At 72.2% G+C, this 56,444-nt stretch carries 52 protein-coding genes (2 of these 52 running past the window's edge); 13 read left to right on the top strand and 39 right to left on the bottom strand.

Going from position 1 to position 56,444, the window contains the following annotated elements:
• On the bottom strand, positions 1–424 hold the 5' portion of the coding sequence (mycP, locus tag ACIP64_RS21385) for a type VII secretion-associated serine protease mycosin (RefSeq protein WP_401589004.1). Its footprint begins 788 nt before the window's first position; 424 of the gene's 1,212 nt are visible here — the first part of the coding sequence; the start codon lies at positions 422–424; its stop codon lies beyond the left edge, outside the window.
• Positions 421–1,443 carry a hypothetical protein gene (locus ACIP64_RS21390; RefSeq protein WP_401589007.1) on the bottom strand — a complete coding sequence of 341 codons (1,023 nt, stop codon included), beginning with the start codon at positions 1,441–1,443 and terminating at the stop codon, positions 421–423. Before ACIP64_RS21390 ends, mycP begins: the two co-directional genes overlap by 4 nt.
• 148 nt (positions 1,444–1,591) lie before the next feature.
• Here ACIP64_RS21390 and ACIP64_RS21395 point away from each other — a divergent pair, with 148 nt between their 5' ends.
• Complete coding sequence (locus ACIP64_RS21395; RefSeq protein ID WP_401589010.1) at positions 1,592–2,794, top strand: amino acid deaminase/aldolase; 1,203 nt, start codon at positions 1,592–1,594, stop codon at positions 2,792–2,794.
• 65 nt (positions 2,795–2,859) lie between these two features.
• Here the strand turns inward: ACIP64_RS21395 and ACIP64_RS21400 are convergent, their stop codons facing one another.
• The 4 genes from ACIP64_RS21400 to ACIP64_RS21415 are packed head-to-tail and all read right to left on the bottom strand — an operon-like array spanning position 2,860 to position 7,423.
• Positions 2,860–3,810 carry a DUF2510 domain-containing protein gene (locus ACIP64_RS21400; protein ID WP_401589475.1) on the bottom strand — a complete coding sequence of 317 codons (951 nt, stop codon included), beginning with the start codon at positions 3,808–3,810 and terminating at the stop codon, positions 2,860–2,862.
• 54 nt (positions 3,811–3,864) lie between these two features.
• A complete protein-coding gene (locus ACIP64_RS21405) occupies positions 3,865–4,653 on the bottom strand; it encodes a 3-oxoacyl-ACP reductase (RefSeq protein WP_401589013.1) in 789 nt (262 codons plus the stop codon).
• Positions 4,654–4,661: 8 nt separating this feature from the next.
• A complete protein-coding gene (locus ACIP64_RS21410) occupies positions 4,662–6,029 on the bottom strand; it encodes an aldehyde dehydrogenase family protein (RefSeq protein ID WP_401589478.1) in 1,368 nt (455 codons plus the stop codon).
• A 17-nt stretch (positions 6,030–6,046) separates the two neighbouring features.
• The gene (locus ACIP64_RS21415) at positions 6,047–7,423 is read right to left on the bottom strand and encodes a glutamine synthetase family protein (protein ID WP_401589016.1); all 1,377 of its coding nucleotides are present in this window, start codon (positions 7,421–7,423) and stop codon (positions 6,047–6,049) included.
• Between the two features lie 106 nt (positions 7,424–7,529).
• On the opposite strand from ACIP64_RS21415, the gene ACIP64_RS21420 reads away from it, so the two are divergent.
• Positions 7,530–8,216, top strand: a complete 687-nt coding sequence (locus ACIP64_RS21420; RefSeq protein WP_401589019.1) for a gamma-glutamyl-gamma-aminobutyrate hydrolase family protein — start codon at positions 7,530–7,532, stop codon at positions 8,214–8,216.
• On the opposite strand, the gene ACIP64_RS21425 is transcribed toward ACIP64_RS21420, so the two are convergent.
• On the bottom strand, positions 8,200–8,652 hold the full coding sequence (locus tag ACIP64_RS21425; RefSeq protein WP_401589022.1) for a GNAT family N-acetyltransferase: 453 nt from the start codon (positions 8,650–8,652) through the stop codon (positions 8,200–8,202). The genes ACIP64_RS21420 and ACIP64_RS21425 overlap by 17 nt on opposite strands.
• Positions 8,653–8,889: 237 nt before the next feature.
• On the opposite strand from ACIP64_RS21425, the gene ACIP64_RS21430 reads away from it, so the two are divergent.
• Positions 8,890–11,967 (top strand): alpha-L-rhamnosidase N-terminal domain-containing protein, encoded by a 3,078-nt coding sequence (locus ACIP64_RS21430; RefSeq protein WP_401589025.1) that lies wholly within the window; start codon positions 8,890–8,892, stop codon positions 11,965–11,967.
• A gap of 82 nt (positions 11,968–12,049) precedes the next feature.
• Here the strand turns inward: ACIP64_RS21430 and ACIP64_RS21435 are convergent, their stop codons facing one another.
• From ACIP64_RS21435 to ACIP64_RS21445, 3 genes are all read right to left on the bottom strand, one after another.
• Complete coding sequence (locus tag ACIP64_RS21435) at positions 12,050–12,784, bottom strand: helical backbone metal receptor (RefSeq protein ID WP_401589027.1); 735 nt, start codon at positions 12,782–12,784, stop codon at positions 12,050–12,052.
• A gap of 126 nt (positions 12,785–12,910) precedes the next feature.
• On the bottom strand, positions 12,911–14,710 hold the full coding sequence (locus tag ACIP64_RS21440; RefSeq protein WP_401589029.1) for an ABC transporter permease/substrate binding protein: 1,800 nt from the start codon (positions 14,708–14,710) through the stop codon (positions 12,911–12,913).
• Entirely contained in the window at positions 14,703–15,800 is a 1,098-nt protein-coding gene (locus tag ACIP64_RS21445) for a glycine betaine/L-proline ABC transporter ATP-binding protein (protein WP_401589479.1), read from the bottom strand. The genes ACIP64_RS21440 and ACIP64_RS21445 overlap by 8 nt, the downstream gene beginning before the upstream one ends.
• 184 nt (positions 15,801–15,984) lie before the next feature.
• Between ACIP64_RS21445 and ACIP64_RS21450 the strand changes: the two genes are divergently transcribed.
• Both ACIP64_RS21450 and ACIP64_RS21455 read left to right on the top strand, forming a co-directional pair.
• Positions 15,985–16,902 carry a 5'-3' exonuclease H3TH domain-containing protein gene (locus ACIP64_RS21450; RefSeq protein ID WP_401589480.1) on the top strand — a complete coding sequence of 306 codons (918 nt, stop codon included), beginning with the start codon at positions 15,985–15,987 and terminating at the stop codon, positions 16,900–16,902.
• Positions 16,903–17,011: 109 nt separating this feature from the next.
• The gene (locus tag ACIP64_RS21455; protein ID WP_401589031.1) at positions 17,012–17,866 is read left to right on the top strand and encodes a siderophore-interacting protein; all 855 of its coding nucleotides are present in this window, start codon (positions 17,012–17,014) and stop codon (positions 17,864–17,866) included.
• Positions 17,867–17,942: 76 nt separating this feature from the next.
• Here the strand turns inward: ACIP64_RS21455 and ACIP64_RS21460 are convergent, their stop codons facing one another.
• From ACIP64_RS21460 to ACIP64_RS21470, 3 genes are all read right to left on the bottom strand, one after another.
• Positions 17,943–18,737, bottom strand: coding sequence for an ABC transporter permease (locus ACIP64_RS21460; protein WP_401589034.1), 795 nt, complete (start codon positions 18,735–18,737; stop codon positions 17,943–17,945).
• Positions 18,734–19,762 carry an ATP-binding cassette domain-containing protein gene (locus ACIP64_RS21465; RefSeq protein WP_401589037.1) on the bottom strand — a complete coding sequence of 343 codons (1,029 nt, stop codon included), beginning with the start codon at positions 19,760–19,762 and terminating at the stop codon, positions 18,734–18,736. Before ACIP64_RS21465 ends, ACIP64_RS21460 begins: the two co-directional genes overlap by 4 nt.
• A gap of 213 nt (positions 19,763–19,975) precedes the next feature.
• Positions 19,976–20,671, bottom strand: coding sequence for a PadR family transcriptional regulator (locus ACIP64_RS21470; RefSeq protein WP_401589040.1), 696 nt, complete (start codon positions 20,669–20,671; stop codon positions 19,976–19,978).
• 250 nt (positions 20,672–20,921) lie between these two features.
• On the opposite strand from ACIP64_RS21470, the gene ACIP64_RS21475 reads away from it, so the two are divergent.
• From ACIP64_RS21475 to ACIP64_RS21485, 3 genes are all read left to right on the top strand, one after another.
• Positions 20,922–21,146: a DUF397 domain-containing protein gene (locus ACIP64_RS21475; protein ID WP_401589042.1), complete on the top strand. Its 225-nt coding sequence runs from the start codon at positions 20,922–20,924 to the stop codon at positions 21,144–21,146.
• Between the two features lie 481 nt (positions 21,147–21,627).
• Complete coding sequence (locus ACIP64_RS21480) at positions 21,628–21,957, top strand: hypothetical protein (protein ID WP_401589044.1); 330 nt, start codon at positions 21,628–21,630, stop codon at positions 21,955–21,957.
• 45 nt (positions 21,958–22,002) lie between these two features.
• Positions 22,003–22,977: an ADP-ribosylglycohydrolase family protein gene (locus ACIP64_RS21485; protein WP_401589047.1), complete on the top strand. Its 975-nt coding sequence runs from the start codon at positions 22,003–22,005 to the stop codon at positions 22,975–22,977.
• A gap of 139 nt (positions 22,978–23,116) precedes the next feature.
• On the opposite strand, the gene ACIP64_RS21490 is transcribed toward ACIP64_RS21485, so the two are convergent.
• On the bottom strand, positions 23,117–23,794 hold the full coding sequence (locus tag ACIP64_RS21490; RefSeq protein WP_401589050.1) for a TetR/AcrR family transcriptional regulator: 678 nt from the start codon (positions 23,792–23,794) through the stop codon (positions 23,117–23,119).
• A gap of 152 nt (positions 23,795–23,946) precedes the next feature.
• A complete protein-coding gene (locus ACIP64_RS21495; RefSeq protein WP_401589052.1) occupies positions 23,947–26,781 on the bottom strand; it encodes a DEAD/DEAH box helicase in 2,835 nt (944 codons plus the stop codon).
• A gap of 173 nt (positions 26,782–26,954) precedes the next feature.
• On the opposite strand from ACIP64_RS21495, the gene ACIP64_RS21500 reads away from it, so the two are divergent.
• On the top strand, positions 26,955–28,748 hold the full coding sequence (locus ACIP64_RS21500) for an MOSC domain-containing protein (protein WP_401589055.1): 1,794 nt from the start codon (positions 26,955–26,957) through the stop codon (positions 28,746–28,748).
• A gap of 29 nt (positions 28,749–28,777) precedes the next feature.
• Here the strand turns inward: ACIP64_RS21500 and ACIP64_RS21505 are convergent, their stop codons facing one another.
• From ACIP64_RS21505 to ACIP64_RS21555, 11 genes are all read right to left on the bottom strand, one after another.
• On the bottom strand, positions 28,778–29,671 hold the full coding sequence (locus tag ACIP64_RS21505) for a diacylglycerol kinase (RefSeq protein ID WP_401589057.1): 894 nt from the start codon (positions 29,669–29,671) through the stop codon (positions 28,778–28,780).
• A gap of 31 nt (positions 29,672–29,702) precedes the next feature.
• Complete coding sequence (tatC, locus tag ACIP64_RS21510; protein ID WP_401589059.1) at positions 29,703–30,644, bottom strand: twin-arginine translocase subunit TatC; 942 nt, start codon at positions 30,642–30,644, stop codon at positions 29,703–29,705.
• Between the two features lie 65 nt (positions 30,645–30,709).
• Complete coding sequence (gene tatA / locus ACIP64_RS21515) at positions 30,710–30,997, bottom strand: Sec-independent protein translocase subunit TatA (RefSeq protein WP_384280399.1); 288 nt, start codon at positions 30,995–30,997, stop codon at positions 30,710–30,712.
• A gap of 244 nt (positions 30,998–31,241) precedes the next feature.
• On the bottom strand, positions 31,242–31,445 hold the full coding sequence (locus ACIP64_RS21520) for a hypothetical protein (protein ID WP_401589062.1): 204 nt from the start codon (positions 31,443–31,445) through the stop codon (positions 31,242–31,244).
• 19 nt (positions 31,446–31,464) lie between these two features.
• Positions 31,465–31,770: a hypothetical protein gene (locus ACIP64_RS21525; protein WP_401589065.1), complete on the bottom strand. Its 306-nt coding sequence runs from the start codon at positions 31,768–31,770 to the stop codon at positions 31,465–31,467.
• A gap of 13 nt (positions 31,771–31,783) precedes the next feature.
• A complete protein-coding gene (locus ACIP64_RS21530) occupies positions 31,784–32,731 on the bottom strand; it encodes a helix-turn-helix transcriptional regulator (RefSeq protein ID WP_401589067.1) in 948 nt (315 codons plus the stop codon).
• An 18-nt stretch (positions 32,732–32,749) separates the two neighbouring features.
• Positions 32,750–33,748: a helix-turn-helix transcriptional regulator gene (locus tag ACIP64_RS21535; RefSeq protein ID WP_401589069.1), complete on the bottom strand. Its 999-nt coding sequence runs from the start codon at positions 33,746–33,748 to the stop codon at positions 32,750–32,752.
• Positions 33,749–33,935: 187 nt separating this feature from the next.
• Positions 33,936–34,307 carry an FKBP-type peptidyl-prolyl cis-trans isomerase gene (locus tag ACIP64_RS21540; RefSeq protein ID WP_360906338.1) on the bottom strand — a complete coding sequence of 124 codons (372 nt, stop codon included), beginning with the start codon at positions 34,305–34,307 and terminating at the stop codon, positions 33,936–33,938.
• Positions 34,308–34,347: 40 nt separating this feature from the next.
• Positions 34,348–35,337, bottom strand: coding sequence for an FKBP-type peptidyl-prolyl cis-trans isomerase (locus ACIP64_RS21545; protein WP_401589072.1), 990 nt, complete (start codon positions 35,335–35,337; stop codon positions 34,348–34,350).
• A 113-nt stretch (positions 35,338–35,450) separates the two neighbouring features.
• The gene (gene pafA, locus ACIP64_RS21550) at positions 35,451–36,812 is read right to left on the bottom strand and encodes a Pup--protein ligase (RefSeq protein WP_319662002.1); all 1,362 of its coding nucleotides are present in this window, start codon (positions 36,810–36,812) and stop codon (positions 35,451–35,453) included.
• Between the two features lie 9 nt (positions 36,813–36,821).
• Positions 36,822–38,072, bottom strand: a complete 1,251-nt coding sequence (locus ACIP64_RS21555) for an MFS transporter (protein WP_401589075.1) — start codon at positions 38,070–38,072, stop codon at positions 36,822–36,824.
• A gap of 50 nt (positions 38,073–38,122) precedes the next feature.
• Here ACIP64_RS21555 and ACIP64_RS21560 point away from each other — a divergent pair, with 50 nt between their 5' ends.
• Positions 38,123–39,193: a LacI family DNA-binding transcriptional regulator gene (locus ACIP64_RS21560; protein ID WP_401589077.1), complete on the top strand. Its 1,071-nt coding sequence runs from the start codon at positions 38,123–38,125 to the stop codon at positions 39,191–39,193.
• 82 nt (positions 39,194–39,275) lie between these two features.
• Here ACIP64_RS21560 and prcA read toward each other — a convergent pair whose 3' ends face one another.
• From prcA to arc, 6 genes are all read right to left on the bottom strand, one after another.
• Positions 39,276–40,061, bottom strand: coding sequence for a proteasome subunit alpha (prcA, locus tag ACIP64_RS21565; protein ID WP_401589080.1), 786 nt, complete (start codon positions 40,059–40,061; stop codon positions 39,276–39,278).
• A gap of 52 nt (positions 40,062–40,113) precedes the next feature.
• Positions 40,114–40,959 (bottom strand): proteasome subunit beta, encoded by an 846-nt coding sequence (gene prcB / locus ACIP64_RS21570; RefSeq protein ID WP_401589083.1) that lies wholly within the window; start codon positions 40,957–40,959, stop codon positions 40,114–40,116.
• On the bottom strand, positions 40,911–41,501 hold the full coding sequence (locus tag ACIP64_RS21575; protein ID WP_401589086.1) for an endonuclease VII domain-containing protein: 591 nt from the start codon (positions 41,499–41,501) through the stop codon (positions 40,911–40,913). The genes prcB and ACIP64_RS21575 overlap by 49 nt, the downstream gene beginning before the upstream one ends.
• 9 nt (positions 41,502–41,510) lie before the next feature.
• Complete coding sequence (locus ACIP64_RS21580; protein ID WP_384280417.1) at positions 41,511–41,729, bottom strand: ubiquitin-like protein Pup; 219 nt, start codon at positions 41,727–41,729, stop codon at positions 41,511–41,513.
• 135 nt (positions 41,730–41,864) lie between these two features.
• Positions 41,865–43,376 (bottom strand): depupylase/deamidase Dop, encoded by a 1,512-nt coding sequence (dop, locus tag ACIP64_RS21585; protein WP_401589089.1) that lies wholly within the window; start codon positions 43,374–43,376, stop codon positions 41,865–41,867.
• Between the two features lie 205 nt (positions 43,377–43,581).
• Positions 43,582–45,348 (bottom strand): proteasome ATPase, encoded by a 1,767-nt coding sequence (gene arc, locus ACIP64_RS21590; protein WP_401589091.1) that lies wholly within the window; start codon positions 45,346–45,348, stop codon positions 43,582–43,584.
• Positions 45,349–45,582: 234 nt separating this feature from the next.
• Here arc and ACIP64_RS21595 point away from each other — a divergent pair, with 234 nt between their 5' ends.
• Entirely contained in the window at positions 45,583–45,879 is a 297-nt protein-coding gene (locus ACIP64_RS21595; protein ID WP_401589482.1) for a ferredoxin, read from the top strand.
• Between the two features lie 4 nt (positions 45,880–45,883).
• Here ACIP64_RS21595 and ACIP64_RS21600 read toward each other — a convergent pair whose 3' ends face one another.
• From ACIP64_RS21600 to ACIP64_RS21610, 3 genes are all read right to left on the bottom strand, one after another.
• The gene (locus ACIP64_RS21600; protein WP_401589093.1) at positions 45,884–46,474 is read right to left on the bottom strand and encodes a hypothetical protein; all 591 of its coding nucleotides are present in this window, start codon (positions 46,472–46,474) and stop codon (positions 45,884–45,886) included.
• Between the two features lie 196 nt (positions 46,475–46,670).
• Positions 46,671–47,627 carry a tRNA (adenine-N1)-methyltransferase gene (locus ACIP64_RS21605; protein ID WP_401589095.1) on the bottom strand — a complete coding sequence of 319 codons (957 nt, stop codon included), beginning with the start codon at positions 47,625–47,627 and terminating at the stop codon, positions 46,671–46,673.
• A 447-nt stretch (positions 47,628–48,074) separates the two neighbouring features.
• Positions 48,075–49,307 carry a site-2 protease family protein gene (locus ACIP64_RS21610; RefSeq protein ID WP_401589097.1) on the bottom strand — a complete coding sequence of 411 codons (1,233 nt, stop codon included), beginning with the start codon at positions 49,305–49,307 and terminating at the stop codon, positions 48,075–48,077.
• Between the two features lie 97 nt (positions 49,308–49,404).
• Between ACIP64_RS21610 and ACIP64_RS21615 the strand changes: the two genes are divergently transcribed.
• Both ACIP64_RS21615 and ACIP64_RS21620 read left to right on the top strand, forming a co-directional pair.
• Positions 49,405–50,274, top strand: coding sequence for a RecB family exonuclease (locus ACIP64_RS21615; RefSeq protein WP_401589099.1), 870 nt, complete (start codon positions 49,405–49,407; stop codon positions 50,272–50,274).
• Between the two features lie 14 nt (positions 50,275–50,288).
• A complete protein-coding gene (locus ACIP64_RS21620) occupies positions 50,289–50,960 on the top strand; it encodes a response regulator transcription factor (RefSeq protein ID WP_319661988.1) in 672 nt (223 codons plus the stop codon).
• 61 nt (positions 50,961–51,021) lie between these two features.
• Here the strand turns inward: ACIP64_RS21620 and ACIP64_RS21625 are convergent, their stop codons facing one another.
• From ACIP64_RS21625 to metH, 4 genes are all read right to left on the bottom strand, one after another.
• A complete protein-coding gene (locus tag ACIP64_RS21625; protein WP_401589102.1) occupies positions 51,022–52,614 on the bottom strand; it encodes an ABC transporter substrate-binding protein in 1,593 nt (530 codons plus the stop codon).
• An 82-nt stretch (positions 52,615–52,696) separates the two neighbouring features.
• Complete coding sequence (locus ACIP64_RS21630; protein WP_401589104.1) at positions 52,697–54,289, bottom strand: ABC transporter substrate-binding protein; 1,593 nt, start codon at positions 54,287–54,289, stop codon at positions 52,697–52,699.
• A 384-nt stretch (positions 54,290–54,673) separates the two neighbouring features.
• A complete protein-coding gene (locus ACIP64_RS21635) occupies positions 54,674–55,375 on the bottom strand; it encodes an HAD family hydrolase (protein WP_401589107.1) in 702 nt (233 codons plus the stop codon).
• A 121-nt stretch (positions 55,376–55,496) separates the two neighbouring features.
• Positions 55,497–56,444, bottom strand: the 3' end of a protein-coding gene (gene metH / locus ACIP64_RS21640; protein ID WP_401589109.1) for a methionine synthase. Its footprint extends 2,586 nt past the window's final position; only the last 948 of its 3,534 coding nucleotides appear in the window; the start codon falls outside the window, past its right edge; it ends in the stop codon at positions 55,497–55,499.

Here is a 56,444-nt window from a genome sequence, read left to right on the forward strand (position 1 = left end):
TGCGCTGCGGGTCCTTGTCCTCCAGTATCACGCGCACCGGGAGGATCTTGGCCTCGGGCGCGATGCCCATCACGCCGTCCTCGCCGCCGGGACCGTGGCCGTGGCCCGCGATGATGCCCGCCATGCCGGTGCCGTGCCGGGCCCACGCGTCGTCCCCGCGGCCGTCGCCGAAGCCGATCAGGTCCTTGCCCTGGAGCACCTGCCCGGTCAGGTCGGGGTGGGTGTCGTCCACGCCGGTGTCCAGGACGGCGACGGTGACGCCGCGGCCCTTCGTCGTCCGCCACGCGTCCTGTGCGTGCAGGGCGTCCAGCGCCCAGTCCGCGTCCCGTACCGCGTCGGCGTGCGCCGGGACGACCGGGACCAGGGCGAGTCCGGCGGCCGCGACCACTGCCGCGGCGACGCGCCGCATCGTGCCGGCCCTCATCGCGCGCCTCCCGACGGGGACGCCGTCAGCGATCGCGCGGCCTGCCGGACCCGGCTGCCGACGGTGTCGGCGAGGGCCTTGGCGTCGTGGCCGAGGCCGGCCTGGGCGGGGGCCGCGGTGGCGCCGTCGGCGACCGCGGAGGCGACGGGCTGGGGGACGGCGGTCTCGCGGCCGTCGGCGAAGCCGCTGACCGCGTACACGACCACGGGCAGGTCGGCGGCGATGTCCACGGTCCAGGTGGCGCGCTGCTTGTCGCCGAAGCCCGCCGACACCGTTCCGGGGAAGGCGACCGGACGGGGCATCAGGTCGGCGCGGGAGCCGAGCCGCTGGGTGGTCCACCGGTCGTGGAGCCCGCGCATGACCGGGGCGCCGGCCGAGGTGACGAGGAGTCCGACGGTCGTCACCGCCCCCGCCGAGGCGTCGGTGTACGTGGCACGGAGCAGCTTCACGCAGCCGGCCGGCCGCAGCACCTGGGCCAGCAGCGGGTCGAAGGCCTCGGCACAGCCGCTCGGCGGGGCCACGCCGATCCGCGTCCAGGTGCGGTCGGCGCCGCCGGGGCCCGCGCCGCGGCCGTCCAGTACGGGCGGGAAGAGCGTGTCGACCGGCGTGCTGTGCCACAGGGCGCGGGCCTGCGCGAACTGCCGTGCGCTGATCTGCGCCGCGGTGGGGGCCGGGGTGGCGGGCTCGTGGTTGATCCACAGTCCGGCCGCCGCTCCGCCGAGCAGTCCGAGGCCGAGCACCAGGCAGAGCGCGGCCGCGGCCGCGCGCGGCCGGGCCTGCGCGGCGTGGGCGGCGACGCCCGGCGGACGCGGCGGCGGGGCGGGCTGCGGGACGGGCGAGGACCACGCGATCGCGGGCGGGTGGCCGGGCTGCGGCGGCAGGCCGGCGATCCCGGGCCAGCCGGCGCCCGCGGGGCCGGCCGCGGCGGGCGGGGGCCAGGCGGCGGAGGTGGGGGGTATGGGGCGCGGTGACCAGCTCGGCCGGGGGGTGGTGCCCCCGCTGTCGAAACCGGTGCTCACCCGGTGCCCCCTCACGGCCGGTTCGGACACGGCCTGTTCGCGCATTGGACCTGCGGCGTCACTCTACTGGTCGTGGGCGCCCCGCGCGGTGCGAGTACGGATCACTTGCCCCTACCGCTCGGTAGGGGCATTCTGGCAAGCTGCGCGCATGTCTGATCGCGCAGCAGACCGGGCCCGCTACGACCGGGCCACCGCCGACCTCGACGCGCCCTTGGCGGTCGTGGACCTGGAGGCGTTCGACGCCAACGCCGCCGACCTGGTACGACGTGCCGGCGGCAAACCGATACGGGTGGCCTCGAAGTCCGTGCGCTGCCGGGCGCTGCTGGAGCGGGTGCTCGGCCGCGAGGGCTTCGCCGGGATCATGTCGTACACGCTGGCGGAGTCGGTGTGGCTGGCCCGCTCGGGCTTCGACGACGTGCTGCTCGCCTACCCCTCGGCGGACCGTGCCGGCTACGCGGAAGTGGCCTCGGACCCGAAGCTGGCGGCGGCGGTCACGGTCATGGTCGACGACGTGGCCCAGCTCGACCTGATCGACTCCTCCCGCGCGGGCGGTTCGGAGATCGTGCGGGTCTGCCTGGAGATGGACACCTCGCTGCGGATGCTGGGCGGCCGCGTCCGCGTCGGCGCGCTGCGCTCCCCGCTGCACCAGCCCGCCCAACTGGCCGCGCTGGCGGGCGAGGTGGCCCGGCGGCCCGGCTTCCGCCTGGTCGGGATCATGGCGTACGAGGGGCATGTGGCCGGGGTCGGCGACGCGATCGCGGGACGTCCGGTGCGCTCGCGGGCGATCCGGCTGATGCAGGCGCGGGCGCGCAGGGAACTGGCGGCGCGACGGGCCGCGGTCGTGCGGGCGGTGCGGGAGGTCGCGCCGGGGCTCGAGTTCGTCAACGGCGGCGGCACGGGCAGTGTGCAGAGCACGGCCGCCGAGGACGCGGTGACGGAGATCGCGGCCGGGTCCGGGCTGTACGTGCCGCGGCTGTTCGACAACTACACCTCGTTCCGGGGCCGCCCGGCGGCGCTCTTCGCCCAGCCGGTGGTCCGGCGCCCGGGGGTCGGCGTGGTGACCGTGCTCGGCGGCGGCTACCCGGCCTCGGGAGCGGCGGGCGCGGACCGGCTGCCGGTGCCGTACCTGCCGGAGGGGCTGCGCTACGACCCGCAGGAGGGTCCGGGCGAGGTGCAGACCCCGCTGATCGGGTCGGCCGCGGACGATCTGCTGATCGGCGACAAGGTGTGGTTCCGGCACGCGAAGGCGGGCGAGCTGTGCGAGCGGTTCGACACGCTGCGGCTCGTGGAGGGCGACCGGGTCGTGGCGACGGTCCCGACGTACCGGGGCGAGGGCAAGACGTTCCTCTAGAGGTCGCGCGCACGCCTCCGTGCGCGCCGGGGCACCGGCGGGAACGGAGGCGTGCGGCGGGCGGGTCAGATGCCCGTGCCGCCCCCGGAGCCGACGGCCTTGATGCCCTTGACGATGTCGTCCATCACCGAGAGTTCCGGCGCCTTGTCGTTGATGTCGAAGCCGGAGCGGACCAGCACGAGCCTGGCGGGGTCCTGCGGCGAGGGGAACACCAGCGACTGGACGTAGCCGTCGTCGCCCTTCTTCGTGACGACCTTCCAGCGCACCAGCCAGCCCTGCTGGCCGGCGACCGTGGTCTTCTGCGACAGCAGTTGCGTGTGCGAGGTGAGACCGCCGTAGATCTTGCCGCCGTAGGACTCCTCGGCATTGCCCGCGATGTCCTCCTTGGCCGCGGCCTCGGCGGTGGTGGACTTCAGCTTCACCGCCGCGGCGGGCATGGAGAAGACGCCGCCGCGCACGCAGGTGTTCGCGGTGTCGCCGGGGCAGGCGTACTCGCCCACGGTGAGCTGGGCGAGCCCGTCGCGGCTCGTGCCGCCCGTCCAGCTGTCGGGGACGGGGAGGCTGATGCCGTCCACCAGGTCGACGGCGAAGCCGGGGTCGGCCTTGGGCAGGTTGTCCTGGCCGCCGCCGGGGCCGCCGCCCGGGCCGTTGCCGTCGGGGCCGTTCCCGCCCTCCCGGCCGGGGCCGGGGGCCGTGACCGAGGGGGCGGGCCGGGCGGAGTCCGCGCCGGAGTCGCTGCCCCTGCCGAGGGCGACGACGCCGCCGACGACCGCGCCGGCCACCACGACCGCGGCGACGACGGCGATCGCGATCAGGCCGCCGCGCCGCTTGCGCGGCGCGGCGGGGAAGGCGGCGGGGTACGCCGGCCAGCCCGGCGCCCCGGCGTCGAACACCGGGGCGGGGACCTGGGTGCCGCGGGTGTACTCGGTCCACGCGGACCCGTCCCACCAGCGCTCGAGTGCCGGGCCGTTTCCTGTCTGCCCGGGTTCTGGGTACCAGCCGGGCGGGGTCGTCATGGTCACGGGCGTCACCCTAAGGCCAGGGCCCTAAGATTCCCGTCAGACCACCGGTCACAGAGGGGTCACGTACGCCCCCGCGATCCCGCCGTCGACCAGGAACTCCGCACCGGTGATGAAGGACGCGTCGTCACTGGCGAGGAAGGCCACGGCGGCCGCGATCTCCTCCGCCTCCGCGAAGCGCCCGACGGGGATGTGCACCAGCCGGCGGGCGGCGCGCTCGGGGTCCTTGGCGAACAGTTCCCGCAGCAGCGGGGTGTTGACCGGTCCCGGGCACAGCGCGTTGACCCGGATGCCCTCGCGGGCGAACTGCACGCCCAGTTCGCGCGACATCGCCAGCACGCCGCCCTTGGAGGCGGTGTACGAGATCTGGGAGGTCGCCGCGCCCATGACCGCCACGAAGCTCGCGGTGTTGATGATCGAGCCCTTGCCCTGCCGCTGCATGTAGGGCAGCGCCGCCTTGCAGCACAGGTAGACCGACGTGAGGTTGACCTCCTGCACCCGGCGCCAGGCGTCGATGCCGGTGGTGAGGATCGAGTCGTCGTCGGGGGGCGAGATGCCGGCGTTGTTGAAGGCGACGTCGACCGAGCCGTAGGTGTCGTACGCGGTCCGGAACAGGGCCTCGACCTGATCGGCGTCGGTGACGTCCGTCCTCACGAACAGCCCGCCGACCTCCTCGGCCGCCGCCTTGCCCGCGCTCTCGTCGATGTCGGCGCACACGACGTGGGCGCCCTCGGAGGCCAGCCGGCGCGCCGAGGCGAGCCCGATGCCGCTGCCGGCGCCGGTGACCACCGCCGTCCGGCCCACCAGGCGGCGGCACACCGCTGTCTCTGCTTGCGTCATTGCCGGGATCACTCCTCCGTGCTGATGAAGACGTTCTTGGTCTCGGTGAAGGCGGCCAGCGCGTCGGGGCCGAGCTCGCGCCCGAGCCCCGACTGCTTGAAGCCGCCGAACGGTGTCCAGTAGCGCACCGAGCTGTGGGAGTTGACCGACAGGTTGCCGGCCGCGGTGCCCCGGGCGAGCCGCAGGGCGCGGCCGACGTCACGGGTCCAGATCGAGCCCGACAGGCCGTACGGGGTGGCGTTGGCCAGCCGCAGCGCGTCGGCCTCGTCCTCGAAGGGCAGGACGACGGCGACCGGCCCGAAGACCTCCTCCACCGCGACGCGCTCCCCCGGGTCGGCGGGCGCGAGCACGGTCGGCGGGTACCAGAAGCCCTTGCCCTCCGGCGCGGTGCCGCGGATCGCCGCGGGCGCCGCGGTGGCCACGTACTCCCGCACCCGGTCGCGCTGCACGGCGGAGATCAGCGGTCCCATCGCGGTCGCGGGGTCGGCCGGGTCGCCGACGCCGACGGCCAGGACGGCGGGCTCCAGCAGGGCCATGAACCGGTCGTACGCGGTGCGCTGCACGAGGATGCGGGTGCGGGCGCAGCAGTCCTGTCCGGCGTTGTCGAGGAAGGACAGGGGGGCGGTCGCCGCCGCCTTCTCCAGGTCCGCGTCGGCGAAGACGATGTTGGGCGACTTGCCGCCGAGTTCGAGGGTGACCCGCTTGAGGGTGTCCGCGCCCTTGGCCATGATCTGCTTGCCGACCCGGGTCGAGCCGGTGAAGACGATCTTCGCCACGCCCGGGTGCTCCACCAGGGCGTTGCCCGCGACGGGCCCCCGGCCCGGCAGCACCTGGAAGAGGTGCTCGGGCAGCCCGGCCTGAAGCGCGAGCTCCGCGAGCCGCAGCGCGGTCAGCGGGGTGGTCTCCGCGGGCTTGAGGATCACCGCGTTGCCCGCCGCGAGCGCGGGGGCGGTGCCCCAGGCGGCGATGGGCATGGGGAAGTTCCAGGGCGCGATGACGCCGACGACGCCCAGCGGTTCCAGGAAGGTGACGTCGATGCCGCCGGGCACCGGGATCTGACGTCCCATCAGGCGCTCCACCCCGCCGGCCGCGTACTCCAGCAGGTCGCGGACGTTGCCGGCCTCCCAGCGCGCGTTGCCGATCGTGTGACCGGCCTGCCGCACCTCCAGGGCGGCCAGTTCCTCCACGTGGCCGTCGACCGCCGCCGCGAAGCGGCGCAGCAGCCGGGCCCGGTCCGCCGGGGCCAGGGCCGCCCAGGCGGTCTGGGCGCGGGCGGCCCGCGCGACGGCGGCGTCCACGTCCGCGGGACCCGCCGCGGGGACGGTGGCGATCACCTCCTCGGTGGCCGGGTTGAGCACTTCCAGGGTGTCCAGCACATCGGGCACTGCGGGCCTCACATGCGTTCGAAGGAGCGGTAGCGCTCCCAGTCGGTCACGGCGGTGTCGTACGCGTCCTGCTCGACGCGGGCCATGTTCGCGTAGTGCTCGACGACCTCGTCGCCGAACGCCGCCCGCGCGATCGGGCTGTCCTGCCACAGGGCGGCGGCCTCGCGCAGCGTGGTGGGGACGTGTGCCACGCCGTCCGCCGCGTAGGCGTTGCCCGTCACGGGCTCGGGGAGGGCGAGCTTGTTCTCCACCCCGTACAGGCCGGCGGCGACCATGCCGGCCACGGCCAGGTACGGGTTCACGTCGCCGCCCGGCACACGGTTCTCCAGGCGCAGCGCGGCCGGGGAGTGGCCGACGACGCGCAGCGCGCAGGTGCGGTTGTCCGGGCCCCACGCGACGGCGGTCGGGGCGAAGGAACCGGGCCGGAAGCGCTTGTAGGAGTTGATGTTGGGCGCGTACAGCAGCGCGAAGTCGCGCAGCGCGGCGAGCTGCCCGGCGAGGAAGTGGCGCATCGTCTCCGACATCCCACCCGGCTCCTCCCCCGCGAAGACGGGGTTGCCGTCGCCGTCGCGCAGAGAGAGGTGGATGTGGCAGGAGTTCCCCTCGCGCTCGTTGTACTTGGCCATGAAGGTCAGCGCGTAACCCTCCTGCGCCGCGATCGACTTGGCGCCGGTCTTGTAGACGCTGTGCTGGTCGCAGGTGACCAGGGCCTCGTCGTAGCGGAAGGCGATCTCGTGCTGCCCGAGGTTGCACTCCCCCTTGGCGGACTCCACGCGCATGCCGGCCGCGCCCATCTCGTTGCGGATGCGGCGCAGCAGCGGCTCGATGCGGCCGGTGCCCAGCAGCGAGTAGTCGACGTTGTACTGGTTGGCGGGCGTCAGGCCGCGGTAGCCGCTGTTCCAGGCCTGCTCGTAGGTGTCCTTGAAGACGATGAACTCCAGCTCGGTCCCCGTGTACGCGGTCCAGCCGCGCCCGGCGAGCCGCTCCAGCTGCCGGCGCAGGATCTGCCGGGGCGAGGGGCCGACGGGTGCCGCGTCGTGGTCCAGCAGCCGCAGGTCGGCGATGACCAGGGCGGTTCCCGCGTCCCAGGGGGTGCGGCGCAGCGTGCCGAGGTCGGGGTGGAGGGCGAAGTCGCCGTAGCCGCGCTCCCAGGACGACAGGGCGTAGCCGTCGACGGTGTTCATGTCGGCGTCCACGGCCAGCAGGTAGTTGCAGCCCTCGGTGCCGTGCTCCAGGACGTCGTCGAGGAAGTGGCGTGCGGCGCAGCGCTTGCCCTGGAGGCGGCCCTGCATGTCGGTGAAGGCCACGACCACGGTGTCGACCTCGCCGGAGTCGACAAGACGCCTCAGGTCGTGGGTGCTGAGCGGGGCTGTTCGGTGCTCCACGGGTGGTCACCTCTTCTACCGGCCGACAGGTGATCCAAAAGTACGGGCCGGGAGGGCGGGTTGGGTACGGTGCGGGAAGAAATCCGCGCGTCGCCGGGAGGCTCATGTGGCCCGTCCGCTCATCGGGATCAGCACCTACTGGGTCGGTTCCGCCCGCTGGGGTGCCTGGGAGCTGCCCGCGGCCCTGCTGCCGGCCGGGTATCCGCTGCTGGTGCAGCGCGCGGGCGGGCTCGCCGCGATGCTCCCGCCGGACCTGCCGGAGCTGGCCGCGCAGACCGTGGCGCGGCTGGACGGGCTCGTCGTGGCGGGCGGCCCGGACGTCGACCCGGGGACCTACGGGGCGGAGCGCGACCCGCGCACCGACCCGCCGGCCCGGGAGCGCGACGCCTGGGAACTCGCCCTGATCGGGGCCGCTCTGGCGGGCGGTGTGCCGCTGCTGGGCATCTGCCGCGGCATGCAGCTGCTCAACGTCGCCCTCGGCGGCACGCTCGTGCAGCACCTGGACGGCCACCGCGGACCGGCCGCCGGGGTCTTCGGCGGCCACGTCGTCAAGCCGGTGCCCGGCACGCGGTACGCGGCGGCGGTCCCGGAGGCCGTCTCCGTGCCCACCTACCACCACCAGGCGGTCGACGCCCTCGGCCGGGACCTGCTGGTCGCCGCCCATGCCGAGGACGGCACGCCCGAGGCGGTCGAGCTGCCCGGGGAGGCCTTCGTGCTGGGGGTGCAGTGGCACCCGGAGATGGACGGCACGGACGACCGGGTGATGCGGGCGCTGGTCAGAGCTGCAGCTTGAAGCCGACGTGGGAGCCGGTGAAGCCGAGCCGCTCGTAGAAGCGGTGCGCGTCGGTGCGGGAGACGTCGGAGGTGAGCTGCACCAGCGCGCAGTCCAGCCGGCGGGACTCCTCGACGGCCCACTCGATCATCGCCGTCCCCAGGCCGCCGCCGCGGGCCGAGCGGTGCACGCGCACCGCCTCGATGACGGAGCGCGTCGCGCCGCGCCGTGAGAGCCCGGGGATCACCGACAGCTGCAGCACGCCCACGAGCCGGCCGTCCCGCTCCGCGACGACGACGTGCTGCCCCGGGTCCGCCGCGACGCGCTCGAACGCCGCGAGGTACGGCGCCATGTCGTCGGGGGTCTCGCGGCCGCTGCCGAGCGCGTCGTCGGCGAACATCGCGACGATCTCGGGCAGGTCGGCGGGCGTGGCGGGGCGCATGTGCAGGTCACTCATGCGGTTCACCCTAGGGTCGGCGGCGGCCCGGCCGGGAAGCGGGGTTGGCGCGTGCACGACCGTTGACAGTGGGCCGCGGTGCTCCCTAGGCTCCGCAAGGGTGTTTGAAACGTATCAATCACCCCTTTGACGTCCACCACCCACCTACCCCGTGACCACGGCCGCCCCGGCGCGCCGCCCTTTTGCGCGCCCATGGATTGAAACGTTAAAACGCGTCGCGATACCAATGAGGTGTTCATGAAACGACGTCCACCCCTCGTACGCCGGCTCGCGCTGCTCGCGCTCGCCCTCGGCATGGTGCTCGCGGGCACGCCCCAGGCCTTCGCCGACCGGGCCCCCCGCAACCATGCCCCGCAGGCGCCGGACGGCCTGACGGTCGACGACCGGACCGACCCCCTCGCGGTCGACGGAGCACCGCAGTTCGGCTGGCTGCCGCAGGACAAGGACCCCGGCGAGATCCAGACCGCCTACCGCATCCTCGTCCGCGACTCCGCCGGGCGCACGGTCTGGGACAGCGGCAAGGTCGCCGGCTCCGAGCAGTCCTGGGTGCCCTACGGCGGTCCCGCGCCGGCCCCCGGCGCCACGTACCGCTGGCAGGTCAGGACCTGGGACCGCGCGGGCGAGGCCTCGCCCTACTCGCGCGAGGCCTCCTTCGGCGCCGGGCTGGGCGACCAGGACTGGTCGGGCGCCCAGTGGATCCGCCGCCCCGCCACGGGCAACGACGCCGCCAACGAGTGGACGGCCGCGCGCAAGGTGCTGCGGGTCTCGGCGGGCAGCCCCGTGGTCCGTACCCGGATCTGGGTCGCGGCCGCCGGAGACTGGCAGGTCGACGTCAACGGCGCCCAGGTGCAGCGCAGTTCCTCCTACGAGTACGCGGGCGAGGGCTTCTACGACGTCGCCGCCGTACAGGGCGTCAAGGCCGGCCGGGACCTGGCCGTCGGCGTGCTGACGCACTACTGGTCGTGCAAGTGCCAGGGCCGGGCCAACGGGCCGGGCAGCCCCGAGGGCCCCTCGGGCACGCTGGTCAAGGTGGTCGTCGAGCACGCCGACGGCAGCCGTGACGTGGCGGTGTCCGACGGCAGCTGGAAGGTGCACCGCTACGACCCCCAGCGCGTCGACACCCTGACGTACCGCAACAGCGACTCCGGCGACCGCGTCGAGTACTACGACGCCACCGCCGAGCCGACCGGCTGGGACACCGCCGGCTACGACGACAGCGCGTGGGCCGCCGCCACCGTCGTCGGCACGCACCCGCGCCCGAACCCCGTCAGCTGCGCCGCGTACTCCGGCGGTTCGTCGCCGTGCGCGTTCACCCACCTGTCGGCGCTCCAGGCCCACCTGTCGCAGAGCACCGTCCACCCGGTCTCGGTGCTGCGCCTGCCCGACGGCACCGTCTTCGCCGACTTCGGGAAGGTGTACGCCGCGGTGCCCTCCGTCCGGCTCGACTCCGGCACCGCGGGCCGGCAGCTGACGTTCACCACCAGCTACCGGCGCAGCAACTCCACACTGAGCGCGGCCGCGGCCAGGGGCGACACCGCCGTGACGCTCGCCAGCACGGCCAACGTCCACACCGGCGATGCGATCACCGTCGACGGGCCCGCCGACGGTTACGGCCCCGGGAACCCGGAGTCCCGTACCGTCACCGCGGTGGACGGCACCACCGTCACCCTGGACCGCCCGCTGCGCGAGGACCACGCTGCGGGCCGCTGGGTGGACAACTCCCGTGCGGGCACGTCCGGTCTGGACACCCAGGGCAGCAACATGCGCTTCTTCTTCACCGAGAAGGACGGCCGGCAGACCGCGCAGCCCTTCACCTACTGGGGCTGGCGCTACCTCCAGATCAGCGACCCCGGCGAGAAGCTGACGGCGCACGACATCAGCGCCGTCGTCCAGAACACCGACGCGCCGCACGACGCGACCTTCCGCAGCAGCGACGACACGTTGGACCAGGTCTTCGACCTGATGCAGCGTTCGGCGCTCCAGTCGGCGCAGAACGTCTTCCTCGACACCCCGACCCGCGAGAAGGGCCAGTTCCTCGGCGACACCGTCGACGAGTCCTTCGCGACCATGACCGCGAACGGGGAGCGCGGCCTGACCCGCCAGGCCATCGTCTCCTTCATGAACTCGCAGGCGCGCTACTGGCCGAACGGCGCCATGAACGCCGTCTACCCCAACGGCGACGCCAAGCGGGACATCCCCGACTACACCGAGATGTTCCCCGAGTGGGTGCTGCGCTACTACCGGACCACCGGCGACCGGCAGTTGCTCGCGCAGGCCCTCCCGGTGATGCGCAACATCGCCGACTACATCTGGTCGGCGGTCGACGACCGGGGCCTGGTCGCCGACCTGCCCGGCGGCAGCGGCGCCTACCTGCACGGCATCATCGACTGGCCGGCGCCCATGCGGTACGGCTACGTCACCGACGGCAACGTCGACCGCACCGTCGTCAACGCGCTCGGCGTCGGCGCGCTGCGCTCCGTCGCGGAGGCCGCGGCGGAGCTCGGCGACCACGCCACCGGTGCCGCGTACGGGGACCGGGCGGAGAGCGTCGCCACCGCGATGCGCGCGCAGCTGCGGGACCCCGTCAGCGGTCTGTGGTCGGACGGCCTGACGGCGGACGGTGCGCGCATCGCCCACCACGGCGAGCACGCGCAGTCCTTCCCGGTCGCCTACGGCGTGGCCGCGCCATCGGAGTACGCGGCCCTCGGCGACGGCATGGACGCGCTGGGGATGCAGCAGGGCCCGATGACGCTGCGCACCCTGCTGGAGGCGCTGCGGGTCACCGACCGGCCGGACACGCTGGTGCGGATCCTCACCGACCCCTCCGCCGACGGCCCGGCCCAGGTCCTCGCCGAGGGCGGCACCTTCATGTGGGAGCAGTGGACGCCGGGCTGCGCCACGAGTTCCTGCACCGGGAGCCAGGTCTCGCAGAGCAACAGCGAGAGCATGTCGCACGGCTGGGGCGGCGCGGGAGCGGTCGGCGTGCTCGAGGGCGTGCTCGGCCTCACCGTCACCGGTTCCGGCGGCTCGTCGGTGCGGATCGCCCCGGCGAACGCGGGGGTGAGCCACGCCTCCGGCACGCAGTGGACCGAGCGCGGCACGGTGGGGGTCAGCTGGACCCGCAAGCGGCACGGCGTGGACACCTCGGTCGAGGTGCCGGTCAACGTCACGGCGACGGTCGCCCTGCCGGTGGTGGACGGCGGCCGCTACACCGTGTCCGGCGGCCGCGCGACGTACCTGGGCGTCCAGGACGGGCGGGCGGTGTACCGCGTCGGATCGGGGCGGACGGCGTTCACGTCCGTGGGCCGCGGCTGACCTGAGGGGCACGCCCCTCGCACACGAAGGGCCCCGGCGCGTGCGCCGGGGCCCTTCCCGCTGCGGTGACGCGGCTCCGCCGTCAGTTGAGCGCCGCCGCCAGGACCGCCGGGGCCTCCGCGAGGGAGGGTCCGTACCAGGTGAGGTGGCGGCCGCTGACCAGCGCCGAGGGCAGGCCCGGGAACGCCTCGGGCCCGTCGTCCGCGGTGAAGCGGTACGGCTCGTCGGGCAGGACCACGAGATCGGCCCCCGCGGTGTTGAGCTCCCGCACCGGGACCCGCGGATAGCGCTCCTGGTGGTGGCCGTAGACGTTCTCGACGCCGAGCCGGGCCAGCAGGTCGCCCGCGAAGGTGTCCCGGCCGAGCACCATCCAGGGGCGGCGCCAGACGGGGACCACGGCCCGGCGCGGCCGGGGCACGGGCCGCACCGTCCCCCAGGCCTTCTCCGCGGCGTCCAGCCACGCGGGACGGGGCAGGCCCAGTGCGCCGACCACCACGCGGTGCAGTTCCTCGAAGGCCTGCGGCAGGCTGCGCACCTCCGTGACCAGCACGTCGAGCCCGGCGGACCGCAGCGCCCCCAGGTCGGGCGCGCGGTTCTCCTCCTCGTTGGCGATCACCAGGTCCGGGGCCAGCCGGACGATCTGCTCGATGTCGGGGTTCTTGGTCCCCTGGACCCGGGTGACCCGCAGGTCGGGCGGGTGGCTGCACCAGTCGGTCGCGCCCACCAGGAGTGCGGGGGCCGTGGTCGCCACCGCCTCCGTGAGCGAGGGCACGAGGGACACCACACGCCGTGCCGGGCCGGACTCGCGACGGGTCATATGCCCACCGTATCGAGCCCCGGCGCGCGAGGACGGCCGGACGGCGCGGCCGCCGGAACTGAGGGAGGGGGATCCGGGTACCGCGCCGTCCGGGGTGCGTGGCGGGGGCCTGGCCGGCCCGCCGGGTCAGCCGACCGGGGCCAGCCGGTTCTCGACGGACGGGTTGGCGGCGAGCCAGTCGCGGACGCCGTCCTGCTCGTGGCCCTGGCCCGCGCCGTGCACGGCGCCCTCCAGCCCGGTGAGCTCCTTCTCGCTGAGCCGGAAGTCCTTCAGCCAGCGGGCGACGGCGGGCTCGTCGGCGGCGAAGCCGTCGCGGGCGAGGGTGTGGATGCCGTCCCCCTTGCCCCAGGCGCCGAGCGGGTCCTTCAGCTTCTTCAGCGAGTGCTCGCTGTAGGCCCAGTGCGGGGACCACAGGGTCACCACGACGGGCTCCTTCGCCTTGATCGAGCGGTCGAGCTGGGCCAGCATGCTCGCGGTCGAGCCGGTGGTGACCTTGTACTCGCCCTCCAGCCCGTACGTCTTCAGCACCGTGTCGTTGAGCATCGTCATCATGCCCGCGCCGGGCTCGATGCCGATGATCCGGCCGCCGAACCGCTTGCCCTGGCCCTTGAGGTCCGCGAGCGAGTCGACTCCCTCGACGTAGGAGGGGACGGTCAGCTCCAGGGAGGTCGGGCCGTACCAGGAGCCGTAGTCGTCCAGGTGGTCCCGGTACTTCTCCCAGTACGACCGGTGCGTGACGGGCAGCCAGGAGTCGGTCTCGACGTCGACCCGCCCGGCGGACATGCCGGTGTAGAGCGCGCCGACGTCGTACTGCGTGACCTTCGGCCGGTAGCCGCGGCGCTCCAGCAGCTCCTTCCACAGGAACGTGGAGGCGATGCCCTCGTCCCAGGGGATGTAGCCGAGGTCGACCTGCCGGCCCTTGCCGACGTTCTTCGCCCCGGAGACCGCGGGCCCGTCGTCCCCGCCGCCGAGGACGTTCATGCCGCCGGCGACGAGGGCGAGGACGACCACACCGACGACGGCCACGGAGGTGTGCGGACGGTAGGTCCACAGCCGGGACCGGCGCGGGGCGGCGGCCGCGGCGAGCGCGCGCCGGCCGAGCGGCGAGACGCGGCTGCCGAGCGCGCCGGTCACGCGGTCGAGGTACATCGCCAGGACGACCACCGACAGGCCCGCCTCGAAGCCGAGGCCGATGTCGACCTGGCTGATGGCGGTGAAGACGGAGGCGCCGAGGCCCCCGCCGCCGACCATGCCGGAGATGACGACCATGGACAGCGCCAGCATGATCACCTGGTTGACGCCCGCCATGATCGTGGGCAGCGCGAGCGGCAGCTGCACCCGCAGCAGGGTGCTGCGCGCGGTGGTGCCGAACGCCTCGGCGGCCTCGACGAGTTCGCCGTCGACCTGGCGGATGCCCAGCTCCGTCATCCGCACGCCCGGCGGCAGGGAGAAGACGATGGTGGCGATGATGCCGGGCACCTGGCCGACGCCGAAGAAGAAGATGCCGGGGATCAGGTAGACGAAGGCGGGCATCGTCTGCATGAAGTCCAGCACCGGGCGCAGCGCGGCGGAGACGGTGCGGTTGCGCGCCGACCAGATGCCCAGCGGCACGGCCAGCACGATCGTGACGACGGTGGCGACGAGCACCAGGGACAGGGTGTCCATGGCCTCGTCCCACTGCTGGACGGAGATGACGACCGCCAGGCCCGCGAAGGACAGCACACCCGCGGTCGCCCCACGCAGCCACAGGGCCAGGACGGCGAGGATCCCGGCGAGCAGCAGCGGCGCCGGGGCCTGGAGCACGGCGTCCAGGCCGTCGTACATGCCGGAGACGATCGCACTGATGACGTCGAAGAGCGGGCCGAAGTGGTCGCGCAGGAAGGTGACGGCGCTGTCCGTCCAGTCGCCGAGGGGCAGCCTAGGCACGCGCCGCCTCCTTCCGGGCCTGCGCCGGCACTTCGGGCGCCGCCCCGTCGGTGCAGGGGGCGGGCGGGCCGTCGTACGCGCCGAGTCGGGCGAGCAGCCGCTCCCGGGTGATCACACCGGCCACGTCGCCGTTCCGGTCGCGGACGGCGACCGGGTGCGGCACGCGGGCGCTGACGGGCAGGACGTCGGCGAGCGGGGTCCGCGGGTCGACGCTCTCGCAGCGGCAGTCGCCGGCGCCGGGGCCGGACGGCGGCTCCATGACCGTGCCGGCGGTCAGCACGCGGGAGCGGTCGACGTCGTACACGAAGGAGGCGACGTAGTCGTCGGCGGGGCGCAGCAGGATGTCCTCCGGTGTACCGGTCTGCACGATGCGGCCGTCGCGCATGACGGCCACGCGGTCCCCGAGGCGCATCGCCTCGTTGAGGTCGTGGGTGATGAAGACGATGGTCTTCTTCAGGGCGCGCTGGAGTTCCAGCAGCTGGTCCTGCATGTCGCGGCGGATGAGCGGGTCCAGGGCGCTGAAGGACTCGTCCATCAGGAGCACGTCGGCGTCCGTGGCCAGCGCGCGGGCCAGGCCGACGCGCTGCTGCATGCCGCCGGACAGCTCGTCGGGCCAGGAGCCGCCCCAGCCGGCCAGTCCGGTCAGCTCCAGGGCCCGCGCGGCGCGCTCCTCGCGCTCCTTGCGGCCGACGCCCTGCACCTCCAGGCCGTACGCGGCGTTCTCCAGCACGGTGCGGTGCGGGAAGAGCGCGAAGTGCTGGAAGACCATGCTGATGCCGTGCGAGCGCACCCGGCGCAGCTCGCGCGGGGAGAGCGCTGTGAGGTCGCGGCCGTCGAAGAGCACCCGCCCCGAGGTCGGGGGGAGCAGCCCGTTGAGGGTGCGCAGCAAGGTGGACTTGCCGGAGCCCGACAGTCCCATGACGACGAAGATCTCACCCTCGCGGACGTCGAAGCCCGCGTCGATCACGGCCGCGGTCGTGCCGTCGGCGCGCAGCTCCTCGCGTCCGGCGCCGTCCCGCAGCCGGCGCACGCCGTCCTCGGGATCGGGGCCGAACACTTTGTACAGATGCTCTGCCTGCAACCGGTACACATACACCTCTGGGGTCGTACGGAGGACGACCTGCTGCCCCCGCACCCAGGTCGTGGAGCGTTCCTGGCCCGCTCCGGACCGGCGGCTGCCCCGACACAAGCGGAGCAAACTGTTCCGTGACCGAGGTCACGGTGTCCGCGGTGTCCGAGGTCTGCGGCATCATCGGCGTGTGACTCGACGCCTGATGCTCCTCGACACCGCCAGCCTCTACTTCCGCGCGTACTTCGGGGTGCCCGACTCGGTGCGCGCCCCGGACGGCACGCCGGTCAACGCCGTGCGCGGACTGCTGGACTTCATCGCCCGCCTGGTCGCCGACCACTCCCCCGGCGACCTGGTGGCGTGCATGGACGCCGACTGGCGTCCGCAGTGGCGGGTGGATCTGATCCCCTCGTACAAGGCGCACCGGGTGGCCGAGGAGGTCCCGGGGGGCTCGGACGTGGAGGAGGTGCCGGACACGCTGTCGCCGCAGGTGCCGGTGATCGAGGCGGTGCTGGACGCGCTCGGCATCGCCCGTGTCGGGGTCGCGGGGTACGAGGCCGACGACGTGATCGGGACGTTGGCGGGCGGGGCGGCCGGTCCGGTGGACATCGTCACCGGCGACCGCGACCTGTTCCAGCTCGTGGACGACGCGCGCGGGGTGCGCGTGCTCTACCCGGTCAAGGGCGTGGGCGCGCTCGACGTGGTCGACGAGGCGTGGCTGCGCGCCAAGTACGGGGTGGACGGCCCCGGTTACGCCGATCTCGCCACGCTGCGCGGGGACCCGAGCGACGGCCTGCCGGGCGTGCCGGGCATCGGCGAGAAGACCGCGGCCAAGCTGCTGGACGCGTACGGGGACCTGGCGGGGATCATGGCGGCCGCCCACGACCCCGCGTCGAGGATCACCCCAGCGCAGCGCAAGCGCCTCCAGGAGGCGGCGGACTATGTCGCCGTCGCGCCCAAGGTCGTCCATGTCGCCGGCGACGTGCCGCTGCCCGTCTTCGAGCCGCGGCTCCCACGCGAGCCGCGCCACCCGCAGGAGTTGTCGGCCCTGGCCGAGCGGTGGGGGCTCGGCGGCGCGCTGCAGCGGCTGCTCACGGTGCTCGGGGCGGCGCAGGCCGGCTGAGGCGGCGCGGCTCCCGCGGCCCGCCCGGCAGCGCGCGCGTTCCGGGAGTCGTCGCCTTCCGGGGGAGCAATGGGTTAGGCTTGCCTAACCGTCGTGAGGGAGTGTGTTCATGGCAGACCGTCCGGTGCGCAGGAAGCCGCAGCTCAACCGCGCGCGGGTGCAGCACGTGGAACGACTGACCCCGCACATGGTGCGCGTGGTGCTCGGCGGCGGGTCGCTCCAGGGCTTTCCCGTGGGCGACTGCAGCGACCACTACATCAAGCTGTTCTTCCCCGCCGAGGGCGTCCGCTACCCCGAGCCCTTCGACATCCAGGCGATCCGCGCGGAGTTCCCGCGCGAGCAGTGGCCGCGCACCCGGACGTACACGGTGCGCCACTGGGACGCCGAGTCGTGCGAGCTGACCGTCGACTTCGTCCTGCACGGCGACGAGGGCCTGGCCGGCCCCTGGGCCGCCCGCGTCCGGCCCGGCGAGGAGATCCTCTTCCTCGGTCCCGGCGGGGCGTACATGCCGGACCCGGCCGCCGACTGGCATCTGCTGGTGGGCGACGAGAGCGCGCTGCCGGCCATCGCCGCGTCGCTGGAACGGCTGCCGGAGGGCTCCCGCGCCCATGTCTTCGTGGAGGTCGCCGGGCCGGAGGAGGAGCAGAAGCTCCCCACGCCCGGTGACGCCGAGATCACCTGGGTGCACCGCGGCACCGGCCGCGTCGGCGAGGCCCTGCTGCGCGCGGTGCTCGCCCTGGAGTTCCCGCCCGGGGACCTCCAGGCCTTCGTCCACGGCGAGGCCGGCTTCGTCAAGCAGCTGCGGCGGCTGCTGCGCGTCGAGCACGGGGTGCCGCGCGAGCGCCTGTCGATCTCCGGCTACTGGCGCACCGGGCACGACGAGGACGGATGGCAGGCCTCCAAGGCTGACTGGAACCGCCGGGTGGAGGAGGAGCAGGAGACCCCGCGGGCCCTGGCCTCCTGACACCGCGGTCCCCTGCGGACGCACGAGGCGTGACCCCGCGACGGGGTCACGCCTCGCTGTCTGTGCCGGGCCAGACTCAGACGGACTTCTGGTACGAGCGGAAGGTGCGGGTCGACAGCCACACCGCGGCGACCGCCACCGCGACCAGCGCGCCGCCCCGGCTGAGCACGCCGCCCCAGTCGGGGGTGTCGGCCATCGCGGAACGGCCCGCGACCAGCGCCCAGTTCACCGGGTTGAAGTCCGCGACGTGCCGCATCCAGGCCGGCATCAGCGCGGGCGCCATGAAGGCGGACGACAGGAACGTCAGCGGCAGCAGCAGGAAGGTGTTGATGCCGATGATGCTCTCCCGCTGCCGGACCAGCATGCCCATGGCGTTGGAGAACGCGCCCACCAGGGTGCCGAGCAGCACCGACGCCGCGACGAGCACCAGCAGTCCGCCGACCCCGCCGGGGTAGTCGGCGCCGCCCAGCCGGCCCAGCGCCACGATGACGACCGACTGCAGGGCGGTGCTCAGCCCCTGCGAGACCACGTTGCCGTTGATCAGGGCCGCCCGGCTGACCGGGGTGGTCAGGAAGCGGTTGAGGGTGCCGCGCTCGATCTCCTCCAAGGTGCCCATCCCGGCCCACATGTTGGAGGACAGCGCGCTCATCACGACGACGCCCGGCACGAGGTAGTCCAGGTAGGAGCCCCCGCCGAAGCCGGGCAGCTCCACGACGCGGCGGAAGAGCCCGCCGAAGAGGAAGAGCCAGATCACCGGCTGCACCAGGGTGATCAGGAGGTAGGCGGGCTGCCGCAGCACCGCCATCAGCTGACGTTGCGTCATGTACCAGGTCTGCGTGAGGGCGTTGCCCGGCGCGGTCGCCGTGCTCATCGCGCACCTCCGGCGCTCGCGGGGACGGCGTCGGAGGCGGCCGCCGGCGATCCGGTATCGGCGTCGGCGAAGCGGCGTCCGGCGTACCGCAGGTACACGTCGTCCAGGGAGGGACGGGCGACCGTCACGGAGGCGACGGCGGCGCCCTCGCGCTCCAGGACCGCGAGCACCCGCGGCACGGCGGCTCCGCCGTCGTCCGCACGGGCACTGAGCCGGCGCCCGTCGAGCACCGCCTCCCGCACACCCGCGAACTCGGTGAGCGCGGTCTCCAGCAGATGCGCGTCGACCGGGCCGGCCGGCCGGGTCAGCTCCACGTGCACGGCGTCGCCGCGCAGTTCGCCCTTGAGCCCGTCGGGTGTGCCCTCGGCGACCACCCGGCCGCGGTCGACGATCGCGACACGCTCGGCGAGCCGGTCGGCCTCCTCCAGGTAGTGCGTGGTGAGCAGGATGGTCAGTCCCTCGTCGCCGGCGAGCCGGGCGATCTCGTCCCACATCGCGGTGCGCGCCTCCGGGTCCAGCCCCGTGGTCGGCTCGTCGAGGAAGAGCACCTCGGGCCGGTGGACCAGGCCGAGCGCGACATCCAGACGCCGCTGCATGCCGCCGGAGTACGTCCTGACCTGGCGCCCGGCGGCGTCGACGAGGTCGAACCGGGCGAGGAGTTCGTCGACCCGACCGGTGAGGCCCGTGCCGCGCAGGCCGTACAGCCGGCCCTGCAGCCGCAGGTTCTCCGCGCCCGTGGCGACCGGGTCGGCGCCGGACCTCTGGGCGACGACGCCGATGGCGCGCCGTACCCGGTCGGGGTGGCGCAGCGCGTCGTGGCCCGCCACGACGGCGGTCCCCGAGTCGGGCCGGGCCAGGGTGGTCAGGATCTTGACGGTGGTGGACTTGCCGGCGCCGTTGGGGCCCAGCAGTCCGAAGACGGTGCCGGGCTCCACGGTGATGCCCATGCCGTCCAGTGCCCGGACGTCCCCGGGATAGGTCTTGACGAGGTCGTGCGCCACGATCGCGGGCGCGCGGGTGCTCATGACAGATTCCTCCGCCTGTCGTGTCGATCGGTGTCGGTCGGTGCCGGTGCCGATGGGCACCGGCGTGCCGGTGCGGACCGTTCGACGGGAGGAGTGCCGGGCTACCCTGGGTGTGCTGCACCTCGGTCGCCTGGCATCCGTTCCCGCGGGTGTCCGGTCCGGGATTCACCTCCGGTGGGCCGCTGTTCCCGCAGCGGCCCACCGGGGGTTCTTTCACGAGGGGGGTGTGAGTTTGCCCAGTTCCTCCCTGAAGTGGCGGGCGGCCGCGCCGTCCCGGGTGAGGTCGTCGATCCCGCTCCAGGTGTCCGGCATCTCGCCGGTCGCCTGCCACTGCCGCCACTCGGCGGCGCCGGAGACGGCACCCCGTTCGAGGTCGTCCAGGAAGGCGCGGATCCACGCCGCCTCGGCCTCGATCATGTGGACCTGGTACTCGGTCTCCAGCAGGAGCACCCGGGGCAGGTCGCGGCGGAGCCGCGCGAGCACACCGTGCACCGCGGCCGCCTGGACCTCCAGTTTGGCCACCCGCTCGGTGAGCAGCCCGACCACCTCGTCGGCGGGGAGCACGAGCAGCAGCGAGAGGGCGGCCTCGAAGGACGGGTACTCGCGGACGGGGACGGCGACCAGGTCGGAGAGCCAGTCGTGCAGTTCCTCGCGGCCGGCGTCGGTGAGGCCGTACAGCGTGCGCTCGGGGCGGTTGCCCTGCCGCTGAACACCGGTGACCTCGACGAATCCGTGCTTCTCCAGGTTCTGCACGACCGTGTAGAGCGAGCCGTAGTTGATCTTGATGCTCTGCTCCTTGCCCCGCTGCCGGAGCACCTGCGCGATCTCGTACGGATGCATGGGCCGCTCGCCGAGCGTCGCCATCACCGCCAGCGCCAGGGGGTTGCCGAGTTTGCGGCGCGCCGCCATGTCCGTACACCTCGCTTCCGTATATCCGTAGCCGAACATATCGCGAGTATCGCGACGTGACAAGCGCGATACATCGCGAATCTCGACGGCCGGGCCGCGGCGGTGCCGCGGACCCGCAGGGCCGCGCACGGCACCGCATCACCGAGGTCAGGCCCATCTGAATCCCCTTCAGCTCCCGCGGTTGCGGACCGGTGGGGACGGGGCAAGGGTGGGAAGGGAAGATCCGATCGAGTATCGAACGGAGTTTCCCATGCAAGCGCGAAAGTCCGACCTGTACGCACGTGACCTGACGGAGGCACGTTGGGTCAAGAGCACCAAGAGCCCCTACCGGGAGCTCTGTGTCGAGGTCGCGGACCTCGGCGGCGGCGCCGTCGCGATCCGCGACTCGGACAACACCGACCTGCCGGCACTGCGGTTCACCGCGGACGAGTGGGCGGCGTTCCGGGACGGCGTGCGCGACGGCGAGTTCGGCTGACGAGCCCCGTACCACCCTTGTTCGGCGGCCCGCTCGCCGAAGCCGATGCACAGGGCCCGCGAACGGGCCGCCGAACACCGTGGCAAGGGCGCACCGCCCGGGATTCCGGGCGGGCAGGCCAACACGCTTGCGGCTCACGGCAGAAGGCCTCTGGAGTCGGCTCCAGGGGCTTTTCCATGTCCGCCCGGCACGCCCCGGCCGCACCCGGGACCGGCGCCCCGCGCCGCAGCGGTCACATCGTCAACACGCCCTTCCTGCACCGCAAAAGCCCCACAAGTGGACACATGACACCCGTCTCGCTACGGTCGAAGAACGGACAGCGCCGACGGTGATCCGGCCACACGGAGCACGGCTCCGGCCCACCTCCTGACGAGGGCGCACCTCGGCTCCTCCACCGCGTCCGCCCGGCCGGCCGCCGCATCGGCCGCCTCGGCCAGGACGGCGCGTCACCTGCGCGTTCCGGCTTCCGGAAGGGGACATCATGCGCGCACAGCAGTTTCTCGCCCTGCTCGTCGCCCCGGCCGCGGCAGGCGCCGTGGCGTTCCTGCCGGCCGCCGCGTCGCAAGCGGCCGCGGCAGGCCCGGCGACGGCCGTCGCGGCCCCGTCCTCCGGCACGGTCGCCCCGCAGTCGTCCAACGACCGCTACCGGCGGGGCTTCAGGGACGGCTACGACGACGGGCGTTACGACTCCCGGAACTCCCGGCCGCGCTGCCGCGACTACCGGGAGTCCTACGATCCCCGCCGCAACGACCGCGACTACCGCCAGGGTTACCGCGACGGCTACCGCTCGGGCTGGAGCCGCTACTGCTGACCACCGGCGGTCCGTCCCCGGTCTGAGTGCCCATAGGCTGACGGCGTGACGGAACGCACACAAAGAGCGGCCGGCGCCGTGGTGGGTTCGGCGGTCGGCGACGCGCTGGGCGCGCCCTTCGAGTTCGGTCCGGAGGGCGCGTTCAGCACGCGTTTCCCGCGGGCGGGCGGCGGCGGCGAGATGTGCGGGGGCGCGGGTTGGGACCCCGGCGAGGCCACGGACGACACGCAGATGGCCGTGCTCGTCGCGGACTCCCTGCTGGAACGCGGAACCCTCGACCTGCCCGACATCTTCGCGCGGTTCCGGCGCTGGTCGGCCGCGGCCCCCAAGGACATCGGGATCCAGACCGAGACCGTCCTGACCTCGGGCGATCCCTGGAACCTGGCCGCCGCCCTGCACTACCAGACGCACGAGCGGGCGGCCGGCAACGGTGCCCTGATGCGCGCCGCCCCCGCCGCCGTCCACTTCGCCGGGCAGGGCCGGGCGGTCTCGCTCGACGCCGCCCGCCGGATCGCCGCCCTCACCCACGGCGACCGGGCCGCCTGGGAGGGCAGCGCGATCCTCCACGACCTCGTACGCGTCGCCCTCGACGGCGGCGACCCGGTCGCACCCGAGGTCGTGGCCGACGCCCTGGCCCAGGTGCCCGAACCGTACCGGGACCGCTGGGCCGTCGTGCTCGCGCCGCACTGGCACCCGGACCTGGCCACGGAGTTCAACGGCGCCGTCTGGCCCTGCCTCGGCTCCGCGCTCTGGGCGGTGCGGACGACCGGCTCCTACGAGGACGCGGTGCGCGCCGCGATCGACCTCGGCGGCGACACCGACACGGTCGCCGCAGTCACGGGCACCCTGGCCGGCGCGGTCCACGGGCTCGACGCCGTCCCCGCACGCTGGACCGAACCCCTGCACGTGCCGATCCCCGGCCGGCCCGGCCGGATCCTGGGTGCGACGGACCTCGTGGACCTGGCCGCGCGCCTCACGGAGCCGGCAGCGCCTCGCCCTCCCGGCGCAGACGCGCCATGACGTCCCCGAAGCACCCGGCGACCCGCAAGGCGGTGCGGACGACCGGCTCCTACGGGGAGCAACGCCGTCCCCGCACGCCGGACCGAACCCCTGCACGTGCCGATCCCCGGCCGGCCCGGCCGGATCCTGGCCGCACGGCTCACGGGGACAGCAGCGCCTCGCCCTCACGGCGCAGGCCCGCCATGACATCCTCGGGGCACCCGGCGACCCGCAGGGCAGCATCCGCGGCGGCCGAGGCGAACGCCGCGGCATCGGGGATCGGAGCCTCGCGGCGGATCAGGATCACGCCCTCGATGAGGCCGAAGACGAGGTCGGCACGGACGGCGAACGCCGCGGGCGGCAGTTCCGCACCGGCCGAGGTGGCGGCCAGCAGCGCGGCGTAGGCGGCCTTCAGCTCCTCCCGTACCGACCGGAACCCGGCGAAGCGCTCGGCCCGCACCTCGGGAAGCAGATAGAGCACGCCCAGGTTGTGCGGGCCGCCGCACAGCAGCGCCACGTCCGCACGGCACAGTGCCCACAGCCGGGCCTCGCCGGGTACGTCGTCCCGGCCGGTCAGGTCACCGGCCAGCGCCAGGGAGGGGCGCACGGTGCCCTCCAGCAGCGCGGCCAGGAGGTCCTCCTTGCCGGCGAAGTAGTGGTAGATCGAGGCCTGCCGCATGCCGGCCAGCTCCGCGACGGCGCGCGTCGTGGTGGCGGCGTAGCCCCGCGTCGTGAACAGCTCCGCCGCGGCCTCCAGCAGCTCCTCGCGTGTGGACAGCCCGGTCTCCGGCCGCATCTGCGCCCGCGGCCGTCCGACCCGCCGTCCCGTGCCGCTCATCCCCCGATCCTCGCACAGGCCTCCCCGGCGCGGCCCGGTCCCGCGACGGGGCCGGGCCGCGGACGCCGCGGTCGGGCCGTCGCGGAATGCCCGACCGTCCCACGGCCTGGGCGAAGGCCGGCCCGCCCTGGCCCGAAGGCACCCGGAAGGGTTCAGCCCACCGAGGAGTAGGCCACGACGCCGCGCAGCAGGCCGTCGACCGCCTTGCGGGCGTTGCGCCGCACCTCGCCGCCCTCCGGGGCCGCGCCGGCGATCTGGCCGAGCACGTCGATGAGTTGCTTGGTCCACCGCACGAAGTCGCCGGCCGGCATGTCCGCGTCGCGCAGCACCGCGTCGAGGCCGTGGCCGGAGGCCCAGCGGTAGGCGGACCAGGCGAAGCCGAGGTCGGGCTCGCGCTGGCCGACGCCCTCGGCCTGGTTGATGCGGTGCTCCTCCTCCAGCGCGTCCAGCCGGCCCCAGATGCGGACCATCTCGCCGAGCGCCTCCTTGGCCCTGCCGGACGGCAGCCGCGGCGGCAGCGCGTCGTCGGCGGACCGGGCCTCGTAGACCAGGGCCGAGGCGCAGGCGGCGAGTTCGGCCGCGTCGAGGCCCTCCCACACGCCGTCGCGCAGGCATTCGCTGGCGAGCAGGTCGAGTTCGCCGTAGAGCCGGCCGAGCCGGCGTCCGTCGGGGGTGACCTGGTCGCCCTCCAGGTAGCCCAGGTCGGTGAGCAGGGCGCAGATGCGGTCGAAGGTGCGGGCGATGGTGTTCGTCCGCCCCTCGATGCGTCGCTCCAGCTGCTTGGTGTCGCGGGCGAGCCGCTGGTAGCGCTCGGACCAGCGGGCGTGGTCCTCGCGCTCGTCGCAGCCGTGGCAGGGGTGCGCGCGGATGGCGGTGCGCAGCCGGGCGATCTCGGTGTCGTCCGCGGCGGCGGAGCGCTCGCGGCGCGGCCGCTGCGGGGCGATGCCCGCCGTACCGGCCTTGGAGCGCATGGCGGAGGCGAGGTCGCGGCGGGACTGCGGGCTGCGCGGGTTGAAGGACTTCGGGATGCGCATCCGGTCCAGCGGTTCGACGGGCACCGGGAAGTCCATCTGCGCCAGCCGCTTGACCTGGCGCTCGGCGGTCAGCACCAGCGGGCGCGGCCCGTCCTGGTGGAACTGGTCCTGCCGGCTGTGGTGGCCGGGGCTGCGGCCGGCCGGCACACCGGGGTCCAGCACCAGGGCGAGGCCCGCGAACTTGCCGGACGGGACGTGGATGATGTCGCCGGGCCGCAGCTTCTCCAGGGCCTGCACGGCGGCCGCGCGGCGCTGGTTGGCCCCGTGGCGGGACAGTTCGGCCTCGCGGTCCTTCAACTGCCTGCGCAGCGACATGTATGCGTCGAAGTCGCCGAGGTGGCAGGTCATGGAGGCCTTGTAGCCCTCCAGTCCCTCCTCGTTGCGCTGCACCTGCCGGGAGATGCCGACCACCGAGCGGTCCGCCTGGAACTGCGCGAAGGAGGTCTCCAGCAGCTCGCGCGAGCGGTGCCGCCCGAACTGGCCGACCAGGTTGACGGCCATGTTGTACGAGGGCTTGAACGACGACCGCAGCGGATAGGTGCGGGTGCCGGCGAGCCCCGCCAGGTGCGCCGGGTCGAAGGCGCGCTGCCACAGCACCACGGCGTGGCCCTCGACGTCGATGCCGCGCCGCCCGGCGCGCCCGGTGAGCTGGGTGTACTCGCCGGGGGTGACGTCGGCGTGGGTCTCGCCGTTCCACTTGACGAGCTTTTCCAGGACGACGGAGCGGGCGGGCATGTTGATGCCGAGCGCGAGCGTCTCGGTGGCGAAGACCGCCTTGACCAGGCCCTTGACGAAGAGTTCCTCGACGACCTCCTTGAAGGTCGGCAGCATGCCCGCGTGATGCGCGGCGATGCCCCGCTCCAGGCCCTCCAGCCACTCGAAGTAGCCCAGGACGTGCAGGTCCTCGTCGGGGATGGACTTCGTGCGCTCCTCGACGACGGCCCGGACCTTCGCCCGGTTCTCCTCGCTGTTGAGCCGCAGCCCGGCGTACAGGCACTGCTGGACGGCCGCTTCGCAGCCGGCCCGGCTGAAGATGAACGTGATCGCGGGGAGCAGCCCCTCGGCGTCCAGCCGCTCGATGACCTCGGCCCGGCTGGGCGTCCAGATCCGGCGCTGCTGGCGCCGGTCCCGCTCGCGGTCGGCCTCGCGGATCTTGCCCGCGCGGCGGTCGCGGCCGTTGAAGGGACGCTGGTTCTCCATGCGGGCCAGGCGCACCAGGTCGGGGTTGACGGAGCGCTGGGGGGCCGGGCCGGAGGCGCCCTGCCGTTCCTCGAAGAGGTCGTACATCCGGCGGCCGGCCAGGACGTGCTGCCACAGCGGCACCGGGCGGTGCTCGGAGACGATGACCTCGGTGTCGCCGCGGACGGTGTCCAGCCAGTCGCCGAACTCCTCGGCGTTGGAGACGGTCGCGGAGAGCGAGATCAGCGTCACGGACTGCGGGAGGTGGATGATGACCTCCTCCCACACCGCGCCGCGGAAGCGGTCGGAGAGGTAGTGCACCTCGTCCATGACCACGTAACCGAGGCCGTCGAGCGCCTGGGACCCCGCGTAGAGCATGTTGCGGAGCACCTCGGTGGTCATGACCACGATCGGCGCATCACCGTTGACGCTGTTGTCGCCGGTGAGCAGGCCGACGCGCTCGGCGCCGTAGCGCTTGACCATGTCGGTGAACTTCTGGTTCGACAGGGCCTTGATGGGCGTGGTGTAGAAGCACTTGCGGCCCTCGCGCAGGGCCAGGTGGACCGCGAACTCGCCCACGATGGTCTTGCCCGATCCGGTGGGCGCGGCCACCAGCACGCCCTTGCCCTCCTCCAGCGCCCGGCAGGCGTCGATCTGGAAGGGGTCCAGGGCGAAGTCGTACAGCTCGCGGAAGCCCGCGAGTGCGGTGGCCTGCTCGGCGGCCCGGGCCTTGGACGCCGCGTAGCGCTCGGCGGGAGACATCTCGTCGTTCATCTTGAAAACGAGACTACCCGGCACCACTGACACCCGACTGATCTTTTACCGTCCGCGCACCACGGCCGCCCCGGCGGGCCGCTCCGTGTCCGGTTTGCGAAGAACCGGACCGGCACTAGCGTGGCAGGCACGGACCGCCGCCCCGGCCCGGACGCCGACGAGGAAGGGACCTCATGGCCACCCTGGTCTCCGTGAACGTCGGACTGCCCAAGGACGTCGAGTGGCGCGGGCGGATCACGCACACCGGTGTCTGGAAGCGGCCCGTCGCGGGCCCGCGCACCGTGCGGCGGCTCAATGTGGACGGCGACGGCCAGGGCGATCTCGCCGGGCACGGCGGGGAGCAGCGGGCGGTGCTGGTCTACCAGCTCGACTCCTACCGCCACTGGCAGGAGCAGCTGAAGCGGGACGACTTCGCCTACGGCCAGTTCGGCGAGAACTTCACCGTGGACGGACTGCCCGACGACGAGGTGTGCATCGGCGACCGCTACCGCATCGGCACCGCGGAGTTCGAGGTGACCCAGCCCCGAGTGACCTGCTACCGGGTGGGCCTGCGGATGGAGGAGCCGCGGATGGCGGCGCTGCTGGTCGCCCACGCCCGGCCGGGCTTCTACTTCCGCGTCCTGACCGAGGGCGAGGTGACGGCGGGCGACGAGATCGTCAAGCTCGCCACGGGACCCGAGGCGATGACCGTCGCGGAGATCGACGCGGTGCTCTACCTGCCGGGCCACGAGCGGTCCCAGGTGGAGCGCGCGCTGCGCATCCCGGCGCTCAGCCCCGGCTGGCAGGGCTCGATGCGGGCCCTGCTCGCGGACGCGGCCGGCGAGGCGGAGGACGGCAGGCCGGCGGGGACGGCCAGGAGCAACGCCGGGCTGACCGCGGGAAGCGTCGGCCCGCCGCCGGCGTGGCCGGGCTTCCGGACGCTGCGGGTGGCCGGGATCGTCCCGGAGAGCGAGGGCATCTCCTCGGTGACGCTCGCCGCGGCCGACGGCCGGCCGGTACCGCCGGGGCTGCCCGGGCAGTTCCTCACCGTGCGGATGCGGCCCCGCCCGGACGCGCCGCCGGTGATCCGCAGCTACTCGCTGTCGGGCCGGCCGGGCGCGGCGGCCTACCGGATCAGCGTGAAGCAGGAACCGCACGGCGCGGCGAGCACCTATGTGCACGAGCACCTGAAGGTGGACGACGTGCTCGAAGTCGCCGCGCCCCGCGGCGCCTTCACCCTGGACGAGGGGACCGCGCCGGTCCTGCTGGTGTCCGCGGGGGTCGGGGCCACACCGGTGCTGGCGATGCTGCACGCGCTGGCCGACGCGGGCACCCGGCGGCCGGTGTGGTGGGTGCACGGCGCCCGGGACGGCCGCCACCACCCCTTCGCCGCCGAGGCACGCGACCTGCTGGCCGGACTGCCCGGCAGCCGTGCGTACGTCGCGTACAGCAGACCGCGCGCGCAGGACCGCCCCGGGACCGACTACACCGCGGCGGGCCGGCTGACGGCGGACGTGCTGCGCGCACTGGCCCCGCCGGCCGAAGCGGAGGCCTATGTCTGCGGCCCCGACGCCTTCATGGCCGACATGACCGAGGCCCTGCGCGCCTGCGGGCTCGCGGCCGGCAGCATCCGCACGGAGGCCTTCGGGGCGCAGTCCGCGATCACCCCCGGCATCGCCCAGGGCCCGGCGAAGGCCCCGCACCAGCCCGCGCACCCGCCCGGCCCGGCCACCGGCCCCACGGTGTCCTTCGCCCGCAGCGGCCTGAACGTGCCCTGGGACCCCGGCTACGGCACGCTGCTGGAACTCGCCGAGGCCTGCGACGTGCCCACGCGCTGGTCGTGCCGCACCGGTGTCTGCCACACCTGCGAGACCGCGCTGCTCTCGGGCCGCGTCCGCTACGAGCCCGACCCGGTCGAGCCGCCCGGCGAGGGCGATGTCCTCATCTGCTGCGCGCAGCCGCCCGAGGACCTCGTGCTGGACCTCTGACCCCGCTCACACGCCCGCCGAGGCGGGGTTCACGCCCCGGTGAGCAGCCGCGCCGCCCGGGGCACCGTGACCGCGGTCAGCGGCAGCGGCCCGAGGCGCTCGCCGTCGGCGTAGCCCGTGAGGTCCGCGGCCGCCAGGGACACCTTGGCCGCGCGGTGCACGGTGACCACGGGGTGCGTGGTGTGGGTGCCGCGGAAGACCCGCGGGAAGACGCGCAGCAGCGTGGCCCGGGAGCAGGCACCCACCACGCAGATGTCGAACAGCCCGTCGTCCATCTCGGCCTGCGGGCAGATCCGCATGCCGCCGCCGTACGAGGACCCGTTGCCCACGGCTATCAGCGTCGCCTCGATCTCCCGCTCCGGGCCGTCGTCGAGGGCGATCCGGTACCGGAAGGGCCGCAGTGCCGCCAGTTCGGCGAGCATCGCCACGTCGTAGCGCAGCCGGCCCGCCGGGTAGCGCATGCGGTTGCCCCGGTCGTTGACGCGGGAGTCGAAGCCGGACGCCAGGACGGTGCCGAACCACCGCTCCCCGACCCGTCCGAGGTCGATCTCCCGGGTCCGCCCTTCCGCCAGCGCCCGGGCGATCAGCCGGCCAGCCGCCGCGGGGTCGCCCAGCGGGAGCCCGGCGGCGCGGGCGAAGTCGTTGCCGGTGCCCGCGGGCACCACGCCGATGGGGGTGCCGGTACCGGCCACCGCGCGCAGCGCCAGCGACACCATGCCGTCGCCTCCTGCGGCGACCAGCGCGCCGGTGCCGCCCTCGACCGCCTTGCGGGCCTTGAGCAAGGCGTCCGCGGCGTCGGCGCCGGTCACCGTGCGGACGGAGTGGCCCGCGTTCCGCAAGGCGCGGACGGCCGGCGACGCGGCGTGCGCGCCCCGGCCGCGGCCCGCGGTGGGATTGACGATGAGGGTGATCTCGCTGGTCACGCGCGGACCCTACCGCGCGTCACCGCCGGTGTCAGGTGGCGTCGTCGAAGCCGCGTCCGCTCGGCCGGATGTCGTCCTCGACGGGCGACGCCTGCTCGGGCACCGGGGCCCCGACGGGCTCGGGGGTGAGGTCGAGCACCGACGCCTCGTCGTCGTCCAGGTCGGCGTCCGGGTTGGCCCGGTGCTTGCGCCGGTCGTTGAGCAGCGAGACGGCGACGGCCAGGAAGTACAGCACCCAGATCGGGCCCGCCAGCGCCATCATCGTCAGCGGGTCGGTGCTGGGGGTGGCGACCGCCGCGAAGACGGTGATGCCGACGATCATCGCCCGCCACCAGCTGAGCATCCGCCGCCCCGTGACCACACCGCCGAAGTTCAGCAGCACCAGGAGCAGCGGCATCTCGAAGGCGAGGCCGAAGACGACGACCATGCGTGTGACGAGGTCGAGCAGGTCGTCCAGCGGGAGCAGGTTCTCGACGTTGCCCGGCGTGAACCCGATCAGCACCTGTGCCGTGGTCGGCAGCACCCGGTAGGCGAAGTAGCCGCCGCCGAGGAACAGCGGGAAGCCCGCGCCGACGAAGGAGAGCGCGTACTTCTTCTCGTGCCGGTGCAGGCCCGGCGCGAGGAACGCCCAGAGCTGGTACAGCCAGACCGGAGCGGCGAGCACCACGCCCGCCATCAGCGAGACCTTCAGCGCCAGGGTGAACGGCGTCAGCAGACCGTTGATGGTGATCCGGGCGCAGGTGCCCTGCGTCTGCTTGGACAGCTCGGTGAACGAACTGTTGCAGCCCACCGACTCCAGCACCGGCTTGGTGAAGAACTCGATGATCTCGTTGTAGAAGAAGGCGGCGACGACCGTGACGACGATGATCGCGAGCAGCGCCTTGGAGAGCCTGTTGCGCAGTTCACGCAGGTGCTCCACAAGGGGCATACGCCCCTCGGGGTCCCTCTCCTGCTTGCGGGCGGACTTGAGCAACCCACGTCCTCAATTCGGGCGGTCGCCGCCGTCGCGGTCGGCTTCCGCGTACCTGTGCCGTGCGGTCAGCTCTGGGTGTGCTGCGTCTGCTGCTGCGGCGTCTCGTTGACCGGGCGGGCGCTGGAGACGTCGCCGGGCGCGGCCTGGATCGTCCGGGGCGCGGCCTGCGGGGCGTCCGCCGGCTGCTCGGCCGGGGCGGCGTCGTCGTTCTTCATCGCCTTGGCCTCGCTCTTGAGGATGCGCATCGACTTGCCGAGGCCGCGCGCCATGTCCGGCAGCCGCTTGGCGCCGAAGAGCAGCAGGATGACGACGAGAATGAGAATGATCTCGGTGGGGCCGAGCCGTCCGAACATGTGCGTCTACCTTCTCACCGAGGCGGCATGGGTACCTGTCTGCGATCTGCGGGCGCTGTGCACCCACCGACCACTCTGCCAGCGATCGTAACGTGCGGGAGTAAACGTGTGGCAATCACCCGGCATCCGTACAGTTGCTGCCCCCGCCGCACTCTTCCGGGGCCGCGAAGTGCAGCGTACCTCCCGGGACCGCTGAGAACGAGAGGCCGTCGGACGGCGGTGGTGCCGGCCGGCCCGCCGGGGGTCACGGCCGGGAGAGTTCACCGGCCTCCCGGGCCAGCGGCGCCGCCGCCCGCTGCAAGTCGTCCGCGGCGCGCGTCAGTTCGGCGCCGCTGCGCCCCACCTGACGGGCGAGGCCGAGCACCTCGGCGTACACGCGGATGCCGAGGACGCCGAGCACGAGGATGCCGGCGGTCGCGAGGCCGACGTACAGGTAGAGCCACCACATGGCAGCCGAGCGTAGCGGGTCAGCCCAAGTGGAGCCGCATCGTGCGCACACCGCCGTCGGTGAGCAGTTCCACGATGCGGTCCCCGGCGGGCTTGCGGACGGAGATGCCGCAGTCGGGGCAGGTGAAGGAGTAGAAGGTCGTCCGGTGGCTGCCGCCGATGGCCAGCCGCAGGTCGCCCGCGGCGAGTTCGAAGCTCGCCCGGCACTCGGTGCAGGAGGCCCGGAAGACCGCACCGGGCGCCGGATCGTCCCCCGGGGCGGGATCGTCCGCGCCGGACGTGCCGGACGTGCCGGGCGTGTCCGCCCGGTCCGCCGTGTCCGTCATGCCCGGTCCCCCGTCACTCGCCGTAGGCCGCGAGGGCCTGGGCGGCCGCGTCCCGGGCGCTGGCGACCAGGTCGGGCGGGGAGACGATGCGGCCGTCGCGGCCGAGCCGCAGCGCCAGCCGGCGCAGCGAGCCCGGGTCCGGGGTGCGCAGGGTGATCCGCAGGCCCCCGTCGGGCAGTTCCTCGGCGCGGTCGTGGGGGTAGTACTCGGCGACCCAGCGCCCGCCGGGCCCGACCTCGGCGACGACCTCCGGGTCGTCGCCGGCCGGCTGCACCAGCCCCTGGGACAGGTCGCGCGGCTCGATGCGCGGCGGGTCGCTCGCCTCGTCCAGCAGCCGGATCTCGGCGACCCGGTCGAGGCGGAAGGTGCGCCGGTCCTCCGACAGACGGCACCAGCCCTCGAAGTAGGTGTGGCCCACGGCGAACAGCCGGATCGGGTCGACCTCGCGCTCGGTGAGCTCGTCCCGGGCCGGCGAGTAGTAGCGGATCCACAGCCGGCGGCGTTCGGCGATGGCCCGGTCGACGTCGGCGAAGACGCTGCCCTCGGACTCGAAGGTCACCGAGAGCCGCGCCGAGGCGCCGGCGGCCTCGCCCGCCGCGCCCTCGATCTTGGCGGTGGCGCGCAGCAGCGCCTGCCGGTCGCTCTCGCGCAGCCCGGGCAGGTTGGCGACGGCGCGGGCGGCCACCAGCAGCGCGGCGGCCTCGTCGGCGGCCAGCCGCAGCGGCTGCGCGACGTCGTCCACGTTGTGCCACCAGATGCGCTCGCCATCGGTGTCGATGTCGAGCAGGTCGCCGCCGCGGAAGCTGGTGCCGCACAGCGGGAGCACGTTGAGGTCGCCGATCAGTTCGGCCTCGGTGACCCCGAACGCGCGGGCCACATCGGTCACCCGGGCGCCGGGGCGCTCGCGCAGATACGTGACCAGGGACAGCATCCGTCGCGTCTGGTCGATCGCGTTCGCCATCTCGTCCTTCTCCCCCGCTCAGCCCTTGGCGACGGCGCGCAGCCGGTCCACCACGTCGGCCCGCAGCTCGGCGGGCTCCAGCACGACCACGTCCGGGCCGAACTCCACCAGCCAGGCGTCCAGTCCGTGCCCGTACGGGATCTCCACCTCGTCCCAGTCCGCGTCCACCGGCAGTGTCTCCACGGCCCGCGCCCGCAGCGGATAGCCGGAGTCGCGGCGCAGCCGGATCCGGGCGGTCGCGGTGGCGCCCTCGCCGGCCCAGCTGGCGACGGCGGCCCGCACGTCCACGTGGTCGGGCACATCGGCGGTGAAGGTACCGCCGCGGGTGCGCACGCGGCCGGTGATCCGGGAGAGCCGGAACACCCGGACGGCACCGCGGTCGCGGTCCCAGCCGGCCAGGTACCAGTGGCCGCGCCAGCACTCCAGCGCCCACGGCTCGACCTGGCGGGGCTCGGGGCGGACCGCGTTGGCCTTGCGGTAGTCGAAGACGACCGGCCGGCGGTCGCGCGTGGCGAGCATCAGCGGCTCGAAGGCCGGCTCGGGGGCCGGGATGCGGGGCTCCAGGGCGCTGTGCCCGGAGACGGCGGGATCGCGCGAGCCGTCTTCCGCGTCTGCCGCGTCCTCGGAGTTCGCGTCGCCGAACGGCACGCCCGCGGCACGCAGCTTCTGCAGGGCGCCGCTGGCGGCCTCCGCGAGCCGGGCCTGCTGCCACACCTTGGCGGCCAGGCTCAGCGCGGCGGCCTCCTCGGCGTCCAGGGCGATCTCCGGGAGGCGGTTGCGGTCCCTGCGGGCCAGGTAGCCGATCTCGCCGTCGATGCTCTCCACGGTCTCGATGACCATGCCGAGTTCACGCAGGTCGTCCTTGTCCCGCTCGAACATGCGGTTGAACGCCTCGTCGGAACCGATCTCGTGATAGGCCTCGATGGAAGCGCGCAGCTCCCGCTTGCTGACCGGGCGCCGGGTGTTCATCAGGCACAGCGCCAGGTTCATCAGCCGCTCGGCCTTGGCAATGGCCACTCGACGCAACCTTCTTCCTCTTCGGCTCTCGATCGAGACGGTACCGCGACGGCGCCGCCCGGCAAAAGCGAATGCGACCTGCTCGCCGGGGGTCCCCGGCGGGAGCCCGGACGCGGCGGAGCCCCCGTCGCTCCGGCGGTGCCGGTACGGCGGGGGCTCCACTGGGCGAAGGACGCCCTACGGTCCGTCAGACCGAGAGCAGGTCCACGACGAAGATCAGGGTCTCGCCCGGCTTGATGGCCGGGGTCGGGCTCTGGTTGCCGTAGGCGAGGTGCGCCGGGATCGTCAGCTGACGACGGCCGCCGACCTTCATGCCCTGCACGCCCTGGTCCCAGCCCTTGATGACCCGGCCGCCACCGAGCGGGAAGGTGAAGGGCGAGTTGCGGTTCCAGCTCGCGTCGAACTCCTCACCGGTGCTGAAGGCGACGCCCACGTAGTGGACGGTGACGTTCTGTCCGGCCTTGGCCTCGGCGCCGTCGCCCTCCCAGATGTCCTTGATCTCCAGGTCGGCCGGGGGCTCGCCGCCCGGGAAGTCGATCTCGGGCTTGTCGATGCTCACGTACGTGCTCCTCTTGAAATGGCGGACAACCTGCACAGTCTTACATCACGGCGAGGATGTCGACCGTGAAGACCAGCGTGGAGTTGGCGGGAATACCGCTCTGCGCCTTGTTGCCGTAACCCTGGGCCGGCGGCACGACGAGCAGCACGCGGCTGCCGACCTTCTTGCCGGCCAGACCGTCCTGCCAGCCCTTGATGACCTGCTGGAGCGAGAAGTTGGCGAGCTGGGCGCGGGAGTACGTGGAGTCGAACTCCTTGCCGCCGTCCCACAGGACGCCCTTGTACTGCACGAGCAGGTTGTCGGCGGCCTTCACCTCGGGGCCGGTGCCCTCGATGACGTACTCGGAGACCAGCTTGGCCGGTGCGGCGCCCTTGGGAACGTCGATCGAGGGGGCCTGGCCGTCGGTGTTCGTGCCCACCTTGGGAAGCGCGGCGTCGCCCTGCGCGACGGCCTTGCCCTGCGCGGAGCTCTTGGCGCCGAAGGTGTTCACCACGTCCACGACGAACACCAGCGTGTCGGTGCCCTTGATGCCGGCCTGGGCATTGCCCTGCGCGCCGTAGCCGAGGGCCGGCGGGATGGCCAGCTCGACGCGGTCGCCGACCTTCTTGCCCACCAGGGCCTTGTCCCAGCCGGGGATGACCTGCCCGACGCCGATCGGGAAGACGGCCGGCGCGCCGCGGTCGTAGGAGTTGTCGAAGACCTTGGCGGTGCTCCAGATCTGGCCGAGATAGTTCGCCTGGAGGAAGTCGCCCTTGGCGACCACGGCGCCCTTGCCCTCGATGACGGTCTTGACCGCGAGATCGCTGCTCGGCTCGCCCGGCCCCTTGGCGACGGTCGGCTTCTCGCCGAACTTCGTGCCGGCCGTGATGTCGGGCAGCGGGCCGCTGACGATGTTGACGGTGGCCGCGGGCGCGGAGCCGGCATCCGATGGGGAGGTGCCCGGCTTGACCTTGTCGGACTTGTCGTCACCGCAGCCCGCGAGGGTGAGCAGGCCGGCCGGCACGGCGAGGAGGAGAGAACGTCGGCGCACAGGGATCCCCATCAGGTCGATCTTGTCTATCTGGCGTGCGCGCCACTCTACGGCGTGCGTGGGGCCCCGTACGAACACCGACGGGGCCCCGCGCCTGCCTTCACGCTCTTGTGCTACATCCCGGCGATCAGCTTCTCCACCCGGTCGTCGACGGACCGGAAGGGGTCCTTGCACAGCACCGTGCGCTGCGCCTGGTCGTTGAGCTTCAGGTGCACCCAGTCGACGGTGAAGTCGCGCCGCTGCTCCTGGGCGCGGCGGATGAAGTCGCCGCGCAGCCGCGCCCGCGTGGTCTGCGGGGGCACGGACTTGGCCTCGAAGATCTTGAGGTCGTTGCAGATCCGCTTGGCCTGACCGCGCTTCTCCAGCAGGTAGTACAGCCCGCGGCGGCGGTGGATGTCGTGGTAGGCGAGGTCTATCTGCGCGATGCGCGGATGCGACATGGTGATGTTGTCGCGCGCCCGGTACCGCTCGATCAGCCGGTACTTCATCACCCAGTCGATCTCGGTGCCGATCCGGTCCAGATCACCGCTGCCGATGGACTCCAGCGCCCGGCCCCACAGTTCGAGGACCTGCTCGATGACCCCGCTGCGGATGCCGCGGCGCTCGCAGAAGTCCACCGCCTTGGAGTAGTACTCCTCCTGGATCTCCAGGGCCGAGGCCTCCCGGCCGGAGGCGAGGCGCACCTTGCGCTGTCCCGTTATGTCGTGGGAGACCTCGCGGATCGCCCGGATCGGGTTCTCCAGCGTGAGGTCCCGCATGACGGTGCCCGCCTCGATCATGCGCAGCACCAGGTCGGTCGCGCCGACCTTGAGCAGCATGGTCGTCTCGGACATGTTGGAGTCGCCGACGATGACGTGCAGGCGCCGGTAGCGCTCGGCGTCGGCGTGCGGCTCGTCCCGGGTGTTGATGATGGGCCGGGAGCGCGTGGTGGCGGAGCTGACGCCCTCCCAGATGTGCTCGGCACGCTGGCTGACGCAGAAGACCGCGCCCCGCGGGGTCTGCAGCACCTTGCCGGCGCCGCAGATCAGCTGCCGGGTGACCAGGAACGGGATGAGGATGTCCGCGAGGCGGGAGAACTCCCCGTGGCGGGCGACGAGATAGTTCTCGTGGCAGCCGTAGGAGTTGCCGGCGGAGTCGGTGTTGTTCTTGAACAGGTAGACATCACCCGCGATGCCCTCCTCGTGCAGGCGCCGTTCGGCGTCCACGAGGAGCCCTTCGAGGATGCGCTCACCGGCCTTGTCGTGGGTGACGAGTTCCGTCACGTTGTCGCACTCGGGAGTGGCGTACTCCGGGTGGGACCCCACGTCGAGGTAGAGGCGGGCGCCGTTGCGGAGGAAGACGTTGCTGCTACGACCCCATGACACGACACGGCGGAAGAGGTACCGCGCCACCTCGTCCGGGGACAGACGCCGCTGTCCCCGGAACGTGCACGTGACGCCGTACTCGTTCTCCAGCCCGAAAATGCGGCGGTCCATGCTGAGACCTTACGCCTGATGCGTGGACCTCAAACCGTCTTGGGCCGTGGCGATTCGATCTTTTTCTGTGCCGCTCGCCTGGTTTGACGGGGCCGGCGGGCGGCTGCCGCCGGCCAGCAGCACCGCCAGCGCGGCCAGTCCGCCCGCCCCCGCCACCGTGAACGCCGCCACCGCTCCGCCGTACTGGGCGGCCGGCCCGGAGGCGGCGGTGCCGACGGCCGCGCCCACACCGAACCCGGTGACGATCCATGAGAACGCCTCGGTGACCGTGCCCGCCGGGGCATGCCGGTCGACCACCACGAACGCACAGGCCAGCGACGGCGCCAGGAAGAGCCCCGACAGCGCCGCGAGCGCCGTCATGAAAGCCACGCCGGGCACGAGGACGAGCGGCAGATAGCAGACCGCGAGGCCCGCCATCAGCAGCCGCAGCCGGCGCTCGGGCACCCCCGGCCACTGCCGCGCGCCGTACACCACGCCGCCGATCAGCGCGCCGAACCCGGTACCGGACAGCACGTAACTCGAGACCATCCCGCCGCCGTGGCCGTCGGCGTACGCGACGGCCGCCACCGCGATCGAGCCCAGCGACAGGCCGACGAAGAAGAAGGAGGCGACCAGAACGGCGATGCCGCGCGAGCGCAACGGCCCCAGCCAGTCCGGGATCCGCGGCTCCGAGCGCCACGCCCGCGACGGCGGCGAGACCACCACGCTGACCGCCCCCGCCACGCCGACGGCCGCGATCCACAGCAGCGCGGCCGACTCCGAGAAGCCCGCCACCAGCAGGGTCACCAGCAGCGGCCCGACGGCGAACATGACCTCCTGCGCGGCGGCGTCCAGGGCGTAAGCCGCGTGGATACGCTCGGGACGCCTCAGCACCCCCGGCCACAGGGCCCGCAGACCGCCCTCCAGCGGCGGCGTGAAGAACCCGGCGACGAGCATCGCCGCATAGGCCAGCGGCAGCGGGCGGAGCCCGGCCAGCGCGAAGACCGCCATCCCGGCGGCGGAGGCCAGCGCGGCGGGCAGCATCACCCGGGGCTGCCCCAGCCGGTCGACGGCCCGGCCCAGCAGCGGCTGGCCGACGGCGTTGGCGATGCCGTAGACCGCCGACAGCGCCCCGGCGAGGGCGAAGTCACCGCCCTGCGCCCGGGTGAGCAGCACGATCCCGAGGGCGGCCGTGGCGTTGGGCAGGCGACCGATGAGGGTGCCGGCCAGCAGCCGCATCGCGTGCGGAGCGCGCAGCAGGTCCGCGTAGCCCGTCGCCATGGCCGCCCCTTGGTCAAGTTGTACGTATAACGTCGCGGGTCATACGTACCATGGCCGCAGTCCGCCGGTCCAGCCGTGGCACCGGGCGAGCACGGCGAGAGGGGTCCCCGACGGTGACCGGCACAGCGCGTCCGACCTCCCGGGACGTCGCACGGGCCGCGGGGGTCTCGCAGGCCACCGTCTCGCTCGTGCTCGGCGGCAAATGGCGCGGGCGCGTGTCCGAGGCCACCGCCGACACCGTCCGCGCACAGGCCCGCGAACTCGGCTACCGGCCCAACATCGCCGCACGCAACCTGCGCCTGGGCCGCACCCGGACCGCCCTGCTGGTCGTCCCCTCCATCACCAACGAGTACTTCGCCCGGATCTACACCGGCGCCGCCCGCGTGGCCGAGGAGCACGGCTTCGGCGTCGTGCTCTACCCCTCCCCCGAGGGCGTCGGCCCGGCCCGCGACCCCTTCGGCTCCGCCCGGGCCGCACTGGACGGCATCATCGCCTCCTCCATGGCCGCCGACGCCCTCGCCGCGATCGGCGAGGGCGGACTGCCGCTGGTCATGCTGGACGCCGACCCCGACACGCCCGGCCCCGCCGCCACCGTCAACCTCGCCATCGCCGACGGGATGCGGCAGATCGCCCACCACGTACGCGCCCTCGGCCACCGCCCCGAACGCGTCGCCCACCTCGCCGCCGACATCGACACCTGGACCTTCCGGGTACGCGCCCAAGCCCTCGCCGAAGTCCTCGGGACCACTCCCACCACCGAGCACTCCGCCCTCGACATCGAAGCCGCCCGCCACGCCACCGAACGCCTCCTCGCCCGCACCGGCACCCGCCCCACCGTGCTGGTCTGCGACGACGACGTCCTCGCCGTCGGCGCCTGCAAGGCCCTGCGGCGCCTCGGACTGCGGGTCCCCGACGACATCTCGGTGACCGGCTACGACGACTTCGCGCTGGCCAGCGCGATCGACCCGGAACTCACCACCGTCCGCCTGCCCGCCGAGGCCGTCGGCGCCGGCGGCATGACCGCCCTCCTCGACGCCCTGGCGGACCGCCCCGCCACCGGCGCCGAACTCCCCGTCCACCTCGTCGTCCGCGGCTCCACCGCCCCGCCGCGGGACACCTGACGGCACACACGCCCGCGCCCCGGCCACCACTGGGGCGGCCGGGGCGCGGACGGAACACCGGGAAAGCGCGGAACGCGCCGACTCACACGTCCTCGTCGAGCTCCGGAAGCTCGTCGTCATCATCGGTCGCGGTGGCCGGCGCCGCCTTGCCCGCCGAGCCACCGGCACCCCCGTCCTCCAGCAGCAGCGACAACTGCCGGCCGAGGATCCGCTTGAACTTGCGCTGCTGCGGCCGCGTACGGTCCAGCACCGCCACCTCCAGCTGCTCCGCCGTGAGCTGCCGGTCGCTGCCGTTGGTGTCCCGGCTCAGGGACTCCACCGCCAGCTTCAGCGCCTCCGCGAGAGTCATCCCGTCACGGTGGCGCTGGTCCAGATAACTGCCGATCTGGTCGGAGTTGCCGCCGACCGCCACCGCGCCGTGCTCGTCGACGATCGAGCCGTCGTGCGGCAACCGGTAGATCTGGTCCTCGGAAGGATCGGAACCCACCTCCGCGACGATCAGCTCCACCTCGTACGGCTTCTCGCCGACACTGGAGAAGATCGTGCCCAGGGTCTGCGCGTACACGTTCGCCAGACCGCGGGCCGTCACATCGTCACGGTCATAGGTGTAACCACGCAGGTCGGCGTAGCGCACCCCGCCGATCCGCAGGTTCTCGAACTCGTTGTACTTGCCCACCGCCGCGAACGCGATGCGGTCGTAGATCTCGCTCACCTTGTGCAGCGCGCGGGACGGGTTCTCGGCGATGAAGACGATGCCGTCGGTGTACTGCAGAACGACGACGCTGCGCCCGCGCGCGATGCCCTTGCGGGCGAACTCCGCGCGGTCGGCCATGGCCTGCTGGGGTGAGACATAGAACGGCGTCGACACCGGCTATCCGTCCCTTTCTGTCGTGTACGGGTCCATCGCAGGACGTCCGGGCTCAGAGCAGCTCGGCACGCGGGCCGTCGGGCTGCTCCATCCGCCGCTCATGGATGGCGCGGACGATCTCCTGGCTCTCGGACTCTGTGAGCCTGCGGAAGCCGTCCTCGGTGATGACCGTGACGATCGGGTAGATGCGGCGGGCCAGATCGGGACCACCGGTCGCCGAGTCGTCGTCCGCCGCGTCGTACAGCGCCTGGACGACCAGCGTGGTCGCCTGCTCGCCGGTGAGGCCGGACTTGTAGAGCTTCTTCAACGCGCCGCGCGCGAAGACCGAACCGGAACCGGTGGCGGCGAACCCGTGCTCCTCGGAACGGCCGCCCGTCACGTCGTACGAGAAGATGCGGCCCTTCTCGCGGACGGTGTCGTACCCGGCGAAGAGCGGGACCACGGCCAGGCCCTGCAGCGCCATGCCGAGGTTGCTCCGGATCATGGTCGACAGGCGGTTCGCCTTGCCCTCCAGGGACAGGACGTCGCCCTCGATCTTCTCGTAGTGCTCCAGCTCCAGCTGGAAGAGCTTGACCATCTCCACGGCCAGACCCGCCGTGCCCGCGATGCCCACCGCCGAGTACTCGTCGGTGGGGAACACCTTCTCGATGTCGCGCTGCGCGATGATGTTGCCCATGGTGGCCCGCCGGTCACCGGCGAGCACCACACCGCCGGCGAACGTCGCCGCCACGATCGTGGTGCCGTGCGGCAGCTCGACGGCGCCGTGCACCGCCGGCAGCGAGCGGTTGCCCGGGAGCATCTCCGGCGCGTGCGCGCCCAGGAAGTCGACGAACGAGGACGACCCGGGCGTCAGGAAGGCAGCTGGTAGACGCCCGGTGCTACGAGTGTTGGCTTCCACACGTTTCCTTCCACGTAGGCGGCCGCCCGCCGTATGACGTCGGGCCGATCCCTCAACTGCCCCAGCGCGGCATTGCAGCTGAAGCACAGTACGCCACGGACCCTACCCGTCCTGTGGTCGTGATCCACATGTTCGGCCGGGGCATCCAGACAAATACAGCAGATCCCGAACTGCTCAGTGACCATGGCGTCCCGCTCGGCCTCGGTCATCCCGTACTTCCGCTTCAGGTGGCCGGCCCGGCCCTCCACCGCCCGGCACGCCTTGCACCGGGTCGACAGGCCGTCGGACGCGCTGCTGTTGCGGTCCCACTCGCTGTGCGGCTTGGTCTCCCCGCAACGACGGCAGTGCTTGTGCCCCTCGGGCACAAGCACTCGCGGCCGCACGTTCCTGCCCTTCGCCAACTGCCTCTGCTGGTGGTATTCGGCCCAGCACGTCCGGCAGTAGGCCTGGAGACCGTCGCGCGATGCCCTGTTCTTGGCGAACGCCTCACGCGGCAGCGGTTGCTTGCACCGAGAACACTGCTTCACGCCCCCGTCGTTCATGGATGTGGACTACTGTCCACCCTTCTGAACGAACGAGCGCACGAAATCCTCCGCGTTCTCCTCGAGGACGTCATCGATCTCGTCCAGCACGGAGTCCACGTCGTCCGACAGCTTCTCGTGGCGGTCCTTGAGGTCGGAGGTGCCCTGCGCGTCCTGCGCGGTCTCCTCGACCTCCTCGGTCGAACGCGTGGCCTTCTGCTGCCCACCGCCGGTGTCCTTGGTAGCCATGTGTCCCTCACCCCGCTCGGTTCCATGTCCTACAAGATCAGACCCTACAAGGAGGGCCTGACATCGGCCCCCGGTATTGCGCAACGTCCGGGGGCCACCCCCATGATTCCCAGTTCGGGAGGATTTCAGCCCTGATCAGCCGCCCGACAGGATCCGCACCAGCTCCTCCGCCGTGCGGCAGCGGTCCAGCAGTTCCTTGACGTGGTTGCGCGTCCCGCGCAGCGGCTCCAGGGTGGGCACCCGCTGCAGGGAGTCACGGCCGGGCAGATCGAAGATCACCGAGTCCCAGGAGGCCGCGGCGACGTCGTCCGCGTACTGTTCGAGGCAGCGCCCGCGGAAGTACGCCCGGGTGTCCTCCGGGGGCTTGCCGATGGCCCGGTCGACCTCTTCGTCGGTCAGCAGCCGCTGGACGCGCCCGCGGGCGGCCAGGCGGTTGTACAGGCCCTTCTCGGGGCGCACGTCCGCGTACTGCAGGTCGACCAGGTGCAGGCGCGCCGCGTCCCACTCGAGGCCGTCGCGGCGCCGGTAGCCCTCCAGCAGCTCCCGCTTGGCGACCCAGTCCAGCTCGCGGGACAGGCTCATCGGGTCGCTCTCGAGCCGGTTGAGCACGTCCTCCCAGCGTCCGAGGACGTCCTTGGTCTGCTCGTCGGCGTCGGTGCCGAAGCGGTCCTCGACGTACTTGCGGGCGAGCTCGCAGTACTCCATCTGGAGCTGCACAGCGGTGAGGGTGCGGCCGCTGCGCAGCGTGACCAGCCGGCGCAGTGTGGGGTCGTGGCTGACCTGGTGGAGGGTGCGGACCGGCTGGTCGACGGCGAGGTCGACGTTGATGAAGCCGTCCTCGATCATCGACAGCACCAGGGCGGTGGTGCCGAGCTTGAGGTAGGTCGAGAGCTCCGCGAGGTTGGCGTCGCCGATGATCACGTGGAGCCGGCGGTACTTCTCGGCGTCGGCGTGCGGCTCGTCGCGGGTGTTGATGATCGGCCGCTTGAGGGTGGTCTCCAGGCCGACCTCGACCTCGAAGTAGTCGGCGCGCTGGCTGATCTGGAAGCCGTGGTCGTGCCCGTCCTGGCCGATGCCGACGCGTCCGGCGCCGGTGACGACCTGGCGGGAGACGAAGAAGGGCGTCAGGTGGCGCACGATGTCCGAGAAGGCGGTCTCCCGCTTCATCAGGTAGTTCTCGTGCGTGCCGTAGGACGCGCCCTTGTTGTCGGTGTTGTTCTTGTACAGGTGGATCGGCTGGGCGCCGGGCAGCTGGGCGGCCCGCTCGGCGGCCTCCGCCATGATGCGCTCGCCGGCCTTGTCCCACAGCACGGCGTCGCGGGGGTTGGTGACCTCCGGCGAGCTGTACTCGGGGTGGGCGTGGTCGACGTAGAGCCGGGCACCGTTGGTGAGGATCACATTGGCCAGGCCGATGTCCTCGTCGGTGAGCTGGCTGGAGTCCGCGGCCTCGCGGGCGAGGTCGAAGCCGCGGGCGTCCCGCAGTGGGTTCTCCTCCTCGAAGTCCCAGCGGGCGCGGCGCGCCCGGTGCATCGCCGCCGCGTAGGCGTTGACGACCTGGGACGAGGTGAGCATGGCATTGGCGTTCGGGTGGCCCGGAACGGAGATCCCGTACTCCGTCTCGATGCCCATTACTCGCCGTACGGTCATGCGGCCCTCCTTGCCCGGCTCCGGGCCGTGGCGGCCCGGTCGCTCAAGTACCGCCCCGCGCGTGGCCCTCGGGCGGTACCGATGAGCCTAGAACGCGATGACGGCAGTGGGGAGATCATTACGCGCTTTCTTGGGTTATGCCGGGGTGAAACACTCCGGCTGCGGGTGCCCCTGCGTGGGCACCCGCAGCCGGAGAGTGGTCGCGCTACAGGTACTGGCCCGTATTGGCGACGGTGTCGATGGAGCGACCGGTGTCGGTGCCCTGCTTGCCGGTGACGAGCGTGCGGATGAAGACGATCCGCTCGCCCTTCTTTCCGGAGATGCGGGCCCAGTCGTCCGGGTTGGTGGTGTTGGGCAGGTCCTCGTTCTCCTTGAACTCGTCCACGCAGGCGGCGAGCAGGTGGGAGACGCGCAGGCCCCGCTGGTTGTGGTCGAGGAAGGCCTTGATCGCCATCTTCTTGGCCCGGTCCACGATGTTCTGGATCATGGCGCCGGAGTTGAAGTCCTTGAAGTACAGGACCTCCTTGTCACCGTTGGCGTAGGTGACCTCCAGGAAGCGGTTCTCCTCGGACTCCGAGTACATCCGCTCGACGACCGACTGGATCATGGCGTCGACGGTGGCCTCGGCGGACTCGCCGTGCTCGGACAGGTCCTCCGAGTGCAGCGGCAGGGTCGCGACGAGGTACTTGGAGAAGATGTCCTTGGCCGCCTCGGCGTCCGGCCGCTCGATCTTGATCTTCACGTCCAGGCGGCCGGGCCGCAGGATCGCGGGGTCGATCATGTCCTCGCGGTTGGAGGCGCCGATGACGATGACGTTCTCCAGTCCCTCGACGCCGTCGATCTCGGCGAGCAGCTGCGGGACGATGGTGTTCTCCACGTCCGAGCTGACGCCGGACCCACGGGTCCGGAACAGCGACTCCATCTCGTCGAAGAAGACGATGACGGGTGTGCCCTCGCTCGCCTTCTCCCTCGCACGCTGGAAGACCAGGCGGATCTGCCGCTCGGTCTCGCCGACGTACTTGTTCAGCAGCTCGGGACCCTTGATGTTCAGGAAGTAGCTCTTGCCCTGGGGCTGCCCGGTGACCTCGGCGACCTTCTTGGCAAGGGAGTTGGCGACGGCCTTGGCGATCAGGGTCTTGCCGCAGCCGGGGGGGCCGTAGAGGAGCACGCCCTTGGGCGGGCGGAGCTCGTACTCCTTGAACAGTTCGGCGTGCAGATAGGGCAGTTCGACCGCGTCGCGGATCTGCTCGATCTGGTTCCGCAGGCCGCCGATCTGGCGGTAGTCGATGTCGGGCACCTCTTCGAGGACGAGCTCTTCGACCTCGCTCTTGGGCACCCGCTCGTAGACGTATCCCGAGCGCGGTTCGAGCAGCAGCGCGTCGCCGGCGCGGAGGGTGCCGTCCAGCAGCGGCTCGGCGAGCCGCACCACCCGCTCCTCGTCGGTGTGCCCGATGACCAGGGCCCGCTCGCCGTCCTCGAGGATCTCCTTGAGGGTGACGATGTCTCCGATGCGCTCGAACTCCATGGCCTCGACCACGTTGAGCGCCTCGTTGAGCATCACTTCCTGGCCGCGCCGGAGGTCGTCCAGCTCGACCGACGGTGAGACGTTCACCCGCAGCTTGCGGCCGCCGGTGAAGATGTCCGCCGTCCCGTCGTCGTTCGCCTGCAGGAACACGCCGAATCCGGCGGGGGGCTGTGCCAGCCGGTCCACCTCTTCCTTGAGGGCCACGATCTGGTCGCGGGCCTCGCGGAGGGTGTTGGCCAGCCGCTCGTTCTGAGCGGAGACACCCGCAAGACTGGTCTGCAGCTCGACGATCCGCTCCTCGAGAATCCTCGTGTGCCGCGGAGAGTCGGCGAGCTTACGTCGCAGGACGGCGATCTCCTGCTCAAGAAAGGCGACCTGGCTCATGGGGTCTTCCGATCCACGAGCGGGTCGGCCGCCACGGTTGATGTCGTCGTCGTGGGCCGCCACGGTCCTCACCTCCTCCAAGGGGAGCTGGACGCTTCCAGACCCTACCTGGGCCAGTAGGGGTTGAAACCCCTAGATCACAAAGACGTCCGGTGTGTGTCCGATCTTCACCCTTGCGCACGTCCTCGTGCCAGGGAGATACCCAGCCATCACCATCCGAAAGCGGCCGGTTGTATCGTCGGTTCGGTCAACGCCCGTCAGGGGCGGTCCCTTCCCGAACGACGAACGGCAGGCGAGATACCCGTGAGCGACGAAGTCGTCGAGGCGCTTGAGGTCTGGATCGATCAGGACCTGTGCACCGGTGACGGCATCTGTGTGCAGTACGCACCCGAGGTATTCGAGCTGGACATCGACGGGCTCGCGTACGTCAAGGGTGACGACGGCGAGCTGCGTGAGGCCCCCGGGGCCTCCGTGCCGGTGCCCCTGCCGTTGCTGACCGATGTGGTGGATTCGGCCAGGGAATGTCCTGGCGAATGTATTCATGTACGTCGGGTTTCGGACAGTGTAGAGCTGTACGGACCCGGCGCGGAGTGATCTGTCACACGCTGTTCGCGAGCGGTCCGGGGATCTCGTAGTAGGTGCCCGACCGCCATTCCCAGCTGTAGTCCCGCATCTGGTCGGGGCAGCAGCGCGGGATGTCCTGCGAGGAGTAGCCGAGGACCGTGGCGCGAACCTTTCGCCCCTCGATCCGCAGGTCCTTGAGGGACCGCTGCTCCTTCGGGTCGACCAGCGTCTCCGTGATCCGCGGCGCGGCGCCCGGTGCGGTGCCGGCCGAGACCACGTAGAGACCGCTGGGCGGGGTGCCCGTCTCGGAGTGGCAGCGCGCGACCGCGACCGTCTCCGGGCGGCCGTCCCCGTCCAGGTCGCCGGCGGCCTGGTCGACCACGTCCACCGGCGCGCCCGCGCAGTTCATCGTGTAGTGGGCGGCCTTCGGGTCCGGTGGTGCCGCGGCGGGGACCGCGGGGACCGCCGCCTTCGCACCGGCGGCCGGCGGCTTCGCGGTGGAGGCGCCGGCGGGCTGCACCAGTGCGGCGCTGCCTATGACCGCGGCGATCACCGCGGCCGTGGTGATCCAGTGCACCGAACGGGCCCGGGTGTGCGGGAGGGCCGGTCCTGCCGTGGGCTGCACGCGCCTGTCTCCTGTGGAGTTGGTCGAGCGGGGTGGCCAGCATGCTGCCACAGCGCGCGGGGCGCCGGTACGACCGGGTCCCGTGTGTCGCAAATCTTTTATCGGTACGTCATATGACGTATGTGGCTGGAGACACGGAGGGGACACAAAAGCGCCGCCCCGGTCTCCCGGTGGCGGCGCTCTCGGTGGCCTGCGGTCAGTCCGTGGCCTCGAGTTCCTCGACGGCCTCGGCCGCCTCACCGCCCTTGGCGGCCCGGCCCGCGGCGCGACCCGCGCCCGGACCGGTGTAGTCCTCGCCGTACGCGCCCGGCGCGGGGCGCCTGCGCCGCAGCGGGGGCTCCACCCCGTCCGCCAGCCGGCGCGCGGTCAGCAGGAACCCGGTGTGCCCGATCATCCGGTGGTCCGGACGCACCGCCAGTCCCTCGACGTGCCAGGTGCGCACCATCGTCTCCCACGCCGACGGCTCGTTGAACGTGCCGTGCTCGCGGATCGCCTCGACGGTCCGCGCGAGCTGCGTGGTCGTGGCCACATAGGCGCACAGGATGCCGCCGGGCACCAGGGCCTTGGAGACCGCCTCCAGGCACTCCCACGGGGCGAGCATGTCCAGGATGACCCGGTCGACGTCGACATCGCTGAGGTTGTCCTGCAGATCGCCGACGGTGAGCTGCCACGCCGGGTGCGGACCGCCGAAGTACCGCTCCACGTTCTGCGTCGCGATCTCGGCGAAGTCGGCGCGCCGCTCGTACGAGTGCAGCATCCCCTCGTCACCGATCGCCCGCAGCAGGAACATGCTGAGCGAGCCCGATCCCACGCCGGCCTCCACGACGCGCGCGCCGGTGAAGATGTCGGCCATGGACAGGATCTGCCCCGCGTCCTTGGGGTAGACCACGGCGGCGCCGCGGGGCATGGACAGGACGTAGTCGGGGAGCAGGGGGCGCAGCGCAAGGTAGGCGACGTTTCCCGTGGTACGCACCACACTGCCCTCGGGGGCGCCGATCAGCTCGTCATGCGGGAACGACCCCTTGTGGGTGTGGAAGTTCTTCCCGGCCTCGAGCGTGAACGTGTAGTGGCGTCCCTTGGGATCGGTGAGCTGGACCTGGTCCCCGACCTTGAAGGGCCCGCGACGGCGGGCGGCACCGGTCGGTTCGGACATGCCCCCAGCCTACCGGTGTTTTTTAACGGCTCGTTCGCCTCCGGGGCGCCCTGTGACGGTGCCGACGGTCGACCGTGCTCGGTCCCTCGTTCCTCGGGCCCTCCGCGCTCCCCAAGATACCGCTGGGAGGTGCCCCCACTCCCTTTCGGCACCGTCGCGCCCCTTGGGCTCACTCGCCAGGCGGTGGTCCTGTGGGGGCGCCGGCGCGACACGGGGCGTTCGCCCTCTGGGGCCGCGTGCCTGCGGCCCTGCGAGTGCCTGTATGCCCACCTCGTGCGACGGCCCCAGGGAGCGACGGCCCGCGAATTCACCATGGCTGCCCGGCGAGTGAGCCGAAGGGGCGCGCGCCTGTCGAAAGGGAGAACACGAGGAGGCCCCGAGGAACGAGGGGCCGAGCATGATCGACCGTCGACAGGTGCTGAAGGCGCCCCGGAGGCGAACCGAGCCCTAAACAGACGGCCGGGCCATGGCGGCGAGGAAGGCTTTTTCGACGTCTGCGGTGGACAGGACGCCGTAGATCTCGCCGGAGTTCTCCACCACCAGGTATTCCGTGGCCGGTGTCGCGCGGAGGGTGTCGAGGAGGTCCTCGCCCGCGAGTTCGGCGGAAACCTTCATGCCGGGCTTGAGGTCCTGGGCGAGTCCGGAGACGGCGACCCAGGGGCGCCGGTGCTCGGGGATGCCGACGATCGCTGCTTCGCGGACGACAGCGGTGGGGGTGCCGTGGCCGTCGACGACGACGAGGGCGCGGGCGCCCGCCTCGTTGGCGCGTCGCAGGGCTTCGGACAGGGGGGTGTCGGAGGCGACGGGCAGGGCGCGCCGGGTGAGGGTGCGGGCCTGGAGTTCGGGGAGGTGTTCGCGGAGCCGGGCCATGCGCAGGGCGTTGCCCGCGCCGGTCCAGATGATCGCGGCCAGGATGGCGGCGAGCAGGGCGTCGGTGAGGGAGTCGAAGCCGGTGGCGTCGCCGGTGCCGTCGCTGAGGCCGCCGGCGTAGGACAGCAGGGGCAGGCCGATCAGGACGGCGAGGGCGAGGGCGCGCCCGATCCAGGCGGCGGCGACGGTGCCGGTCATGGGCTTGCCGGTGATCTTCCAGATGACCGCGCGCAGCATGCGGCCGCCGTCCAGCGGGAGCCCGGGCAGCAGGTTGAACGCGGCCACGAGGAGGTTGCTGATCATCAGTCCGGCGAGCAGGACGCCCGGCACGGTGCCGGGGTCCACGCCCTGCATGCCGAGGTAGAACACCCCGGCCAGGACGAGCGAGAGCAGCGGGCCGATGAAGGCGAGGACGAATTCCCGCCCCGGGGTGTCGGACTCCTTCTCGATCTCGGAGACGCCGCCGAAGAACTGGAGCTGGATGCGGCGCACCGGGAGGCCGAAGCGGAGCGCGGCGACCGTGTGGGCGAGTTCGTGCACCAGGACGGAGGCGTAGAAGGCCACCGCGAAGAAGAGCGAGACGAGGTAGCGCAGGGCGCCGAGTTCGGGCAGGACGCGGTCGAGTTGACCGCCGAAGACCCAGGTGATCAGGGCCGCGACCAGGAACCAGCTGGGGGCGACGTACACGGGCACGCCGAAGACGCGGCCCATGAGGATGCCGCCGCCGGGGCCGGCGGGGCGTTTTCCGGTGCCGTCGTCGGCTCCGGGGGTGCGCCCGCCGCCTTCGCGCGGCTGCTGGCTTTCGCTCACTGGTTCCCCTCGTTCGGCTGTCGGTCCGACGTCGATGGTATTGCCCGGCTGCCCGGAGCCGACACCGGCTGTCGGTGCGAACCCATAGGGTCCTGCCATGGGCACCAGCATCGAACCCGTTCCGCCGACGCCTCCGCGGCCGCCGGCCGCTCCGTCGTCGTTGTCGCCGTCGCGGGCCGCCGACTTCATGCGGTGTCCGCTGCTGTACCGGCTGCGGGTGATCGACAAGCTGCCGGAGAAGCCGAGTCCGGCCGCCGCGCGGGGCACGGTGGTGCACGCGGTGCTGGAGCGGCTCTTCGACAACCCGGCCGGCGAGCGGACGGCGGAGCGGGCGCGGGCGATGGTGCCGGGGCAGTGGCGGCGGCTGCTCGAGGAGCGCCCCGAGCTGTCGCAGCTGTTCCCCGCCGGGGAGGGGCAGGAGCTGGCGGAGTGGCTGGAGGGGGCGGCCGGGCTGGTGGAGCGGTGGTTCTCGCTGGAGGACCCGACGCGGCTGGAGCCCGCGGAGCGCGAGCTGTACGTGGAGACGGAGCTGGAGTCGGGGCTGACGCTGCGCGGCTACATCGACCGTCTCGACGTGGCCCCGGCCTCCGGCGATCTGCGCGTGGTGGACTACAAGACCGGCAAGGCCCCGCGCCCGGAGTACGCGGACGAGGCGCTGTTCCAGATGAAGTTCTACGCGCTGGTGCTGTGGCGGCTGCGCGGGGTGGTGCCGCGCCGGCTGCAGCTGGTCTACCTGGGCAGCGGCGAGGTGATGACGTACGACCCGTCGGAGGAGGACCTGCTGGCGGTGGCGCGCAAGCTGGAGGCGCTGTGGCAGGCGATCCGGCGGGCGACCGAGTCCGGCGACTGGCGGCCGCGTCCGAGCCGGCTGTGCGACTGGTGCGACCACCAGGCGGTCTGCCCGTCGTTCGGCGGCACTCCCCCGCCGTATCCGCTGGCGGTGGTGGGGAAGAATGGGGATTCCTGAGCTGAGGAGATCACGTGGCCATTCGCGTTCTGCTGGTTGACGACCAGCCGCTGCTGCGCACCGGTTTCCGGATGATCCTGGAGGCGGAGCCGGAACTGGCGGTGGTCGGTGAGGCGGGGGACGGCCAGCAGGCTCTGGAGCAGGTGCGGGCCCTGCAGCCGGACGTCGTGCTGATGGACATCCGCATGCCGCGGATGGACGGGGTGGAGGCCACCCGGCAGATCACCGGTCCCGGGCGGGACGGCCCGGCGAAGGTGCTGGTGCTGACCACGTTCGACCTGGACGAGTACGTGGTGGAGGCGCTGCGCGCGGGTGCCAGCGGTTTCCTGCTGAAGGACGCCCCGGCGCACGAACTGGTGCAGGCGATCCGGGTGGTCGCGGCGGGCGAGGCGATGCTCGCGCCGAGCATCACGCGGCGGCTGCTCGACAAGTACGCGGGACGGCTGCCGTCGGGCGAGGAGCCGGTGCCGCAGGCGCTGCACACGCTGACCGACCGTGAGGTCGAGGTGCTGAAGCTGGTCGCGCGGGGACTGTCGAACGCCGAGATCGCGGCGGAGCTGTTCGTGAGCGAGACGACGGTCAAGACCCATGTGGGACATGTGCTGACGAAGCTCGCGCTGCGGGACCGCGTGCAGGCGGCGGTGTACGCGTACGAGAGCGGTCTGGTGCGGCCAGGAGCGCAGTAGCCGTCCCCCGGTGGGGCGGGGGGACGTCCGGCCGTCGGGGAGGCCAGAGGCGTCGCGCTGGTCAGCCGGCCTGGTCGACCTTCTGGATCTCCCAGAAGCGGAAGACGGTGGACTGGTCGAGGGTCCATTCCAGGCCGTTGACGGTGTCCTTGGCGGCCACGTACTGCTTGCCCTGCCACAGCGGGATGATCGGCACGTCGTCGGCGACCGTGTCCTGCAGTTCCTCGAAGTCCGAGGTGGTGGAGGCGCGGTTGTCCTCGGCGGCGGTGCGCGGGATGAGTTCGCCGCTGAGCCGCTGGTTCACGTAGTGGTTGGACAGCACGTTGCCGTCGCCGAAGAAGGGCGCGGTGAAGTTGTCCGGGTCCGGGTAGTCGGGAACCCAGCCTCGGACGTAGACGGCGTACTTGCCGGCGGCGATGTCCTTGGCGTACTGGTCGGCGTCGGTGGACTTGACGTCGACGTCGAACAGGCCGCTGGCGTTGAGCTGCTGGGCGATCTCCTTCAGCTCGGCCACGGTGCCGGGGCCGTAGCGGACGGGGGTGGCCCAGAGGGTGAAGCGGACCGGTTCGGTGATGCCCGCCCCGGTGAGCGCGGCCTGGGCGCGGGCGGTGTCGCCGCCCTCGCCGTAGCGGTCGAAGAAGGCCGTGTTGTGGCCGGTGATGCCCTGCGGCACGATCGAGTACAGCGGGGTGGCGGTGCGGTCGTAGACGTCGCGGATGATGGCCTTGCGGTCGATCAGGTAGGCGACGGCGCGACGGACGGCCTTGTCGGAGACCGCGGGGTCGTCGACGTTGAAGACCAGGTGCTGGACCTCGGCGCCGGTGCCCTCGACGACCTTCATGTGGCTGTCCCCGGAGGCCGCCTTCTGCTGGAGGTCGGCGATGTCCTTGGCGGCGAGGCCTCGGTAGGCGAGGTCGACGTCGCCGTCCTCGAGGGCCTTGCCGAGGCCGCTCTCCTCCGTGAAGAACTTCATGGTCATGCCGGAGTTGTGGACTTCGGCGGTGCCCTGGTAGCGGTCGTTGACCGAGAAGACGGCCTGGTCCCCGGCGGTGTACGAGTCCAGCCGGTACGGGCCGCTGCCCATCGCCTTGTTGTCGTCGCGGAGCTTGTCCGCCGGGTACTCGCGGTGGTCCACGATGGAGCCGGCGCCGGAGGCGATCTTCATGGGGAAGGTCGCATCGGAGTACTTCAGGTGGAAGACGACGCGGTCGGCGGTGGGGGCGTCGAGCGTCTTGATCGAGTCCAGGAGGACCGCGGGACCGTTCGCGTCGTTGATCTTGATGGTGCGCTCGAAGGAGTACTTGACGTCCTGCGAGGTGAGGTCGTCACCATTGCTGAACTTCAGTCCCGGGCGCAGGGTGCAGTCGAAGGTCCGGCTGGCCGAGTCGGTGAACGCGCAGTTCTCGGCGGCTTCGGGCTCGGGCTTGGTGGCGCCCCGGGGGAAGCTCATCAGGGACTGGAAGACGTTGTTGAAGACGATCCAGGAACCCACGTCGTAGCCGGAGGCGGGATCGACGGCCGTGACCTTGTCCGTGATCCCCATCGTGACGGATTTGCCCTCACCTCCCCCGTCACCGGAGCCGCTCCCGCAGCCGGCCGCAAATATCGCTGTCGCGGACAGCGGGAGAGCCAGTAGCTGGACTCTGTTCCTCACGGGGGTACCTCACTTCGTGGTGCGAATGGGCCCGGCTGGTACGGATCCGCGCGGAACGCCCGGATCCGTACCAGCCGACGGCTCATCCTGCCACGCCGCGCCCGAGCTCCCAGAACTGGGCGGTGGAGGAGGAATTCAGCAGCCACTCGGCGCCGGTGATGTTGTCGCGGGTGGCGACGTACTGCTTGTCCTGGTACAGCGGGATCATCGGCAGGTCCTTGGCCAGGATGTCCTGCATCTGCAGGAAGTCCTTGTCCGTCTGGCCGCGGTCGGCGGTCTGGCGGGTGCTGGGCAGCAGCGAGTTCTTGATGTCGCCGCCGGGGTAGTTCAGGTTGAGGAAGCCTTCGGCGAAGAACGGCGCGATGTAGGTGTCCGCGTCGGGGAAGTCGGGGAGCCAGCTGAGCGAGTACGCCGCCCACTGGCCCTTGACCGCGCCCGGGAGGAAGGTCTTCCACGGGGCGCCCTTGAGCGTCACGTCGAACAGGCCGCTGGCGTTGAGCTGCTTCTGCAGGGCCACCGCCTCTTCCTTGTTCGGCGTGGCCGGGCGGTCCGTCGTGTAGGTGAACGTCAGCTTGACCGGGGTGCTGATGCCGGCGGCGGACAGGGCCGCGGCGGCCTTGTCGCGGCTGGGCTGCCCGTACATGTTGAAGTACGAGTTGCTGTGACCGACGATGCCTGCGGGCACGGCGCCGAAGAGCGGCGTCGCGGTGCGGTGGGTCACGTCGCGGGTGAGCGCGTCACGGTCGACGATGTGGGCTATGGCCTCACGGACGGCCTTGTCCTTCACCGTCGGGTCGTCGACGTTGAAGAACATGTAGCGGACGGAGGGGCTGGTCGCCTCCGTCAGCTTGATGGTCGGCACCTTGCCCTGCTGGATGTTGTAGATCTGGTCGGCGGTGAAGGTGCGGTTCACCATGTCGATCTGGCCGTCGGCGAGCGCCTTCTCCATCGCGTCCGCGGTCTCGAAGAAGCGGACCTCGATCTTGCTGTTGTTGAGCTTGCTCACCAGGCCCTTGTAGCTGGGGTTGGCGCTGAGGACGGCCTTGTCGCCCTCCCACGAGTCCAGCTTGTAGGGGCCCGAGCCGACCATCTGCAGGCCGTCGAGCGCCTTGTCCGCGGGGTACACCTCGCTGTCGACGATGGCCGCGGCGGGGGTCGCCAGCTTGTACGGGAAGGTGGCGTCGGAGGCCTTGAGGTGGAAGACCACGGTCTTCTCGTCCGGGGCCTCGACGGTCTCGATGTTCGACAGGAGGCTGACCGGGCCGTAGTCGCTCTTGATCTTGATGACGCGGTCGATGGAGAACTTGACGTCCTCGGAGGTCAGCGCGTGCCCGTTGGAGAACGTCAGGCCGTCGCGCAGAGTGCAGCGGTAGGTCTCGGACTTGGTGTCGGAGAACTCGCAGGACTTGGCCGCGTCCGGGGACGGGGTCGTCGCGCTGCGCTGGTAACCCAGCAGCATCTGGAAGGTGTTGTTGAAGAAGGTGTACGTGCCACCGTCGTACGAGGTGGCCGGGTCCACGGGAGAGGGCAGTTCCTTGGACACGGCGATGTGGTCGGTGGTACCCACGACGATCGTGTCGCCGCCGCCGCCTCCGGCGTTCGAATCACCGCATCCGGCGAGTACGGGCGCGGCGAGGCCCATCACGGCCGGCAGCACCAGCAGCTTGCGATTCATGCTCGTTGTTCTCCCTCTTCCGGCCCTCGGCCGCGCAGTCTGAGCGGGGCGACGATACCCGGAATTGCCGGTGCCCGGCATTCCGGCCGACCGCCCCCTGACACGGAGAAGTTGAGCCCGCGTCACAGGCGGATAACAGGGAGTGGTGCACCGATATCCGGACAGCGGAACGAACAGCCCGCCGCCCCCCAATACGGACACAACAGCACTACACGCACCGTCAATTGACGGGCCGAAGCACGTCCGGAGGGTGTTGTCGACGCCCGTCGACGTGAAAAGTATCACGCCAGCCGACGACCGCCGGTAAAGAATTCGGCAGCCGCGAAAGGTCACGGAAAATGAGCGGGCGGGCGCCCAGAGTTTCCACTCAATTTATGGCGACGCTCAGTGAACGGCCGTAATCAGAGAGCGCAGAAAAGGCACGTCGACGGCTTCGAGGGACGCCACGACGGCCCGCCCGGGCGCGGGCTCGATGGGGGCGATCGAGGGCACCGCCACCACCTGGCACCCGGCCGCCTCCGCGGCGCTGACACCGGTCGGGGTGTCCTCGACGACCACGCAGCGCGCGGGGTCGGCGCCCAGGCGCGCGGCGGCGTGCAGATAGGACTCGGGGTGCGGCTTGCCCTGGACCACCTCGTCCCCCGCGACGGAGAACGCGAAGTGCTCGGGGCCGATGGAGAGCATGACGGCGTCGATGATGCGGCGGTGGGAGGCGGAGACCAGGGCGGCGGGCACGCCGTGCGCGGCCAGTTCCGTGAGCAGGCGCCGCGCGCCCGGCATGAGCGGTACTCCCCGGCCGATGAGCTCGACGAACCGCAGGTTGATCAGCGCGGACAGCTCGGCGAGGGTGGCGTCGGTGCCGGTGACCGAGATCAGGTGTCCCAGGCTGCGGGCCATCGGGCCGCCGACGACCACCTCGCGGTGGGTGTCGTCCAGGACGTGCCCGAGCTGCGCGAACACCTCGACCTCCGCGTTCCACCAGAAGCCTTCGGTGTCGACCAGCGTGCCGTCCATGTCCAGGAGGACGGCCTGCAGGCCTGCGTCCCGGGCCGGCCGGGTCTCGGTGACGGGAATACCGCTGGTCATGCGCCCCACATCCTTCACAGTCCAGGGGGCACAAAGGCCGGTCGCCTCGCGCCCCAGGGTGATGGGGGCGTGGGACCGGCCAGGTGCCGTTCGGATCGTCCAGTGTACGACGTATGACCCGTTACCGCGCGTTGAAGTACTTTGCCTCCGGATGATGGATGACGATGGCGTCGGTGGACTGCTCCGGGTGGAGCTGGAACTCCTCCGACAGCCGCACGCCGATCCGCTCGGGCTCCAGCAGCTGCGCGATCTTGGCCCGGTCCTCCAGGTCGGGGCAGGCCCCGTAGCCGAGGGAGAAGCGGGCGCCGCGGTACTTCAGCGCGAACATGTCCTCCATGGCGCCGGGGTCCTCCCCGGAGAAGCCCAGCTCCGCGCGGACCCGGGCGTGCCAGTACTCGGCGAGCGCCTCGGCGAGCTGGACGGACAGGCCGTGCAGCTCCAGGTAGTCGCGGTAGGCGTCGGCGGCGAACAGCTTGTTGGCGGCCTCCGAGACCGCGTTGCCGACCGTCACCACCTGGAGGCCGACGACGTCGGTCTCGCCGGACTCCTCCGGGCGGAAGAAGTCGGCCAGGCACAGCCGGCGGCCGCGGCGCTGCCGCGGGAAGGTGAAGCGGGTCCGCTCCGCGCCGTCCTCGCCGAGGATGATCAGGTCGTCGCCCTTGGAGACGCAGCGGAAGTAGCCGTAGACGACCGCCGCTTCCAGCAGGCCCTCGCTCTGCATGCGGTCCAGCAGTCCGCGCAGCCGCGGCCGGCCCTCGGTCTCCACCAGTTCCTCGTAGCCGGGACCGCCGGTCCTGGACTGCTTCAGGCCCCACTGGCCCTTGAACAGCGCGCCCTCGTCGAGCCAGGACGCGTAGTCCTTGAGCGGGATGCCCTTGACGATCCGCGAACCCCAGAACGGCGGGGTGGGAACGGGGTTGTCGGTGGCCACGTCCGAGCGGATCTGGCCGCGGTTCTCCTCGGTCTCCTCCGGCGCGCCCGCCTGCCCGTCCCGGCGGGCGACGCGGCGCTGCCGGAGTTCGGGGAGGGTGGCGCCGGGCACGCCGCGCTTGACCGCGATGAGCGCGTC

The organism is Streptomyces sp. NPDC088733 (assembly GCF_044751185.1).
Taxonomy (GTDB): domain Bacteria; phylum Actinomycetota; class Actinomycetes; order Streptomycetales; family Streptomycetaceae; genus Actinacidiphila.

Excerpts from the sequence above, each read along its gene's own strand:
- ACIP64_RS21460 (WP_401589034.1), bottom strand. The coding sequence starts at position 18,737 with ATGAGCACGGCGACCGCGCCGGGCAACGCCCTCACGCAGACCTGGTAC.
- ACIP64_RS21555 (WP_401589075.1), bottom strand. The coding sequence starts at position 38,072 with ATGGCGACGGGCTACGCGGACCTGCTGCGCGCTCCGCACGCGATGCGG.
- ACIP64_RS21470 (WP_401589040.1), bottom strand. The coding sequence starts at position 20,671 with ATGGCGGCGCGCCGCAAACTCGGCAACCCCCTGGCGCTGGCGGTGATG.
- ACIP64_RS21575 (WP_401589086.1), bottom strand. The coding sequence starts at position 41,501 with ATGAACGACGGGGGCGTGAAGCAGTGTTCTCGGTGCAAGCAACCGCTG.
- tatA (WP_384280399.1), bottom strand. The coding sequence starts at position 30,997 with ATGTTCGGACGGCTCGGCCCCACCGAGATCATTCTCATTCTCGTCGTC.
- ACIP64_RS21450 (WP_401589480.1), top strand. The coding sequence starts at position 15,985 with ATGCTCCTCGACACCGCCAGCCTCTACTTCCGCGCGTACTTCGGGGTG.
- ACIP64_RS21560 (WP_401589077.1), top strand. The coding sequence starts at position 38,123 with ATGGCCGCAGTCCGCCGGTCCAGCCGTGGCACCGGGCGAGCACGGCGA.
- ACIP64_RS21395 (WP_401589010.1), top strand. The coding sequence starts at position 1,592 with ATGTCTGATCGCGCAGCAGACCGGGCCCGCTACGACCGGGCCACCGCC.
- ACIP64_RS21435 (WP_401589027.1), bottom strand. The coding sequence starts at position 12,784 with ATGACCCGTCGCGAGTCCGGCCCGGCACGGCGTGTGGTGTCCCTCGTG.
- ACIP64_RS21475 (WP_401589042.1), top strand. The coding sequence starts at position 20,922 with ATGCAAGCGCGAAAGTCCGACCTGTACGCACGTGACCTGACGGAGGCA.
- dop (WP_401589089.1), bottom strand. The coding sequence starts at position 43,376 with ATGACCGTACGGCGAGTAATGGGCATCGAGACGGAGTACGGGATCTCC.
- ACIP64_RS21520 (WP_401589062.1), bottom strand. The coding sequence starts at position 31,445 with ATGTGGTGGCTCTACCTGTACGTCGGCCTCGCGACCGCCGGCATCCTC.
- ACIP64_RS21530 (WP_401589067.1), bottom strand. The coding sequence starts at position 32,731 with ATGGCGAACGCGATCGACCAGACGCGACGGATGCTGTCCCTGGTCACG.
- ACIP64_RS21425 (WP_401589022.1), bottom strand. The coding sequence starts at position 8,652 with ATGAGTGACCTGCACATGCGCCCCGCCACGCCCGCCGACCTGCCCGAG.
- ACIP64_RS21405 (WP_401589013.1), bottom strand. The coding sequence starts at position 4,653 with ATGACGCAAGCAGAGACAGCGGTGTGCCGCCGCCTGGTGGGCCGGACG.
- ACIP64_RS21630 (WP_401589104.1), bottom strand. The coding sequence starts at position 54,289 with ATGAATCGCAAGCTGCTGGTGCTGCCGGCCGTGATGGGCCTCGCCGCG.
- pafA (WP_319662002.1), bottom strand. The coding sequence starts at position 36,812 with ATGGACCGCCGCATTTTCGGGCTGGAGAACGAGTACGGCGTCACGTGC.
- ACIP64_RS21465 (WP_401589037.1), bottom strand. The coding sequence starts at position 19,762 with ATGAGCACCCGCGCGCCCGCGATCGTGGCGCACGACCTCGTCAAGACC.
- ACIP64_RS21490 (WP_401589050.1), bottom strand. The coding sequence starts at position 23,794 with ATGAGCGGCACGGGACGGCGGGTCGGACGGCCGCGGGCGCAGATGCGG.
- ACIP64_RS21455 (WP_401589031.1), top strand. The coding sequence starts at position 17,012 with ATGGCAGACCGTCCGGTGCGCAGGAAGCCGCAGCTCAACCGCGCGCGG.
- ACIP64_RS21400 (WP_401589475.1), bottom strand. The coding sequence starts at position 3,810 with ATGACGACCCCGCCCGGCTGGTACCCAGAACCCGGGCAGACAGGAAAC.
- ACIP64_RS21635 (WP_401589107.1), bottom strand. The coding sequence starts at position 55,375 with ATGACCAGCGGTATTCCCGTCACCGAGACCCGGCCGGCCCGGGACGCA.
- ACIP64_RS21500 (WP_401589055.1), top strand. The coding sequence starts at position 26,955 with ATGGCCACCCTGGTCTCCGTGAACGTCGGACTGCCCAAGGACGTCGAG.
- ACIP64_RS21615 (WP_401589099.1), top strand. The coding sequence starts at position 49,405 with ATGGGCACCAGCATCGAACCCGTTCCGCCGACGCCTCCGCGGCCGCCG.
- ACIP64_RS21480 (WP_401589044.1), top strand. The coding sequence starts at position 21,628 with ATGCGCGCACAGCAGTTTCTCGCCCTGCTCGTCGCCCCGGCCGCGGCA.
- ACIP64_RS21580 (WP_384280417.1), bottom strand. The coding sequence starts at position 41,729 with ATGGCTACCAAGGACACCGGCGGTGGGCAGCAGAAGGCCACGCGTTCG.
- ACIP64_RS21525 (WP_401589065.1), bottom strand. The coding sequence starts at position 31,770 with ATGACGGACACGGCGGACCGGGCGGACACGCCCGGCACGTCCGGCACG.
- ACIP64_RS21430 (WP_401589025.1), top strand. The coding sequence starts at position 8,890 with ATGAAACGACGTCCACCCCTCGTACGCCGGCTCGCGCTGCTCGCGCTC.
- ACIP64_RS21495 (WP_401589052.1), bottom strand. The coding sequence starts at position 26,781 with ATGAACGACGAGATGTCTCCCGCCGAGCGCTACGCGGCGTCCAAGGCC.
- ACIP64_RS21605 (WP_401589095.1), bottom strand. The coding sequence starts at position 47,627 with ATGTCCGAACCGACCGGTGCCGCCCGCCGTCGCGGGCCCTTCAAGGTC.